Here is a 56,799-nt window from a genome sequence, read left to right as displayed (position 1 = left end):
GCATTTGGCGTGATACGCGATTGAGCTTGTTGATCGTCTCAATCATGTGCACCGGAATACGAATGGTGCGCGCCTGATCCGCGATGGAGCGGGTGATTGCTTGACGAATCCACCAAGTGGCATAGGTAGAGAACTTGTAACCGCGGCGGTATTCGAACTTATCGACCGCTTTCATCAAGCCGATGTTGCCTTCCTGAATGAGATCCAGGAACTGCAAACCACGGTTGGTGTACTTCTTGGCAATCGAGATCACCAAGCGCAAGTTAGCCTCAACCATCTCTTTCTTGGCACGACGCGCTTTCGCCTCACCAATCGAGAGTTTGCGGTTCACCTCCTTAAGATCGGCAACAGAGAGCTGCACCATGTCTTCTTCAAAGGCGATCTTGCGCTGGGCACGGGCGATATCGGCGCGCAGCGGCTCAAGACGGTCAGCGTACTTGCTCTGCGCTGCCTGGAAATCATCCAGCCACGTTTTACGCGATTCGTTGCCAGGAAACGACTTGATAAACGTTTTACGCGGCACCTTGGCTTTCTTCACGCACAGCTGCATCACCGCTTTTTCCTGGGCGCGCACCTGCTCAACGCTGATACGCACCTGGCCGACGAGGCGCTCAAAGTGCTTAGGTACCAGCTTGATGGGTGAGAAAAGCACGGCCAGGCGGGCCTGCTCTGCCTTCAGCTCGGCACTGCCTCGGCCATGCTTGGCAAACGCCGCTTCTACCAGGGCGTTCTGCTCGCGAATCTGCTCAAAACGCGCGCGCGCCTCTTCTGGATCCGGACCGCCTTCGCTGGCCGTAGAGTCTTCGTCCTCCTCATCCCCTTCGCCTTCAACGTCCTCTTCTAGCTCGGACTCGGGCTCTGGTTCAGGTACCTCTGCTTCAGCGACACCAGGAATACCTTCATCCGGGTCGATGAAACCAGAAAATAGATCCGAAAGACGCCCCGGCGCTTCTTCATCCTGGGTAGCGTCGTAAGCGTCCAAAATAGACGCGACGGCACCCGGCAAATAGGCCAGAGACGACATCACTTCACGGGTGCCCTCTTCGATCCGCTTGGCGATTTCAATTTCGCCTTCACGGGTCAAAAGTTCAACCGTGCCCATTTCACGCATGTACATGCGGACGGGGTCAGTGGTGCGGCCTACATCGCTTTCCACGGCGGCAAGGGCCGCTACGGCCTCTTCCGCAGCGGACTCGTCCGTGGATTGATCCGACATCATCAAAGTGTCTTCATCTGGCGCTTCTTCAGCGACACTAATACCCATGTCGTTGATCATGCCAATGATGTCTTCCACTTGATCCGGGTCGGCGATATCCTCGGGTAGATGGTCGTTGACCTCGGCATAGGTCAGGTAGCCCTGTTCCTTGCCGCGTGCGATCAACTCCTTCAGACGTGACTGCTGCTGCGCATTTCCAGCCATAGAAACCCTATCTCGACGAAGAAGAATGAAACACCTGGAGCGCTGAATCGATTAAACTCAACAAGCCGTACAGTATAGCGTAAATAGCAGGAAATTTTCCAGCTCGACGTATTTGCGCGGTCATTTAGGTGTGTTAGGTTGTTCGGTTAGGCCAACGCTCGGTGGCTGACCTTATATCTGGTGTTGATACGGCAGGAATTCAACCCCATCGCTCAAAACACCGCCTTATTGGCGCTGCGCAAGCTCCATTACCAAGCTTGCCAAACGCTGGCGCTGCTCCTTATCTAGCTTTTGCCCGGCGCGCTCCTGCGCCAGCAACGCTGCGTACTCCTCTTGTGGAGAACGCTGACGCTGAACATGCTGCAGATGTTCCACCCAGCCATTCAGCTCTGCTTCCCTATCTGCCTTTGGAATCAACAATTCGCGCTTAGCGAAGGCTGCCAAAGCTTGCCCCTGCTGACTGCCCTGAAAATGCGCCAACACCACCTGCGGACTGCGGTAACGCCCTGCTTTGAGCAGTGCAATCAACTCTTGGCATAGCGGCGTATCGTCATCTTCTGGTAACCACTCCAAATGATCAGGCAGCGCTGAAACCAAATTAGGCTCATGTAGCAGAAGCTGCACAATACGTCCGACAGGAGAAAGCACCTGAGAGCGGGAACGCGATGACTGAGTAGACGCCAATTTGACCGCGCTGGTGCTCTCTGAAGACGAGCCTATTTCACCCTGCTCTGGATCCCCTTGCGCAGGATGGCGCTGTGCCGCTTGGATACGTTTTTCGAGCAATACCTTCAACTGCTCCTGCGCCAACCCGCTACGCTGCGCCAATGATTCAAGCAGTAGTGATTTGAGCATGCCATCGGGCACTTTGTTCAATGCTTCCAGCACCTGGCTGGCAAATCGTTCGCGCCCTTCCACCGTATTCAGGTCGCGCCCTTGGGCCGCTTGCTCGAACAGAAACTCCGACAGCGGCATGGCACAGGTGACGCGATCCTGAAACGCCTGGGTGCCTTCACGGCGCACCAGGGTATCCGGGTCGTCACCTTCCGGTAGAAATAGAAAGCGCGCTTCACGGCCATCAATCATTTGCGGCAACGCGGTTTCCAACGCCCGGCTAGCCGCCTGCCTTCCCGCACGGTCGCCGTCAAAACAGAACACCACACGACTCACCAGTCGAAACAGGCGGGTTAAATGGTCTTCCGTGGTGGCGGTACCCAGCGTCGCCACGGCGTTATGAATACCGAATTGGGCCAGCGCCACCACATCCATATAGCCTTCGACCATCACAAGCTGCTCAAGCTTGCTAGAGGCTTGGCGCGCTTCATATAGGCCGTAAAGCTCACGGCCTTTGTGGAACACGGGTGTTTCCGGCGAGTTGAGGTATTTGGGCTGATCATCACCCATTACCCGCCCGCCGAACGCAATCGTACGCCCACGCAAATCACGAATCGGAAACATGACCCGATCCCGAAAGCGGTCATAGGTACGCCCGGTATCTTCACGATGAATCAGCAGGCCATACTCCACCTGAACCGGCTCACCAATACCACGCTCACTGAGATGCTGCTTCAGCGCCTCCCAACCGCTCGGGGCATAACCAATACCATAGGTCTTGATCACCTCATCCGAGAGCCCACGCCCCGTTAAATAAAGCTGGGCGGACTGCCCTTCCTGCATCTTCAATCGCTCGCGATAAAAACTGGCGGCGAGTTCGAGCAGGTTAACGCCCTCTTTGCGCTTCTTTTCGCGTTGCTGAGCACGCGGGTCGTCAGCCCCTTCGCGAGGCACCTCAATACCCAAGCGCCCGGCCAACTGCTCTACCGCTTCGGGAAACGGCAGCTTGTCGTACTCCATCAAGAAGCGTAGTGCATTCCCATTAGCGCCGCAGCCAAAGCAGTGATAAAACTGCTTATCCGCGCTGACGGTGAACGACGGGGTCTTCTCTTGATGAAAGGGACATAGCCCGGAGTAGTTACGGCCGGTTTTTTTAAGCTGCACACGCTCACCGACCACCTCGACCACATCAACGCGGCCTAACAAGTCATCAATAAAACGCTGTGGAATTTGGCCTGCCATGAACTACGGGCATCCTCGCGCAAAGCGCTATTCACTGACTTTCGAGACTGTTTTCAAAAACTATCTTCAAAATAGTTTTCAAAAACCGTTTTAAAACTGATCTTAAAAACTACTTAAGGCCATCAGACCTATTGCCAGATCAGATCATCATAAACAGCGACGGTCTTGAAAAACGGTAATTTTGAAAAACAATAACCTTGAAAAACAGCGATCTTGAAAACGACAGTCAAAAACAAACGGCCACCTAGTGGCGGCCGCTTGGCATCCCTCTTGAGACGACCAGCTAACTGCTCCGGCCCCCTCGGGTACGGATCAATAGAGCCGTTCGAAACGCTTTTGCTCACGCTGGACTTTCTTAGCGTGGCGTTTTACGGCAGCTGCCGCTTTGCGTTTACGCTCAGCAGTCGGCTTCTCATAGTGCTCGCGGCGGCGTACTTCAGAAAGAACACCGGCTTTTTCGCAAGAACGCTTGAAGCGACGCAGGGCGACGTCAAACGGCTCGTTATCACGTACTTTTACAGAAGGCATTAAGCACTCACCTACCTTAAGGAGTCTTGAGTTCGGATAGTACGTACACTGCGATATTACGATCTAGAACGCGGTGTACGACCCAGTTTTACAGCGCACAGTAGTCTAGTCGTCGCTGGCCATCTTTGCAAATGCTTACGCTCGTTTGCAGCGACAATGCTAGACTACTGACCTTGTGATTTTCACCTTTATATTTTTTGCACATCCTTTGAGAGTCCCCTTTTATGCGTGTTCTGGGCATTGAGACATCCTGCGACGAAACGGGCATTGCGCTTTATGACACTTCGCTAACCGGCGGCAAAGGGCTGCTTGCCGACGCGCTCTACAGTCAAATCGCCATGCACGCCGAATTTGGCGGCGTGGTCCCCGAACTCGCTTCTCGCGATCACACCCGCAAACTGCTCCCGCTGATTGAGCAAGTGCTCAGCGATGCCAAGCTAACGCGTCATGACCTGGACGGTATTACTTATACCGCTGGCCCGGGCTTAGTCGGTGCATTAATGGTGGGCGCCAGCACCGCCCACGGCATGGCACGAGCGTTAAACATTCCCGTACTGGGCGTGCATCACATGGAAGGCCACTTACTGGCACCGATGCTGGAAGACGAGCCGCCTGCGTTCCCCTTCGTGGCACTGCTGGTATCCGGCGGGCATACCCAACTGGTCGAAGTGCAAGGACTGGGCCGCTATCAGTTGCTCGGTGAATCGGTGGATGACGCCGCGGGTGAAGCGTTTGATAAAGCTGCCAAAATGCTGGGCTTGGCCTACCCAGGTGGGCCTCAAGTCGCCAAACTGGCGGAACAAGGGGATCCCAAGCGTTTTCGCTTCCCACGCCCGATGACCGACCGACCAGGGCTCGATTTTAGTTTTTCCGGCTTAAAAACCCACACCATGACCGCTATTCGCCAATTGGAAGCAGCCGGGGAACTCGACGACCAAGCACGTGCCGATGTAGCCCGTGCCTTTGAAGAAGCCGTGGTTGATACGCTGGTCATTAAGTGCCGCAGGACGCTGGATCAAACCGGTTTGAAACGTTTAGTGGTGGCGGGTGGGGTTAGCGCCAATCATCGCCTGCGTGAACGACTGCACGCTGAGTGTGAAAAACGCCAAGCCCGCGCCTACTACCCACGCGGGCGCTTTTGCACCGACAATGGCGCCATGATTGCCTACGTGGGTGCTCAACGCCTTGCAGCAGGCGAAAGCGATACCCCCGGCCTCATGCAGGCGACACCCCGTTGGCCGCTGGATCAACTGACACCCCCGGCTGCCGCTGACAGCTAGCTGCGCTCTAGGAGCCGCGAAATGGCGGCTCTTCACCTCGTCGCAGTCGACGAATATTGAGCCCGTGCCGGGCCAGCACCAGCAGGCTAAAGCCACCGACTACCACAAAATACGCAGGCGCTAGCCAAGCGCATATTAGCGGCGCCACCAAAGCACTGACCAGCGATGCCATCGCCGCCGTCTTTAGCCGCCACGCCAGTAGCGCCCAAATGACGGCGCTTAATAGCGCCACATTGGGCACCAATATCAGCAGTACACCAAACGCGCTGGCAACTGCCTTTCCGCCACGAAAGTGATGCCATAAGGGAAAACTGTGTCCAAGCAGCACGGCCAGCCCAACCAGCCCTTGCAACCATACTGGGCAGTTCATAAGCTTGGCCCCTAAAACAGCGGGCATGGCTTTTAAGGCATCTAGCAGCAGAGTAACGGCCGCTAAACAGGGGCCATAAAGGCGCAATACGTTAGAAAACCCAGGGTTAAACGAGCCATGTTGGCGTGGGTCACCCACACCCGCGAGGCGGCAAACGCTCAGCGCTGCCAACCAACTGCCGCTTAAATAACCTACTACTATCCATACCATGGCGCTCTGCTCGCTTTATAGACCGTCTCGATAGCCTGGGTCGCTGTCGTTTAGCCCCATCCTAACGTACAATCGCCCGCTTGTTGCAGCTGGGGGAAGGCAGATGGATCGCATTTTGATTGAAGCGTTAACCGTCGACACAGTTATCGGTGTCTATGACTGGGAGCGTTCGATTCAACAAACTCTGAGCTTAGATTTGGCGTTGGCGACCGACATTCGCTCAGCGGCAGCCACCGATGATTTACGCCTCACGCTGGATTACGCCGCCATTTGTCAGCGCATCCAGACATTTGCTGATGATCATCAATTCGCCCTGGTCGAAACTTTCGCCGAACGCCTCGCAGAATGCCTGCGCATAGAATTCCCAATTAGCTGGTTGCGCCTGACCGTGCGTAAACCCGGTGCAGTGCCCAACGCTATCAGCGTCGGTTTGGAAATTACCCGCGGCGCCTTACCAGAGGTAACGCAGGAGCCCAGCGCATGAAGCTGGTTACTGTCAGCTTAGGCAGCAATATTTATCCCACTCGGCATATCCGCTACTGCCTTGATGCGCTCGCGGAGACCTTTGGCTCGCTGCAAATCTCACGTGTTTTTGAAAGCGAGCCAGTGGGTTTTACCGACAGCCGCAATTTCTATAATTTGGTAGTAGCCTTTCACAGTGACTGGTCACCCGGGGAGCTTCAGGCTTGGAGTAAGCAGCTGGAAATAGAACACGGTCGCCTTCCCGACACTGCTAAATTCAGCCCCCGCGCGTTGGATATCGACTTGCTTACCGTGGGCAGCCTCTGCGGCACCATCGATGATGTCACGTTGCCACGCAGCGAAATCACTCATAATGCGTTCGTGCTGCAGCCGCTTGCTGAATTGCTACCCACTGAACGCCACCCCTTGTGTGACACCTCTTACGCTTCGCTATGGAAAACCTTCGAACTAGGCAGCCAACGCCTCTGGGCGGTTGATTTTAGCTGGCGTGGCCGCTGGATCTCTCAGTCAGACGAGCTTCCTCGCTTGGCAGCGGCCCGTCGATAACCAGCTACTCAAGTGCCACCGCCACGACTTGCCCGCGCCGCACGCGTATTGCCTCACCCAGCGCTGCCCCCTGATATCCTTCCGCCATTAACGCCTGCGGCCCCACCTCGCGAGCCGCTAGCCAAGCGCTGCCAAGCCGCTTCACTTGCTCCGGCGCCAGCACGCTCACTAATGCCAACTGCGCCTCGACCTGCTCGGGCTTGCGCCAGCCATCCAACCGCTCCAGCCAATGCAGCACATTCGGGCCATCCAGTGGCGCGGTAAGCAGCGTATGAGTGAGCGCGGTATGACGGGCAAGCTGGGCCACGGCGTTAGGCAACTTTAACCGCGTTGCTAAGGCATCACGCTGTTCGGCGGTGAGCGGTGACACCAACTGCGCGTAGCGCCAGTGGGCCACTGCTAGCGTGCTGCTTTGGGGCGTTTGACCCAGCGCAGCTAAACCTTGCGGCAACACCGACCCCATAAGTTCGGGAAACCAGATGGGCAGCGCCTCACAGCGCTCTAGGGTGGTGAAATAAACGTCCGGGCTTGGTTCGCCCAGCGCCTTTTCGGTTTCCACCCACACCCGCTCGGCGGCCAAATGCTCAAGTTCACCGCTGTGGCTCACTTGGCGCATCAATGCCAGGGTTTCATCGGCTATGGTGAATCCCCGCGATGCATAGCGGGCTAAAAAGCGCGCAGTACGCAGTACCCGCAGCGGGTCTTCGCTAAACGCCATTGAGATATGCCGCAGCACACGCTGTTCAATATCGCCCTGCCCATTAAACGGGTCGGTTAACTCCCCCTCAATGCTCTGGGCAATTGCATTGATGGTTAGGTCACGGCGTAACAAATCCTCTTCCAGCGTGACATCGGGGCTGGCGTGAACATCAAACCCTGCGTAGCCGTGACCAGACTTACGCTCGGTGCGGGCAAGGGCATACTCCTCAGCTGTTTCTGGGTGCAAAAAAACCGGGAAGTCGCGACCCACTGGCTTAAAACCACGCTTGCGCATGGCCTCTGGCGTCGCCCCCACCACGACCCAATCATTATCGACAACCGACCAACCCAGCAAAGCGTCACGCACCGCGCCGCCTACACGATAAACCTGTAGGCCTGCTAAACGGGGGTCACTCCGTTTGTTAGTGTCACTTTTTTCCATTGTTTTCCCTATCTCCCCCGCTGCTGACTGGGCACGCTAGTGCGCTCGCCATTGGTCAGGTTTAGCGCGGTTAATCGCCCGCCCCAAACACAGCCTGTATCAAGCGCCTCGACGGGCACCTGCGCCTGAGGAGTCTCCCCTTCAAGGGCAGCCCAGTGGCCAAACAGCAGTTGAATATCATCGGCACGCGGGTATTGAAACCAAGGTAGAAAACCTTCTGGGGCACTATCAAGCCCCTCTTTCGCGGCAAACTCTAAACGCCCTTGGGCATCAATAAAGCGCATCCGAGTGAACACATTCACAATCAAACGTAGCCGGTCCATGCCTTCTAGATCGTCGCGCCAGATGTCCGGCTGGTTGCCGAATAGCTGGGTTAAAAACTGCCCTGATGTTTCACTCGCTAGCGCCGCCTGAACTTCCCGCCCGAGCGCTTCGGCCTGAGGAACGCTCCACTGGGGCAGCAGCCCGGCATGGGTCATTAGTATCCGGTGCTCAAACACGCTAAGGGGCTGGCTTTGAAGCCAATCCAGCAGTTCCTCCCGGTCAGGGGCACCAAGAATATCGCTCAGGGTGTCATTTTTTTTAAGCTTACCGCCACCACGGGCCACGACCAGCAAATGGAAGTCATGATTGCCCAATACGCTTTTTGCGGCGCTACCGAGCGCGCGCACCTCCCGCAAGCACGCTAAAGAACCGGGGCCGCGATTAATCAAATCGCCGACTAGCCAAAGCGTATCCCGCGCAGGGTTAAAACTGAGTTTCTCCAGCAGCGCTACGAATTCAGCATGGCAGCCATGTAAATCGCCGATCGCATAGGTGCTCATGCGTGAGGCCTTTTTAATGAAATGAATGGGCTAAATACTATCACCTCACTTGCCTGTTCTGCCTGCCGTCGGTTATTTATCTTGATGATTAACACTGGTGAAAGTAGCGAACGTGGATCACTATAAAAATGCGCGCAGGCGCTCTCAAGAGACACGTCCAGCAGCGAAATCGCCTTTCATAAGCATGGCTGCCTCGTCACTACTGTTAAGGAAAACGATACTCATATGGCTATGGATCATACGCGGCGTGGGCTACTACGGGTGGTTACCCTGGCGGGCATCGGCGCTGTAGTGCTGCCCGGTACAACACTGTTGCCGATCGCCCAGACCTTTACCGCTAAAACTTCCCCACCTATCGCTTCGGTGGTGGTGAACGGTTGGTTGCTTAAGGCTAGTGACCGCTGATGTATATCAATTTTGAGGCTATTAGCGAACAGCGTGACGCCGTGGATGTATGCATTATCGGCGCGGGTGCAGCAGGTATTTCCATGGCGGTCACCCTGTCGGAGCGGGGGCATCGCGTGCTGCTGTGCGAAGGTGGCGATGCGGACTACAGCGAACGCTCCCAGGATTGTTATCGGGGTGAAACCATCGGCGACCCTTATATTCCTTTATATGGCGCTCGCCTACGCCATTTAGGTGGCTCGACCAATCACTGGGGAGGCGTCTGTCGTCCGTTGGATCGCTATGACTTCACCGCCAAATCAGCTGCCAGCGAGACAGCTTGGCCCATTGGCCGTGATGCGCTTTCACCCTACTACCGCTCTGCCGCTAAGTTACTCGACTTGGCGACGACGCCCGCAGACCAATCCATCGCTGGGGCTGGGTTTAAACGCATCTATTTTTCTCTGGGCAACCCGACACGGCTGAAAGATAAATTTGCCGCTACGCTGCGCGATTCGATGACGCTTGAGTGCTGCTTAACGGCCAACCTAGTGGCACTGGAAACCCAAGATGGCCACGTCACCAGTGCCACTTTCAAGAATTACCAAGGGGACTACCGCTTGGTACATGCGCGCTATTTTGTGCTCGCCTGCGGCGGTATCGAAAACTCACGTTTGTTGCTGTGGTGCAACCAGCAAGCCAATGGACAGCTAATACCGCAGGCGGGCACGCTGGGGCGCTACTGGATGGAGCACCCTCACGCCACGGTGGGCAAGGCACTGTTGTTCAAGCCAGCGGCGCTGGGGCTAGACGACGAATACAACGTGTTTCTCTCCCCCACTGCTGCATCCCTCGATTCACGTCAAATACTCAACTGTGGGCTGCGCTTGCACCGTATGAACACTGAAACCACTCAGGCGCTGATTGATGAGCTCGCTGATCAAGCCCCTACGCTGGCGGGACGGATACGTGTCTGGCAAGCCCAAGGGCAGGTAATCCATGGCGTGGTATTAAGAGCCGCCTGGGAACAGGAGCCGCGCTTTGAGAACCGTATCGAACTGAGCGATGAGCTGGATGAACTGGGCGTTCCCCGCAGCCGCTTGGTATGGCAGCAGTCTGAGCTGGATCGCCGCACCATTCGCGAGAGCATGCTGCTGCTGGGTGAATACCTACGTGACAATGAGGTGGGCAGACTACAGATGGCTGATTGGCTTGCCGATACGCCTGTGCAACTGCCCACGGAAGGCGAACTAGCTGGACGTCACCACATGGGCGGCACGCGCATGAGCCTTGCTGCCGAGACGGGTATCGTTAACCCCGACTGCCGTCTATTTGCCCAGGAAAATTGCTACGTGGCGGGCTCCAGCGTGTTTGCCAGCGCGGGGCACGCCAACCCTACATTAACGCTAGTGCAGCTGGCCCTGCGGCTTTGCGATCATCTGGAGAGCAGGTTAACGCAGACATCTAGTGAAGCTGGAGCGGTACCGCCAACCTAAACGGTGTGATAGCCACTTCAAACGCGCGTTGCGTAGATGTGTCTAGCAACGTATAGGCGCCTTCCATGACTCCCACCGGCGTTTGAAGAATGGCACGGCTGGTATAGCGAAAGCTCTGGCCAGGGCCAATCAGCGGCTGCTGCCCGACGACGCCTTTGCCGCGCACTTCCTGGCACTCGCCGCTACCCTGGGTGATTTTCCAGTAGCGCGCCATGAGCTGCACGCTATGGGGGCTTTGATTATGGACGGTGATGGTATAGCTGAAGACGTAGCGCGACTCCGCATCATTGGACTCATCGGCACGGTAGCTAGGCGCAACGTTTACCTCGATAGTTAGACCACTCACGCTTGGCTGCCCCGCTCACTGCTCGCCTGCTCATCGGCGGCGACTCGATTGGCAATCGCCACGTACTCGGCGACCGTCAGTGTTTGCGGACGGCGGATAGGATCAATACCTAATTCTTCAAGGATTTCAGGGCTCACGCGCCCTTTAAAGTTATTGCGCAGCGTTTTGCGCCGCTGTCCAAACGCGAGCTTTACCAACTCAAACAGCAGCGTGGGGTCTTCTGCTGTATGAGGCAGGGTCGCATGAGGCGTTAAACGCACAATGGCCGACTCAACCTTGGGCTGCGGCACAAAGGCTTCCGGCGGCACAATAAATAGCTGCTCGACACTACAGTAGTACTGCGCCATGACCGAAAGACGCCCCCAATCAGCACCGCCCGGTTCAGCAGCCAAGCGCTCAACGACTTCTTTTTGCAGCATGAAGTGCATATCTTCTATCGCACTTCCTGCGGCAAGCAGGTGAATTATCAACGGCGTGGAGATGTTGTAAGGCAGATTACCCACCACGCGCAGCGCAGGCCCATCGCCTTTCAGCGCGGCAAAATCAAACTTCAGCGCATCGCCTTCGTGTATCACAAAGTCGGGGTAGTTAAAAAACTGCACGCGCAGGCCAGGGATCAGATCGCGGTCGAGCTCAATGACTTCTAAATGCCCTGCCGCTTCCAGCAGCGGCTCGGTCAGTGCACCCTGCCCTGGGCCAATTTCGACAAGGCGATCCGTCGAGCGCGGGCCAACGGCACGAACGATCCGCGAAATAATGCCAAGGTCGCGCAAAAAGTTCTGACCAAAGCGTTTACGAGCGCGGTGTTGGGGCACAATAGACATCAAACGGTGTTCCTTGGAGTGCGGATTCAATCGGGAGTATTTCGCAGCAAACGCTAGACAGTAGCAGACAACCGCTGGGTAGATAGACGGCGTGCAAGGGCGATAGCGACTTTCAGGCTGCCGGGGTCTGCCACGCCTTTGCCAGCCAGATCCAACGCGGTGCCATGGTCGACCGAAGTGCGTACCAATGGCAAGCCCAGGGTAATATTGGCAGCCTGACCAAAGCCTGCATATTTTAACACTGCCAAGCCCTGGTCATGGTACATCGCCAACACTGCATCGACACCTGCCAAGTGCCGCGGGGTAAATAGTGTGTCGGCGGGCAACGGGCCAAGGATATCCATTCCCTCAGCGCGAAGGGCATCAAGCGCGGGAATAATAATATCCAGCTCTTCGTGGCCCAGGTGGCCATTTTCACCGGCATGCGGGTTTAAGCCACACACTGCAATGCGCGGTTTAGCAATCCCGAACTGGTGCTGCAAACCAATCGCCAGTAAGCGACTAATGCAAGTGACCCGCTCAAAGGTGATAGCGTCGGCGACGTTGCGCAGAGGCAAGTGGGTGGTCACCAGAGCAACACGTAAATCGCCACTACCCTGCCAGCTTGGCGATGCCGCATGTAGCGCCGCGTCGGTGGCCAGCATCATCACGACGTCATCAACGCCACAGGCATCACGCAGCCATTCGGTATGGCCGGTAAAGCCAGGGTGACCGCCGTCAATAATTACGCCTTTGTGCAGCGGTGCGGTCACCATGGCAGCGGCGAGGCCGTGTTGACAAGCATCGACCGCCATTGCCAGGGTGGCAAGTACGTAATCGGCGTTAGCTGGATTAAGCACACCTGGCGAGGAAGGGGCATTAAGAGCGACGGACCAAACAGGTAAGGCATTGTCGCCACTTGGGCACTCACCCACCGAACACTCTACCACCGTCACATCCAGCCCCAGCGCAATTGCGCGCTGGCGCAGCATTTCCGGATCGCCAATGGCCACGGTATTTGGAGGAAGCCCCCCCCCGGCTGCAAGCATTAGCGTTAGTTCAGGACCGATGCCCGCTGGTTCGCCGGTGGTGATGACCACCGGCAGCGCGCTATCAGCCCTTGAAGTCCCAGCTACCATTAGAGACGAACATCAACAAAAGCCTGTGAGCGAATCTCTTGCTGCCAGGTTTCAAGCTCTTCATTCGCGCGACGCTGGAAGATCGCTTGGCGAACCTGCTCGCGCTGACTCTCCTGAGTAACGTTCTGGCGGCGACGCTCTTCCACCTCAATCACGTGGTAGCCGAACTGAGAGCGTACCGGCTGGGATATCTGGTTAACGCCTAGGTCACGCATTGCTTCCTCAAACGCAGGAACAGTTTGCCCTGGTCGCACCCAGCCAAGCTCACCCCCGTTGAGTGCAGTGCCGCTGTCATCGCTATACTCGCGCGCCACGGAGGCAAAATCCTCACCCTGAGACAAGCGCTGGCGCACTTCTTCAGCTCGCGCTCGCGCCTGGTTTTCATCGCGATTAGGCGTCAGCTCGATTAATACGTGGCGGGCCCGCGTCTCTTCAATGAAGTTCTGCTCGCCGGCCTGCCCCTGCTGCTGGTCAAGAAAACGCTCAACGTCACGATCACTAACCGTCACACGATTACTGATTTGGCGCTGCTGCACCTGACGCATCAGCATTTCGCGGCGAATATCTTCGCGCACGCTCGCCAGCGTCATGCCGTCAGCTTCCACGGCATCAGCAAACTCATCCAGCGTCATACCGTTGGATTCGGCAATCGAGCGCACCTGACCGTTTAGCTCAGTATCATCAATCGTCAGACTGGCATCTTCCGCCATTTGTAGCTGAATCTCTTCCATCACCATACGCTCAAGCACTTGCCGCTCAAGTTGGGAGCGGGGAGGAAGATTACCGCCCTGCGTCTGGGCCTGCTGCTCAATTTGCGCCATACGATCATCCAATTCGCTGCGCATGATCACATCGTTATTGACCACGGCCACGACACTATCCAATGCCTGACGCTGGGTGGATTGGAAATTTTGCGCTTGGAGCGTCAGTGGGGCCAACGCAAGGCCAGCGCCAACGCAGAGGGCGAGTAGGCTACCAGCAGAGAGCTGCTTCATTCGGCCTAGCAAGGGCTTTCTCATTTTCATTACAAACGTCTCTTTCATTAGCCATTCTATGGAAGTCATTTACAGGGCGGTCGGACGATAGCCAGGAATGGTCTGTTCAAAATAGCTGTCCGCATTCTGGCCAACGCCACCTAAGCCACGGAACACGAAGCGCAAAAAAAGCCCGCGATCATTAAAATCATCATCAATGCGGGCAGTATCATCGTCATCGACCCATTCACGCCAAACAAGCTGCAGGCCATAACAGCAGTTATTCCACTGCACGCCTGCCAGCTGCTCAAGCGAGCGGTCATTGGTTTGATCGTGAAGGTAGCGACCGATCAAATCAATGCTAGTGCTGGCTTTCCAGGCAAACGACAGATCCCACTCTTCACGGTTATAGTCGCGAAAGCCGTCGTCGCCCTGCAACACACCCGGGTCAAATCCTTCGATCTCCCAACGGTAGCCAAGGTTCACTACGTGCCCTTCGGGATGGCGATAACGTACATCAACGCTTGAGCGTTCGGTGCGATCACGGTGATCATCGTAGAGCCATTCGTAGCCACTGCTCCAGCGATCATTAATTTGCCAATCAAGGCGGGTCACTAGTGGTGAACGATCCCGGGTGGCCTGATAGTAGCTTTCAGGATTAACGTTGGGGTTTTCTTCCGGCCGATCCGGCAGCGTATCCGCATCGCCTTCGCTATCGATTCGGCGATCATCAAAGTAAACACTCTGCCCGACCCCAAACGAAAGTCGATCACGACCGGACGCATCCTCAAGTAGGCGCGACTGCACGCCATAAGAGAGCCGGTTGAGATCACCCACGCGGTCAGTGCCGGAAAAGCGCTGGGCGGACCAGAGCTGATCCCAGGAGAACACACGTTCTCGACTGTCAAAGTCCGGCAGCTCAGTTTGATCGGTACGTGGCACGTAGGCGTAGTTCAGACGCGGTTCCAAGGTTTGGCGATAGTCGCGCCCGCCGAGGGCCAGCTCGCGCTCAAAGACCAACCCGCTATCGATTGAGGTCAGCGCAATGCTGCGGCTGGGCGAGTCGCCCCGCTCCGTTTCTCGCTCGCCATAATCCAACTCATAGGCGGTGTTCCACAGTTCAGTACGCGGCTCTAAATAGCCCCAAGGCCGTTCAAAGCGCCAGCCAACAACAGGCGTAAGGTGCAATCGGCTACCGGTGGCCGCCTCACGCTCCGGCACACGGCGCTCATCCACATCGCGCCAAAAATAGGTCGCATTAGAGCGCCACTGGGTGTAGAGGCCGTTGTCGAACTGCCAGTTCGCGTTGGCACTCAGGCTCGGCAGTTGATAAAAGGGCTTATCGCTATCGCTGAGCGGGTCTTCCAGACGCTGAAAGCCTTGGGCACGGGCATCTAACTGCCAGCGCTGGCCACGGTAATCGACCTGGGCCAAGCGCTCCATGCTGGCGCGATCACTTTCACCGAACTCGCCACCAAAGTCATCAAAATAGCGCCCGTCGCTGGCCGCACCATAGCGCAGCCGGTAATTGCTACGCTCGTTTACCCGCCCTGCATGGCGGGCATCCACATACCAACGATCCTCACCTTCAAAGCGATTTTCTCCACCGCCGGAGCCGCCGTTATCACTATTTAAATAGCCGCCTTCGACGATGCCCGCACTCTCTTCAAACAAGTAACGGTACTCACCGTTCATCAGCAACCCGTGGTCGCTCATCCAGCGCGGCGTGATGGTCGCATCTTGGTTAGCGGCGATATTCCAATAAAAGGGCTGGGCGTAATCAAAACCATCTGATGAAAAGCCTATCGACGGGGAAAGTAGCCCGGTGTGACGACGATCATCAATGGGAAAACGCAACCAGGGCCAGTAAAACACCGGAACATCTTTAACATGCAGTCGGGCATGGCGCGCAGTGCCAAAGCCTTCGGCTTGGTTTAATCGAATATCGCTGCTGACCAATTCCCAGCTATTGGCGCCTGGGTCACAGGTCGTGAAGCTGGCGTCCTGCAAGCGGTACTCGCTTTCCCCGGTTTGCTCTAACTGAGCGGCCTGACCGCGCAGGTGCTGGTCGTAAAGCACATAATGGCTATTACCCAACGTCGCACGGTCTTCATTTAGCCTGAGCATCGCCTGCTCGCCGCGCACCAATGCACGTCCGTCACGTATGGCGATATTGCCTTCAGCATCGACCTGCTCACGGTCGGCGGGTAAAAAGACACGCTCCGCTTCTACTTCCTCATTGCCGCGCCGAAGCACCACATCACCGCGCAACAACGCCTCGCCATTGGCGGCGTAATCGACGTCGCTGGCCTCAAGTGAGAGGGTTTCCGGGTTCTCTTCCGCGGGTAAGCGGTAGCTGGGCATCACGTAGCGCCCCCGGCACAATTGATTGGCCGCCTCTTCTTCCCCCCAGGCTTGCCAGTCTAACGCTTCCGCGGGCATGTCTTGACCTTGAGCCACCGCCGTAAACGAGGCGCCAGCAAGCAAACTGCCCATCAGCGTATGCGCAACTGGCAACGTGCGCGAAAATCGCTTGCCCATGTTCGTTATCCTTGGCATCCAGAATCGGTATTATACAGCCCGCATGATGCCCGACCAGCAAGGAGCTTGCATGTCCTCTTATCGGATTAACGCCCTCACCACGTGGGCTGCCCAACAAAACGGCCTTTCCAAGGCCGATATTACGCTTTCATCCGCCGTGGGCGATGCAAGTTTCCGGCGTTATTTTCGCCTCACATTACCCGGCGGCTCCACCCAGGTAGTAATGGATGCCCCGCCTGAACAGGAGGACTCACACCCTTTTGTCGCCATCGCCCAACGCTGGCACAGCGCAGGCTTGGCGGTGCCCAAGGTGCATGCCGCCAACTTGGCGGACGGCTTCCTGCTGCTTGATGACCTGGGCAACACACCGCTACAAAACTTGTTTACCGACGACGCTACCACACAGGCGTATCATGCGCAGGCCCTAACGCTCATCGCCGAGCTGCAAAACCGCGCCAGCCCCGAATCATTGCCCGCTTATGATAGGGCGCTGCTTGGTCGGGAGCTCGATCTGTTTCCCGAATGGTGCCTGGGTGCTTGGCTGAAGCTAACGCCACCCGAAAGCTGGCACCCCCTGCGCGAGCAGCTTATTCAGCAAGCGCTGGCCCAGCCGGTGGTCAGTGTGCACCGCGATTTCGATGCTATGAACCTGATGGTACACGACCAGCGTTTATTCATGATCGACTTTCAGGACGCGGTGGCAGGCCCGCTAAGCTACGACCTTATCTCATTGTTGCGGGGGCGCTACTGCCGCTTTAGCGATGAGGAGTTTAGCGACTTCGTCAGCGCATTTTATCAGCAGGCCCGCCGTGATGGTCGTCTTCCCGGCCGGGTCGATTTTGCCACCTTCCTAATCCAGTGCCATGCCATGGCCGCTCAGCGCTCGCTGAAAGTGCTGGGCATATTTTGTCGTTTAACGCTACGCGATCAAAAAAGTGGCTATCTTGAGTGCTTGCCGCACTTTTTGGATCATCTGGAGGATAGTCTTTCGTTCCTGACCGAGCAGACTGATTTCACTGAGTGGGTCACGCTCACCTTTCGCCCCGCCCTCATGAAACGACTAGCGGAAATGACGCCATGAAAGCAATGATCCTAGCCGCAGGGCTCGGCAAGCGGATGCGACCGCTCACGGACCACTGCCCCAAGCCCCTGCTACCCGTCGCGGGTAAGCCGCTCATCGTGCATCATCTGACGCGTCTTCACGAAGCAGGTATTCATGAAGTCGTCATTAATGTCAGCTACCGTGCCGAGCAGATTATTGATGCCCTAGGTAATGGCGATGCCTTTGGGCTGCGTATCCATTGGAGCCGGGAAACAGAGCCTTTGGAAACCGGTGGCGGTATTCAGCAAGCCCTACCGTTGCTGGGAGAAGCGCCCTTTCTACTCATCAACGGCGATGTTTGGTGCGAAGCGTTGCCCAACGTACAAGCGCTGCAAGGCGATGATTTAGCGCATTTGGTGCTGGTAGATAATCCTTCTCACCACCCCGACGGCGATTTTGGGCTAGCGGGAGAACGCGTTAATCAAACCAGCAATGAGCGGTTAACCTATGCGGGCATTAGTGTGATTCACCCAGCGTTGTTAGCTGGGCAGCCTCAGGGTGCCTTTGCATTAGCGCCACTGCTTAGGGCCGCCATTGATAACCAACGGGTGAGCGGTGAGCATTACACAGGGCAGTGGGTCGATGTGGGCACGCCTGAACGGCTAGCGGCGTTGGAAAGCCAGCTTCAATTCCCACGACAGCGCGGGAAGGACTAGTCGATGCATCCAGACTATTTACGTGTGGCAATCGCTGATACGCCCCTCGTAGCGGTCTATGGCACGCTGAAGCAGGGGTTCAACAACGCCCACTGGTTAAACGGCGCCAGGCGACTGGGGAGCGACACCACCCGCGCCCTCACGCTCTACGATATCGGCTCCTACCCCGGTGCTAAGTGGCAACCGTCCAAAGGCGTTAGCATAGAGGTTTATGAGGTTAACATTGGCCAACTGGCCCAGCTAGACCAGTTGGAGGACTACCGTATCAACGCCCCTGCGCAGGGCGAGTATGACCGCCAGCAAATAGCCACCCGTTTTGGTCGTGCCTGGGTCTATCTTTACAATCCGGAAGTGGCGGATAAGCGAGCCATTTGCGAAGGCGGTTGGGAGATGCCCTACACTGACCATGATTAATAATGCCGGTGATGAAAAACAGGGGCGTTGAGAAGAGCCCCTGAGAAGAGGCGCGCAGGCCAAGAAATGTTATGCTGCGCGACTTACCTTTCGTCGCCTAGATGAGGAGAGCCGCGTGAAAGCACGGGTAAAATGGACAGAAGGCCGTCAATTTGTGGCGGAATCAGGTAGCGGGCACAGCGTTGTCGTCGACGGTCCGCCCGACCACGGTGGCCGCAATACAGGGCCCCGCCCCATGGAAATGCTGTTGATGGGCATGGGCAGTTGCACCGCTTTTGACATCTTGAACATTCTCGATAAAGCGCGTGCCAATGTCACCGACTGCGTCGCGGAACTTGACGCCGAACGCGCTGATGAAGTGCCCGCCGTCTTTACCAAGATCCACGTTCATTTCGTAGTGACCGGGCATGCATTGAAAGAGAAGCAGGTTCAGCGCGCCGTTGAACTCTCTGCTGAAAAGTACTGCAGCGCGTCGATCATGCTGGTTAATGGCGGCGTAGAGATCACTCACTCTTTTGAGATTATCGAGGCTTGAGCGGCTGTTTGCACGGGCAGCGCTTGGCTCCCTCGACTAGCGCCGCCGCTTACCTAACCGCAGCGGCAAAAAAAGTAGTTCAGTCGGATGCAAGCCATCGCCTTGACGGGCATAATACGCCCGCTTGTTTTACCTTCACTTGTGCTGTCACCGCCCTGCTTTATTGGGTGGGGTTACACCACAGCAATGGTGGCAACGTCTTATCGGTTCCGGCGCTGGCTCGTCGGGGTGTCTTCACCTGCCATAAGGAGGCTCGGACATGACAGATAATCTCCGACTCCACGGGTTTAACAACCTGACCAGCTCTTTGAGCTTCAACATTTACGACATTTGTTACGCCAAAACCGAAGAGCAGCGTGCGGCTTATATCGACTATATCGATGAGCTCTACAACGCCGAACGTTTGACGCAGATTCTGAAAGACGTCACCAACATTATCGGCGCTCATGTGCTGAATATCGCCCGCCAGGACTATGAGCCCCACGGCGCAAGCGTGACGATTCTGATTGCCGAGCATGAGTTGGATGACGCCGCGCCTGAGCAGATTAAGCCGGGCCCCGGCCCACTGCCAGAAACGGTGGTTGGGCACTTAGATAAGAGTCACGTTACGGTGCACAGCTACCCTGAGTCGCACCCTGACAACGGCATTAGCACCTTCCGTCTGGACATTGATGTCTCGACCTGTGGTCATATCAGCCCGCTTAAAGCGCTGAACTACCTGATCCACAGCTTCGACTCCGACATCGTCACCATGGATTATCGGGTACGCGGTTTTACCCGTGACGTAGACGGCAAGAAGCTGTTTATCGATCACGGCATTACCTCCATCCAAGACTACCTTGCTGAAGATACCAAGCATGCGTATCAGATGATGGATGTAAACGTGTATCAGGAAAACATGTTCCACACCAAGATGCTGCTCAAAGACTTCGAGCTGGATAACTACCTGTTCGGTACGTCCCGGCGCGATATTACCTTTGAAGAAGCGCGTGATATTGAGAGCCGTTTGCGTAAAGAGATGTTGGAGATTTTCTACTCCCGCAACTTGGATTAAGCGACGCATCTGAATGCCAAAAGCCAGCTAACGCTGGCTTTTTTGTAGCTCTTAGGTGGATCAATAAACGCTGGGCTCGCCTTCGGGGCGGGTCTTAAAGCGTCGATGAAGCCACAGATATTGTTCCGGGTGCTTGCGAATTGCCTGTTCTATAAACTGATTGACCTTGGTCGCATCGGCAACCTCGTCATTGCTCGGAAAACCTTCTAACGCAGGCAGGCTTTCAATCGTATAGGTCGCATTATCCGGGTTGCGGTGAAACATCATCGGCACCACCGACGCGCCAGTCATACGCGCAAGCTTGGCCGTTAAGCGTATCGTCGCGGCCTGCTGACCAAACAGCGGTGCAAACACACTCACATCGCGGCCAAAATCCTGATCTGGCGAGTACCACACCATCCGGCCTGCCTTAAGCTGCCGTACCGCTCCACGCAGGTCGTAACGGTCAATCGCAACACCAAAATTACGCTTTCTAGCGCGGGTCATAAAACGCTCAAACAGCGGGTTGTTATGCGGGCGATAGACAGCGTCAGCAGAGAAAAATAGCGCGTGTAAGGCACCGCCTAAATCGAGCGATGAGAAGTGAACACCGATAATGACCACCCCTTTGCCTCGCGCCTGAGCACGGGCCATGTGCTCTTCGCCAATATAAGCAACTCGGTGGCGTAAGCTTTCGCCATTTCGACACCAGCCCGTCGCGGTTTCGACGAGACCAATGCCATTAGCGATGAATGACTCTTTGACGAGTTGCCGCTGTTGTTCGGCGCTCTTTTCGGGAAAGCACAGCGCTATATTGGTGTCGGTAATGCGCCGCCGCCGCTTGGCAAAGCGCCATGCGAGCAACCCAAGCCCTTTGCCAATACTCATTTTTAGCCGCCAGGGCAGCCAGGCGGCAACATACATGGCACCAATCCCGAGCCAAGTGGGCCAGTAACGCGGGTGGGCAAACGAACGTGGATAACGTGATTTTGACATAAAAACAACCGTTTAATCAGAACGCCCATGATAACGCCGAGGCGCCCGGGGCAGTACCCCCGTCAGCAGGGTATAGCTGATCGTATCGCAGTAACGGGCCACTTCATCCACCGGCAGTACTTCGCCGTTGCTAGCGCTACCCCATAATACGACTTCGCTGCCAATGGCGGCATCGGGCACGTCTGTTACATCCACCGTGAGCATATCCATAGAGACTTTACCGGCAATCGCGCAGCGTTGGCCGTTTACCAGCACTGGCGTACCATCGCGGGCATGGCGGTCATAGCCGTCACCGTAGCCGCAGGCAACCACGGCAATGCGTGAACGCCGCGGCGCACGCCAGCGCCCGCTGTAGCCCACGGGCTCGCCCTCTTCTAGCTCTCGCAGGGCGATAATTTCAGAGCGCAGAGTCATCACTGGCTTCAGTTGCCGGGTGATGTCATTGGCGACTTCTAAGGGGTCGCTGCCGTAGAGCATGACGCCTGGCCGGTTCCAGTCACCATGTGCCACCGGCCACGCCAAGGTCGCCGGTGAGTTGGCTAGGCATAGCGGCGCTTCTAGCTCACTGGTCAACTCCTGGAGCCGTGCCATTTGCTGAGTGAAATAACGGCTATCCTGAGCATCGGCAGTGGCAAAATGGCTCATCAGGTGCAGCGAAGCCACACTCGGCGCAGCAAGAAGCTGGCGCCAGATGGCAGCGGCCTCTTCAATGGCAAAGCCCAGGCGGTGCATGCCGGAGTCGACTTTTAACCATACCGGGATGGGCTGGCGTGGCGTGGCCGCCAACAGTGCATCAACCTGCCACTGGCTATGCACCGCGATCCAGAAACCGTGGGTGTCCACCAGCGCCAACTCATCAGTACTGAAGATGCCTTCAAGCAGAACGATAGGCTTCGTAATGCCACCTTTACGCAACGCGAGAGCCTCTTCGATACAGGCGACGGCAAACGCGGGAGCATGGGCCTCCAGCGCTTGAGCGCACGCTAGCGCACCATGCCCGTAAGCATCAGCTTTGATAACGGCCACTGAGCGGCTTTGGGGCGCACAGCGGCACGCCAATTGATAGTTGTGACGCAGCGCGTCCAGATCAATATCGGCCACAAGGGGGCGCATAGGTTTTCTCACTTACCTGATTCAGCAATAAATGCTTATTAACAAAAAATGTCAGCGATAAAAAACCGAGCAAGCACCTATAGGTACTTGCTCGGCTTAGAGGGAAGGCGCGTTTAATAATCACCTTTGTTGCGCTTCAAACACTTAAGTTTCAAACAAAGCTTCTAACGAGAGACCCTGTTTTTCCAGCGAACGACGCAGCTTTTTCAGCGCTTCGACTTGAATCTGGCGAACTCGCTCGCGGGTTAAACCGATTTCGGCGCCCACTTCTTCCAGGGTGGCGGATTCGTGGCCGCGTAAGCCAAAGCGGCGCACGACAACTTCACGCTGTTTTTCGCTCAGCTCATCAAGCCAAAGATCAACGTGCTCTTTGACATCGCCATCCACCAGACGCGCTTCAGGCCCCTGCACCTCATCGTCGGTCAACGTATCGATCAGCGGCTTATCGCTCTCACCGCCCATCGGGTAATCAACGGACGATACGCGCTCATTGAGGCCGAGCATCTTTTTGACCACCTCGACCGGTTTGTCCAGGTGCTCGGCGATCTCTTCAGCAGTGGCCTCATGGTCAAACTTCTGGGTCAATTCGCGCGCCGCGCGCAGGTAGATATTGAGCTCTTTGACCACATGAATCGGCAAACGGATTGTACGCGTTTGGTTCATCAACGCGCGCTCAATGGTTTGTCGAATCCACCAAGTGGCATACGTTGAAAAACGAAAACCCCGTTCGGGGTCAAACTTTTCAACGGCGCGGATCAAGCCCAAATTACCCTCTTCGATCAAATCCAGCAGCGTTAAGCCGCGGTTAAGGTAGCGGCGGGCAATCTTCACCACCAGCCGCAAATTGGACTCAATCATCCGTGAGCGTCCCAGCGGGTCGCCCTTACGCGCTAATCGGCCGTAATATACTTCCTCTTCTGGCGTTAATAATGGCGAAAAGCCGATTTCGTTGAGGTAGATTTGCGTTGCATCCAAGCTTTGGGTCGATTGTCGATCCTCACGCCCTAGCGCTTTTTCAAAAGCATCTTCTTCTACCGCGATGTCATCATCGGTATTATCAAGTGCCTCCTCAGCAGCCTCCAGGTCAACCTCCTGTAGATCTTTCTCCAACATACTCATGGCCTTACCCCCGTGTTTCGCCTACCCGCCATTTAGAAAGTCAAAGGGGTGCGCTCTAAGGCGCACACCATATTGTTATGTGACAATTGTTATATGACGCTCGAATACAGCGATTCGGGCAACTTCCAAGTTAAACGCTGGCCTTCCACGCTACCGGTGAGTGCATTAGCGGGAAGGCAGAAAGTCCATGGGATCTTGAGGCTGGCCATCACGGCGAACCTCGAAGTGCAATCGGACATTTTCTGCGTCACTATCCCCCATCGTCGCAATCACTTCACCCGCTTCTACCACGTCATTTTCACTGACCCGTAAGCTATCGTTATGCGCATACGCACTCAGGAATTGGTCGTTGTGCTTGAGAAGGATGAGGTTGCCATAACCCCTGACGCCGCTGCCCGCATAAACCACAATACCGGGCCCAGCTGCTTTAACAGGTTGCCCCTTTTCACCGGTGATATCAATCCCGGCAGTGATGCTATCGCCTTGTCCAAATGCCCCGACGACGTTGCCATCGGCAGGCCATTGCCAATTGATCGTTTCAGCAGGCGTATAGGTACGCGAAGAGCGGTCAACGCTGGCACTTTGTGTAGCTGGAGCAGCTTCAGGCTGTGGCTCGGGTTCTGATACTGGCTGCGGTTCAGGTTCTGACGCTGGCTCAGGTTCCGGCTGAGCGGCAGGCTCAGGTTCGGCAGCTGCGACCACTTCAGGCTCAGGCGTGGAGGAAGAGGTATTTTCTTCACTGCTAGGCGAAGAATCAGCCACTTGTTCCGCAGCCTCTACGGCATCGCGTTCAGCGGTTAGGCGCTGGTTACGTTGAATCGCGGATTCGTCGGGCAACAGCCAGTCGAGTTCCTGGTCATCACTCGCAACAGAGGCTGCTTGCGGATTCAGTCCGGTCGCCACGGCGCCACCACCATTGTTATTAGCGGCAGGCTGGCTACTGGCGACTGATGACGTTGAGGCGCCTTCGCGCAGGGCAATGGTTTGCCCTGGCCGAATTTGGTACGGCGCATCAATATTGTTCATTGCCGCCAACTGGCGATAATCCAAATTGTGCTGCCATGCGATGCCATACAGCGTGTCGCCCGCTTTAACGGTGTACTGGGGTGAGTTTTCCACCGCTTGGCGTGCTTGGCTTAAATCACGCACTTGAGGGCTTCCGCCTTGTTGGCTGGCACAACCCGCAATTGTTAATGCCAGCGCCGACATCATCAGTACTTTAAGACTATAACCTTTACGCATATAAACCTTACTCCTTTTCAGCGCCAAGCTTGGTATCGATGGGCCGACGATCCGCGTGTCGGTTGAGTAACACAACAATGAGTGCCCCCAAGGCCATTAGCGCGACAACGCCAGCTACTTGTGCCGAGGCACCGGTCAATACGGCATAGTCAGCGGGCAACAAATAACGGTGCTCCAAAGGGATCATTTGCCCTTCTGGCCCTATTTGATAGCGTAACAGTTCACGCCATGGCCAGAGAACCGGTAACGAACCGACAATAAACCCCAGTAGCAGTTGCATGGTCGAGGTATGGTGGCGCCGTAACAACCAGGACAACAAGCGTGAAAACAACGCTAAACCCACCACACAGCCCATTCCAAACAGAATAATAATGCCCAGATCAAAGCTGCGAATTGCTCCCATGATGGTGCCGTAGAGCCCCATTGTCAGCAATAGAAAACTGCCTGATACCCCTGGCAGGAGCATGGCGCTGATGGCAATGCAGCCTGCCACCATCACTACCAGCGCCTCGTTGCCCAGCAGCAGCACCAGCGGCATCATGCCTGGCAACGCTTGGGCGAGCACTAACCCCACCAACAATGGCAGCAGATACCATAGTTTCCAGCCGCTACTTGCCTGCCCGACCACCAGTGCGGAGGCCGCTACAAGGCCAAAAAAGAACCCGTCCAACAGTAGTGGATGCGCTTCCATCAACCATAGTGCTAAATGCGCAACGCTAAATAGACTAACCGCAACACCTGCCAATAGCGGTACCAGAAAGGCTAGGTTCAAATGGAGACTCAGGGCTTTCCAGCCACCTTGACGCCATACACCAATCGCACTTGGGCCAAATTGCTTGATGGTGTTAATCAGCTCTTCATAGATACCGCTAATAAACGCAATCGTACCTCCCGACACACCGGGTACCGCATCGGCGGCGCCCATCCCTGCGCCACGTAAAAATATTCCCAAGGGTTGCCGCTTCAATCCACTACTCCTTGTAGTAAAGGTACAAAACGTACGGGCTCAAGCCGCCGTTTTTCAAAGGCACTGCCGATGCGCTTTACCTGAGTAAGCCACTGGCTGCCATCGGGATCTTCCAAGGGGGCGATCAACACCCCGTCGTAACTCAATTGCTCTAGTAGCGATGTGGGCAATGTATGAGCGCAGGCGGTTAGCAAAATAACATCAAACGGTGCCACTTCAGGCCAACCATAGCCTCCATCCGCCACTGCTAGTGTGGCTGGGGCCGTAAGCCGCCGTAACCGCTCAGCCGCACGCTCGTACAACGCACCAATGCGTTCAATGGAGTAGAGCTCTTCTACCAAGCGCGACAATATTAACGTTTGATAGCCAGACCCGGTGCCCAGTTCCAATACCCGGCGGGGCCCGGCGCGCAACACGAGCTCGGTCATCCGCGCCACAATGAACGGCTGCGATAGCGTTTGGCCAAAGCCAATCGGTAAGGCGGTATCTTCATAGGCGCGGTGCGCCAGCGCCTCATCCACAAACAGATGACGCGGTTCACTGGCCATGACCTCTAGCACGCGGGCATCGTTGATGCCTTGCTGCATGAGGCGCTCGACCATTCGGTCTCGGGTACGCTGTGAGGTCATACCGCGACCGCGCAGCTCAGCAGGGGAGATATCAGGCAAAAACATCCAACCAATCCTGCACATCGTTAAGCGCGGGGTGGCGCGTCAGGTCTGTTTGTAACGGTGTAATCGATACAAAGCCCGCTTCAACAGCGGCAAAATCGGTATCTTCACCATCATCGGCATTGGCTGCTACCGGCGCAATCCAATAGCGGGTACGCCCCCGCGGGTCTTGTACTGGCAACGGTTTTTCGGCTGGTCCGCGGTACCCAAGGCGGGTAACTTTAACGCCTTTGATCTCTTCCCAGGGTACATCGGGGACATTGACGTTAAGCAGCGTACGCGGCGGTAGCGAGAGTTGATCCGCGGCGCCAATCAAGGTGGCGGCCACTCTTCCGGCGGTAGCGAAGTGGCGCTCGCCGCATAGCGACATGGCAATCGCGGTCATGCCTAGGTTGCGCCCTTCCATCGCCGCCGCAACGGTGCCGGAATAGAGCACATCGTCGCCCAGGTTACTGCCGTGATTAATCCCTGAGATCACTAAATCAGGTTTTTCATCCCATACACCGTGAACGCCTAAATAGACGCAGTCGGCAGGGGTACCATCAACGCTATAAAAGCCGTTATCAAGCGCCGTCAATGAAAGCGGCCGTGACAAGGTAAGCGAATTACTGGCACCGCTGCGGTCTCGGTCAGGCGCCACCACGCGCATATTGGCGTGCGACAGCAGCGCATCGTGTAGCGCACGCAACCCAGGCGCGTAAACACCGTCATCATTTGAAAGCAGTAGTCGCCGCATAGTGGCTCTCCCTTTTTTATATGCACAAGTTATATGCACAAGAGTCATTAGCGCCAGCGTCATAAGCACACAGCATAAACGCGAAAGGTGACAACTCCTATCCATCACTTTTAGTAAACTTTTTAACGTCTTATAGCTATTCTGACGACTTATAACCGTTCTGACGACTGACGTCGCCCACCGCTATCCACTCATCTCTATCAGCTCACCAAGCACAGCGGTAGCAAAGCTACCGCGAGGCAACGCAAACGAAAGCCGTACGGCATCAGCTTCCCAAGTAAGCTGTGGTTCCAGCAGCCGCATCCGCAGCGCACGGCGTGCCTGCTTAACCCCGCAGCGCTCCAAACCACTACACAAGCCAGGATACTGCTGCTGCAAATACGTTTCATAGCTAGCAGCGTCACCCTGACCGGCTTCGCCAACGCCCCAGAGCACCCCCGTTGGATGCACATCCAGCGCCATGGCGCGGGCCTGAAGCGTCGCATCGGTGGCTTCAATACCAAACACGCTTTGCGTGCCGTCCAACATTAAGGTGTCGCCTGCCAGGGGTTGCGTCCAAGTGCCATCCGCAACGCGAGTGCTGAGCAGTTCGTTAAACAAAAAGCTGCGCGCGGTAGAAAGCATCATACCTTGACGGTCGTCCCGTTTACGCCAACCTCTGTTAAGTAGTGCTTCTGCGCGCTGAAGATTATGCCCTTCATGACCAAAGCGCTGGGGGCCGAAATAGTTGGGCACACCAGACTGACAAAGCGCTTCCCAGCGGCTGATAAAGTCGTCGCTTGCTATGGCCTTACCGCTTAGGCGTAAGACGAATCGATTAGTGCGGTGAACCCCGCGCTTAAGCTTACGCGGGTGGCGCGCCTGCTCAACCACCGTGATGCCCTGGGCATTAAGCGATTGCTCTAAGTCAGGCGGCGCATCGCGCCCTGGCAGATGCACGCTCAGCCACTGGCGGGTCACGGCAATACGATCCTTCATCCCGGAGTAACCAATATCACGGGGTGTTACGTCACAAAGCCGACTTAACAACTTAGCCACTTCTAACGTGGATTGGTTACGTTTTTCAACCCGCAACCACAGGTGTTCCCCGTGCGCCTCGGGAGTAAAATCCAACTGTTCGTCAACCCAGAAGTCTTCCGCCTGAGCACGGTATTGACCGGCTTTAGGCGGGCCGAACAGAGGATCTAAGCAACGCTGCCAGACAGGCATATTAATCATTAAGCGCCTCTGCACGGTTTAGCAGCACCACTGCCTCAGCAGCAATACCCTCACCGCGCCCGGTAAAGCCCAGCCGCTCGGTAGTGGTGGCTTTAACGTTAACCTGGCTAAGCGCGACGCCTAAGTCAGCGGCAATGATGGCCCGCATTGCATCAACATGAGGCGCCATTTTAGGCGCTTGCGCCATTAGCGTGGCGTCCAGATTGACCACGCCATAGCCCTGGCCCTGAATAAGAGTGACCACATGGCGCAGCAGTTCGCGGCTATCAGCCTCCGCCCACGTTGGGTCGGTATCGGGAAAATGACGGCCAATATCGCCCAACGCACAGGCACCTAACAGCGCATCGCTCACAGCGTGCAGCAGCACATCGCCATCGGAGTGCGCCACGAAGCCATGGTCAAATGGCAGCTTAACGCCACCGATCATCAGGTGATTGCCGGGGCCGAAACGGTGGACATCGAATCCGTGGCCAATACGCATTACTAAGCTCCTAATGATTAAAGCCTGTCAGGCAGGTTAGCGGCTTGGGCCGCCATAATCGCAGCTGCCAGCGCTAAGTCGTCTGGGTGGGTAATTTTCAGGTTGTCGCGCCGCCCGCTTACTAATTGCGGCCGTTCGCCCAGGGCTTCGACTGCCGAGGCTTCATCAGTTACCAGTGTTTGCTGCTGGCGGGCGGTTTCCAGTGCACGCCGCAGCAGCGCGTAACGAAAACCTTGGGGCGTTAGCGCATGCCATAAGCCATCCCGGGGTTCGGTTCGCGAGCTCAGGCTCTGGTTATCGGCACGCTTCATGGTATCGGCTACCGGCATCGCCAAGAGCGCGCCAGCGGGGTGTGTCGACGCGGCTTGATAGAGCGCCTGCAGGTCGTTCACGGTAATACAGGGACGTGCCACATCATGCACCATCACTACATCATCACCCTCAGCCGCCATGGCGTGCAGCGCATTTAACACGCTGTCCATTCGCTCGTTGCCACCTGGCACTCGCTGCCAGTCCGCAAAAGGTACCCAGCCTGGTGAAAACCAGCGGTCATCAGCATCTAAACAGAGTACCAAGCGGGCGTGGGGAAAGGCGTGATGCAGCCGAGCCAAGGTATGCGCCAACACCGGCTGTTCATCGGCCAAGGTTAAATACTGTTTAGGCTTGTCTGCCCCCATGCGGCGACCTTGGCCAGCCGCAGGAACGATTAGCCAGGTTTGGCTCACTGTGCCGGCTCCTGGGGAGCGACCAGACCCGCATTAATACCGATCAGCTCATTCTCAATTGCCACACCAGGCACCCAGAAAAATTGTTCATCGGTACGCACCATGCCCATATCGCTACGCGCCCGTTCCTCTATGGCGTCTAAACCGTTTTTTAAATCCGTCACTTCGGCCGCCAGCCGCGCATTACGCTCGCGCATGGGTACATTGGCCGCTTCTTGCACCGCCACACGTTGCTCCACACGCTGTAAATCGCTCCAGCCGCCGTTACCTAGCCACAATTCGTATTGAAGCAGTGCCACCACCGCGAGCAATGTTATCACTAGCCATTTGCGCATCATTGCTCTCCCTAGGTATATCGGCTGGGTTTATTAAAAGCACTGGCTGAATCAACCTCTGCGCTGATCCGCTGAAGAGCGCTTATCGGCGCGCATTATGCCATTAAGGGGCAACACCAGCGAGCCGCGCCTTACTTTAATGTCGGTTTTAATAGCAGTTTTAATATCGACTTAAATGACGGCGTAAATGATCGTTAAAATCACTGCTTAAATGGCAGTGCTTGATGGGCCGCTTCGCGATAGGCGCTGACATGCTCGCCCTCTTCCTGGCAAAACTGGGCGACACCGGCAGCAAGCCCCGGATGGCGAATATAGTGCAGCGAGCGCACTCGTTGAGGGGCAAAGCCACGCACCAGCTTGTGCTCACCCTGGGTGCCTGGATCAAACAGCGTTAAGCCATGCTGCAAACAGTACTCAATCCCCTGGTAGTAGCAAGCCTCAAAGTGGAGACAATCAGCGACGACCTCGCTTCCCCAATAGCGGCCATATAACGTGCTACTGCCACGAAAATAGAGCGCTGCGGCTACCGGGCGGCCTTCACTATGGGCCTGTACCAGCACTAGCGCGTCCGGCATGGTTTGGCGTAGTTGTTCAAAAAAATCATGGTTTAAATAAGGCGGACGACCACGCTCATGGTAGGTAATCGCATAGCAGCGATAGAAATGTGCCATATCGGCGGAGGTAATCGCCTCGCCTTCCAAACGCGATACCGTTAAGCCTTGCTCAGCGACTAAGCGCCGCTCGCGCTTGATCATTTTGCGTCGCTTTGAGGTCAGGCTGGCCAAGAAGCCATTAAAGTCGCCAAAACCACGATCACGCCACTGAAACTGGACGCCTTCACGGGTGATAAGCTCGGGGCACTGTGCCTGCCAAGCGGTGACGTCTGCTTCATTGGCAAACAGCAAATGCCAGCTTGAAAGGGCTTGGCTTGTGCACTGTTCACGCCATGCCTCGGCAAGAAACGCTCGCACTGCCGTGGCATCGGCGTGTTCAGCAATCAGCGTGCGCACGCCGGGTACCGGTGTGAACGGCACCGCGCTAAGCGCTTTAGGATAATAACGACCACCGGCGTGTTCTAACGCTTCCGCCCAGCCCCAATCAAACACATACTCACCGTAGGAGTGATGCTTGCGGTACATGGGCATCGCCGCGACTAGCTGCTCGCCTTGCCATACACTCAGATGACAAGGCTCCCAGCCGGTAGCCACGCTGACCGAGCCGCTGGCTTCAAGTGCGTGTAAAAAAGCATGGCGTAAAAAGGGCTGATCATTATCGACGAGTGCATCCCACTGGCTTGCCGTGACGGCCCCAATGGTGGGTAGAATAGTGAGCGACAGTGGATCTAACGGCATAGCACCTTCCAGGGAGTGTGGGGCTAACGCAATATAAGTTGCTAGCACCACTTTACACTAACTGACTGCATTAACCGTTTACATTAATCATTGTTGTCAGCCGTTTATAGCGACCATCTCTACCGACCAACTATACCGGCATTGGTACCCACGCTTATCACTCGCGCCGATAGCGGCGTACAAGGAGAGGCCATGAAGCGCGACCTAACGGGTGACTTCCAAACGCAGCGTCATGCTGCCGATCAAATGCCCTACCCGACGCTAACGGTGCGACGTGAACGACTAGCCCGCCTTGCGCGCATGACCAAGCATCACCAGCTAGAGATTATCCGTGCGATTCAAACCGATTTTGGTCAGCGCAGCGACGTGGAAATACGCATAGCCGAGATCAGCGCGGTACTAGACGCCATTCGTCACGCAAGACTCAATCTATGGCGCTGGATGCGCCCTTGGGCGGTCAGCATGCCCTGGCGGCTACTGCCGGCACGGGCTCGCATTGCACCTCAACCACTGGGCGTTGTCGGCGTGATATCACCCTGGAACTACCCATGGTGTTTGTCGTTAATGCCGGTGGTTGACGCCTTTGCAGCCGGTAATAGGGTGTTACTCAAACCTAGCAAGCACTCCCCCGCTACCAGCGCCCTACTGAAGCGATTAGTACCGCAATATTTTACCCCTGAAGAGTTCAACGTGGTGGAGGGCGATGAGGAGGTTGCGCGTCGTTTTAGCGGCTTACCGTTTGATCACTTGATATTCACTGGCTCTACCGCGGTGGGACGGCAAGTCGCCCAAGCGGCGGCGGCGAATTTAACCCCAATCACGCTAGAACTGGGCGGTAAATCGCCTGCTATCGTGGCGGGCGATGCCGACCTGGATCAAGCGGCCGCAGCGATTATTTTCGGCAAAGGTATGAACGGCGGACAAACCTGTATTACCCCTGACTATGTGCTGGTAGAGAGCCGCCATATTAGCGGCTTGGTTAAGGCGTTAAGCCACGCCATTCAGCAGCAGCGACCCGACGATCACGCAGCCACGTCTCCCATTGATGCAGCTCATCAACAGCGGCAAGAGGCCATGCTCCAAGAAGCCCACGATCATGGCTGTAGAATCATTGATTACGGCCCGCATGCGCCTGCACTGATTATCGATCCCCATCAAGGCCTTCAGGTGATGCGTGAAGAAACGTTTAACCGCTGCCTATCGGTGATTGGTGTCAGTGATATAACGGCAGCTATCAACGTTGTGAATGCCCGCCCCCACCCATTAGCCCTTTACGCATTTACTCACGATAAAGGTTTACAGCAACAGCTGCTGGAAACCACTCGTTCTGGGGCACTGGTGTTTAATACGACGCTGCTGCATCACGCAGTGCCATCTTTACCTTTTGGTGGTGTAGGAGAGAGTGGCATGGGCGCCTATCACGGCCGCCACGGCTTTGAGCGATTTAGTCATTTACGTAGTATTTTTTATCAATCAAAACGCACACCTAGCCACATGCTTTATCCGCCTTACCGGCGCTGGCTAATGAAACTGATTGGGCTTGGTTAAAGCTTACGGGTTAATGTCCGATATTTAGTTATACATTGGCATAAAACCCTTATGGTATGTTTTATTAATTCTCAGCTTTGGAATAGTCATGCAAGCCACAGAAACACCTGATAATGAAACACAGCGTTTGGCGGCCTTGCATGCTTTACAGGTACTCGACACCCCTCTCGATACGGCTTTTGAGCGTATGACGCAATTGGCCCGTGACCTGTTTGATGTGCCTATTGCGCTGGTTTCATTAGTCGATCAAGAGCGCCAATGGTTTAAATCGCACCAGGGACTTGATACCTGTGAAACCAGCCGGGAAGTCTCTTTCTGCGCCCATGCCATTGCACTTGATGCGCCACTGGTGATCGAAGATACGCTTCACGACGAGCGCTTTAGAGATAATCCACTGGTCGGCGACCTGCCGCATATCCGCTTTTACGCAGGTTACCCACTACGGCCATTAAATGGCATGCCGGTAGGCACACTGTGTATCATTGATCGCCAGCCTCGCGTCTTCAGCGAGCGTGACTTAATGTTACTCGGTAGCTTGGCCGGTCAAGTAGAAGAGCTATTACACCAGCATAAGCTGCAGGTGGACCTTACCCATACCGCGCGCCGTTTTGAGGCGCTATTCAACAAAAGCGCCACCGCCAAGATACGTATTGATCACGCGGGCCTGATTATTGGCATCAACCCCTTCGCACTGAACCTCCTCGGTTATGAAGAGAGCGAGCTACTCGGAAAAAATGTCGCTGTCCTTACGCCCCCAGACATTAGCTCACAGCACGATTCGTTTATCGCCCGCTATATTGCTGGTCACGAGCCCAAAGTCATTGGGCGTGGCCGTGAAGTCGAGGCATTACATAAAGAGGGGCGTTACATACCGGTTCATCTCGCGATTAATGCCATCCACGATGATCACGGAAAAGTGGTCGAGTTTTTAGGCGTTCTCACCGATTTAACCGATGTTTACAACGCCAACCGCAGAATACGTAAAGAGCAGAACTTGCTCAAAGTGCTCCACCAGGGCGTTACCGACTATCAAGCATTAATGTCGGGAAAACGCCTATGGACCTTCTTAATGGAGGCGCTTCGCGACCTTACCGACAGTGACTACGCGCTGATCGGTGAAGTAATGCCCACCACGACCACCAATGCGCTTAAAATCCATGCGATTACCGACCTGTCCTGGAGTGAAGAGTCTCGCCTCCTGATGGAGCGACTGCGTAGCGGCGATATGACCCTCACCAACCCCAAATCGCTGCTTGGCCGCGTATTTGCGTTTGGCGAAGTGATTATGACCGATGACGTTTATAGTCACGTCAAACGCGGCGGTTTCCCCCCGGGTCACCCACCGCTGCATAATTACCTGGGTGTACCCATATTCAGCGGCGAGCGGCTGATCGGCATGTTTGCCATCGCCAATAGTAAACAGCCGCTCAATCAGGCACTGCTGGATTGGTTGCAGCCGTTTACCGATACCTGTGCTCTGCTGATCAACCTTTACAGCCAAATGGCAGAGCGCGAAGAGGTCACCAAAGATTTGGCTAACGCCAGAGATCAAGCGGAAATAGCCAATCAGGCTAAAAGCGAATTTCTCTCCTCGATGAGCCATGAGTTGCGCACCCCGCTCAATGCCATCATTGGGTTTTCTCAATTGCTAGCCAAAGGACGGCGCGACCCACTGACTGAAAAGCAGCAGCGCCAAGTAACACAAATTGAGAAAAGCGGGCTTCATTTACTGAGTTTAATTAATGAGGTACTCGATCTCGCCAAAATAGAAGCAGGTCATCTGACGCTATCCATTGAGGCAATCGTAGTGGCCAACGTGATTGACGATGCTTGCAGTACGCTTGAGGCCAACATTGAAGCGGCGGGTATTACGTTACTTCGCACACCCCACCCTCCCCACTGGCAAGTCAGCGCGGATTACACCCGCACCAAACAAGTGCTGCTTAACCTGCTCTCCAATGCGATTAAATATAATAGTCATTACGGCACTATCGAAATCGCAGTAACGCAAGAGAGCGATGAGCTATGTATTAGCGTTACCGATTCGGGAAAAGGGATTGCTGCCGAGCGCCAACATGAGCTATTTGAACCGTTTAATCGCCTCGATGCCGAGCAGAGTACAACGGAAGGCACGGGTATCGGCTTAGCCATCACCCGCGAACTCATTGGTCGGATGCAAGGGCGCATCGGTGTGGAAAGCGCACCAGGAGAAGGATCCAGCTTCTGGTTTACGTTACCTATCAACGAACAGAGCCTACCGCAAGAAAACGTGCTGCCTAGTGAAGTCTCAGAAACCGCCAACGAGACTGAGCACATCTTCCAGCTGCTTTATATTGAGGACAATCCAACTAACCAACGGTTGATGGATGACATTATAGAAGACTATCCCAATATTGAGCTTCAGACGGTGTCCAGTGCAGAACTAGGGCTTGAAATCATGCGTCACTCGCCGCCTGATTTAGTGTTAATGGATATTCATTTACCCGGTATGAATGGCTATCAAGCGTTAGCGGAGATACAGAACACCCCCGAACTCCAGCATATTAATGTGATTGCCCTGTCGGCCAATGCGATGGATCGCGATCTTCGCTATGGTTTAGCCGCCGGTTTTGCTGATTACCTGACGAAACCCATCGATATCGAGAAGCTAAGCCGTACGCTTCACCAGTTTTTACCGACTGTGTTAAGGAAGGTGCCATGAGCCTTACCGAAAAACACCTGTTAGTTATTGATGACAACACGGTTAATATCGAATTATTGCTCGACCTACTTGACGAGTATGGCTTCGAGAATGTTCACGGTATCAATGATTCACGGGAAGTGCTTGGCCACTGTCAGTTGCAGATGCCTGACCTGCTACTGCTGGATATCCGTATGCCCTACTTAGACGGCTACGCGGTTATTGAGCAGTTGAGTGCCCACTTTGAAGAGCAGATGCCCCCGATCATTGTGCTCACCGCGCAAATCGATGATGCCACCCGTCAACGCGCTCTCGCTTTGGGCGTTCGTGATTTTATCACCAAGCCCTTTAAGCAGGATGAAGTCCTGCAGCGTATACGCAATACGTTGAACATTGAGCACCGCTATCAAATACGCGATAAGCAGGTCGATACGTTAGAACTGACGGTCGCTAAACGCACCCAAGAGCTTGATAGCCAGTCACGCACTGACTCGATTACCCAATTACCTAATCGCCGCGGATTAAGCCAGGCATTGCAAGCGGCTGCACTTCAAGCCTCCAGCACAGGGCTATTGTTTATTGCGCTCGACAAATTAGATGATGTGGTGCGCCTGCACGGCTACCGGGTCGCCGACCAACTGCTGCGTCACATTAGCCAGCAGCTGCGACAACAGCTCAGCGCTGATTGCCTGCTTGGTTTATGGGGTGGCAGCGAGTTACTGGTCATCACGCCAACGGCAGACTCTGCCAAGCTGATGCAACTGGCTGAACAGCTACTGGGCTGCTTTGAGCAAGATCAGGCATTGGATGAGCTGCTGCTTCCTCTTAGCGCACGTATCGGGATTAGCGGTGAAACGGGCTATTTTGAGACTGAGCGCCTGGTGCATATGGCTGCCTTAGCGTTGCCGCCCCAAGGGTCGCTACGCGTACAATGTTATACGCCAGCGATTGAGGAGAAGCAGCGCCATCAGCTACATATTCAGCAGGCGATACGCGGCGCCACCGAACGGGGTGAAATGTCGCTCGCATTCCAGCCCAAACTATCGCTGGCCGATCACAAAATTATAGGCGCAGAAGCGCTCCTTCGCTGGCACCATCCAGAGTTCGGTGCTATCTCCCCTGGTGAGTTTATTCCCCTGGCAGAAGCCAGCGGTGATATTCTTGCCATCGGGGATTGGGTGCTCAATGAGGCGATGCGCTACATCACCCTTTGGCGGGCGCAAGGGCTGCTCAATGATGACTTCCATATTGCCGTCAATGTTGCCGCACGCCAGCTAACGCGTAAAGACTTTGCCCAACAGCTACTGGCGCGGCTTGAAGAGCAGCAGATCCCCCAGCGCTTTTTTGCTCTGGAAGTGACAGAATCCGGGCTGATGAGCGATATGGATCACGCTCGCCAACAGCTCGCGCAGCTGGCCAAAATGAATATAGCTGTTGCTATTGATGATTTTGGTACGGGCCAGTCGTCGCTGGCGTATATTAAAACGCTGCCCTTCTCGACACTCAAAATCGATCGTGCCTTTGTGATGGATCTTGAAACCAGCGCCATTGATCGCCAACTGGCGCAAACGATCACCCAGCTTGCACATAGTGTGGGTTGCGATGTGGTGGCAGAAGGCATCGAAAATTCCGCCCAAGCGGCGTATTTAAGCTCAATTGGCTGTGAGGCTGCACAAGGTTACTTTTACGCTCGCCCGCTGCCTGCCGAGGCCTTTGTGACCTGGTGCAGCGAATGGCAGCCGCTTCTTTCTACTTCTCCTAGGGAGGCCGTTAATGGCTCATGACTTACTTGACCGCTTACGCGAACGTTTAGAAGAACTCAACCGCTCGGAGCGTAAAGTCGCCAATGTAATTCTTGAGGACCCGACGGTCGCTACCAGCCTTAGCATTGCCAGCTTAGCGCAAGCGGCAAGCGTTAGTGAGCCCACGGTTAACCGTTTTTGCCGCAACTTTGGCGCCAAAGGCTACCCTGATTTCAAAATCAAACTCGCTCAGAGTTTGGCCGGAGGCACGCCCTATGTCACCCGAGCCGTGGAGCCCGGCGACACCGCCACCCAGTACACCCAAAAAATTTTTGGCGCCACCATAGCCGCACTAGACGAAGCACAGCGTGAAATCGACATGGCCGCCATCGAGCGCATGGTCGACTACCTCACCCAGGCAAAACAGATCCACATTTTTGGTTTGGGCGCTTCTGGCGCAGTGGCCCAGGATGCCCAACACAAGTTCTTCCGCTTCAACCTGCCGGTGATGGCCTACATAGACGTGCTGATGCAACGCATGGTCGCCGCCGCCTGCCATACCGGTGATGTGGTAGTGATTATCTCCTACACCGGCCGCACCCGGGAACTAGTGGATATTGCCCGCTTGGCGAGGGATGCCGGCGCCGTGGTTCTGGGCATCACCGCGCCCAATTCACCGTTAGCGCATGAGTGTACTGCCACGCTTGAAGTGGCCACGCCCGAAGACACCGACCACTACATGCCGATGACCTCGCGGGTAATCCAATTAACGCTGATTGATGCGCTGGCCACCGGAGTGACCCTGAGGCGTGGTGAAGACTTCTTACCCCACCTCAAGAAAATCAAAGACAGCCTGCGCGACACCCGCTTTCCGGTGGAAAAGCCCGGCAAGTGAGTAGTGGGTGTTTACTCACTGACGGCGGTGGTGACGGTAATTTCCACTTTCAGCTCATCAGCTGGCAGCGGTGCGCACACGCAGGTGCGCGCCGGGGCGTAGCCTACCGGTACCCAGGCGTCCCATACTTCGTTCATGGCAGCAACGTCGCTGCCGTCTTTTAGGTAAACCGTCGCGCTAAGCAACTGTTCACGGCTTGAACCAATCTCTTTCAGTAGCGCATCTACCCGCGCCAGCATGCTTTCGGTTTGCGCGGTAATATCGCCATTACGGGCCTCAGGGCCAGCCACTTGACCACACAAATAGGCAACCCCTTGGTGAATCACCGCACGGCTCATGCGGGCTTTCGTATCGTGGCGCTGAATCGTCATAGTGCAAACTCCCAATAAGTAGAAAAAAAGCAGTCTAAACCGCTTAGCTTACCTTTGACCATGCCAAAAGCATTAAGGCTATCAAAGCCGATCGGTAGGCACCGGGCGATGTTCAAAGACCCGCCGCAGGACAAAGCTGGTGTGCGCCCCCGTCACGCCTTCAATCCGGTTGATCACGTGCAGGAGCAGGTGCTGATAGTCATCCATATCGCGCACCAGAATCTTGAGCTGAAAATCCGCCGCCTGACCGGTAATAATCAAACACTCAATGACGTTGGGTATCTCGCGAATATGGCGCTCAAAATTATCGAAGCGCTCCGGCGTGTGCTGATCCATGGAAATATGCAAAAGCGCCATCAGTTGATAACCCAGCTGGCGGGAATCTACCTCGGCACGGTAATGCAGGATTAAGCCATGCTCTTCCAGTGCCCTCACCCGGCGCAAACACGGCGAAGGTGAAAGCCCAATGCGGTCGGCCAACTCCTGATTACTGATACGCCCCTCCTGCTGCACTATATCCAAGATATGACGATCGAAACGATCCAACACCAATGGCGACACGGACATAACAGGCAGCTCCTACCAAAATAGTTAATCAAAACGATATATTATGCCAATTATGTTCTTGTTAACCCTATCTTCGCAAGAACCTAGCGCGGCAAACCTTTTACACTAAGGAAGCTGCCAAAAGCAGTGAACACGTTAGCACGGTCGCCACAAGCAGCCGACTCAATCACCCAGCTACGATTAGGAAACCACCATGTCTGCTTTTGATCATCGCAAATATCGCCCTGCGCCCCGTGTGCCTGCCTTCAATCGCCAATGGCCGGATCGTGACCTTGATCACGCCCCGATCTGGGTGAGCGAAGACCTACGCGACGGTAACCAGGCGTTACTTGAGCCGATGACCGTTGAGCAGAAACAGCGCTTCTGGCATCAGATCGTTAAAGTAGGTATCAAAGAAGTCATGGTGGGCTTTCCTTCGGCCAGCCAACCGGACTACGACTTCGTGCGCTGGCTGATCGAAGAGGATCAAATTCCCGATGACGTCACCATTGCGGTGCTGGTGCAGTGTCGCGAACACCTGATCGAAAAGACCTTTGCCTCGCTGGTAGGCGCCAAACGCGCCATTGTTCACCTCTACAACTCCACCTCAACGGTTCAGCGCGAACGTGTCTTTGAGATGGATCGCGCCGGTATTGTGGATATCGCGGTACAGGGCGCCACCTGGGTTAAGACCTACGCCGACCGTTACCCGGACATTGACTGGCGCTTTCAGTACTCACCGGAAAGCTTTTCCAGCACCGAAATCGATTTTTCCCTGGAGGTCTGCGAAGCAGTCTTGGATGTTTGGCAGCCAACGCCGGACAACAAATGCATTCTCAACCTGCCGACCACGGTGGAAGTGGCTGGGCCGCACCATCACGCCGACCAGATTGAGTACTTCTGCCAGCACATCAGCCGCCGCGACAGTGTGATCATCTCGGTGCATACCCACAACGACCGCGGTGGCGCTGTCGCCTCCGCCGAGCTTGCCCTGCTGGCCGGTGCCGAGCGGGTAGAAGGCACCCTGCTGGGCAATGGCGAGCGTACCGGTAATATGGATATCGTCACCCTGGCGATGAACCTTTATAGCCAAGGCATTGATCCTGAGCTGGATCTTTCCAATCCTGATGAAATCATTCAGGTCGTCAACGAGTGCACCGGGATTGCGATTCACCCACGCCACCCCTGGGTGGGCGAGATGGTCTACACCGCTTTCTCAGGCAGTCACCAAGATGCGATCCGTAAATCACTCAAGCACCAGAAGCCCGACGAGCCGTGGCAAGTGGCCTATTTGCCCATTGATCCCCATGACATCGGTCGCGACTATCAGGCCGTCATTCGCGTCAACAGCCAGTCCGGTAAGGGGGGCATGGCCTTCCTGCTGGAACGCGATTACGGCATTAACCTGCCGCGTTGGATGATGCTGGCCTTGGCGCCTTACGTGCAGCAAGAGAGCGAAAAACGCGCCAGCGAACTCTCCAGCGAAATGATTCGCCAGGTGATGTTTGATCACTTCACCCAGGAAGCACCGCTCTCGCTAGTCGACTACCGGCTTTCCAAGGGTCAGCAGGAAGGCATTGAAGTCACGCTGCAACAAGGTAGCGAAACGCTACGCCTTTCAGGCAAGGGCAACGGCGCGATGTCCGCGTTTACCGATGCGTGGCAACGTCACTCCGGCAGCAGCGTAGGCATTATCGATTACAGCGAGCACTCTCTCGGTGCCAGCAGCGAGGCCAATGCCATTGCCTTTGTGCAGCTTAATATCGATGGTCAGCGGCTCTGCGCGGTAGCCGAGGACAGCGATACGGTAAGTGCATCGCTCAAGGCGATCATCGCGGGTATCAATTTCACCGATCAAACGGTGGCAAAGGGATTATCTTCCAAGGAAGCAGAGCTGACGCTGTAACCGCCGCTGCCACCTAAACCTCAACTGGCGATGTAGCCTGACTCAAGCAGGGATTCATCTACGTCGCCAGCAAGCGTATCGAAGACAAATATTGCACACCCAGCTCTACTTTCGGTATTTCTCACATGGATTAGCGCAAAATCAACACCGGCAGCTGCGCTTTACGCAGCATCGCGGTGGTAGTACTGCCGACCAATAGGTGGCGAATTCGCGAGTGGCCGTAGGCCCCCATCACCAACATATCAATGCCGTTCTCTTGTTTGTAAGCACGTAGCGTTTTTTCTACTTCGCCAGAGCGGATGGCCCCTTCGGCAGTGTGACCGGCCTCGCGCAGTGTTTCTAATGCCCAGGCTAGCTGCGAGCGGTTTTCTGCGGTTTCCGCACCCACAATCACCACGTGGCAGGTGGCGCCCTCAAATAGTGGGCTTTTAGCCAGCATTTCCACGCCTTTACGCGCGGTGTTACTGCCATCGAATGCCATCATCACGTTATGCGGCTGGGTAAACTGTTTCGGCACCATAAGAATCGGCCGGTGCATTTCCCGCACCACACGCTCAAGGTTGGAGCCTAAATGGCCGCTGGCTTGGTGCGCCGTTTCGCCCCGCTTGCCGACTACCAGCAAGCGCACCTCTTTTTCGTTCTCGACTAACGTTTCCACCAGCGTACCGTTGCGCTGCAAGCACTGCGGCTCGGCAACGCCCGCGCTTATCGCACGCTCTTTGGCGGCGTCTAACAGTAGTCGCCCGCGTTCACGGGAGACTTTGGCATGCTGCTCTTCTATACCCGAGAGTTTTTCCAGCAGGTGCTCTCGGGTACCTAATCCTAGGTTACCGGTTAAATCCGGCTCGGTTACCTGGGCGTGATGATTATCGACGGTGTGGATAAAACTAAGCGGCGCATTCAGCGCTTTAGCGGCCCAGGCCGCATAATCACACACACCTTCTGAAAACTGAGAACTATCGATAGCGGCCAACACGCGATCTGACATGGAGTACTTCTCCTTGAGCGGGGGCATCAACATTGTTGTTATATTCTCGACCTTTTCTACACCAACTGATTGACGTGCGACACCCTAAAACGCTCTTGCGTGCTTCGGACGCTATAAAACGCACATGCTAAACTGGGCGGCCTATTTATTGAGCGCCTAAGGGGGAAGCATGAGTGATGGCTTAACAAGCGTACTGTTAGTCGCACTCGGCGGCGCGCTGGGTGGCATGGGGCGGTTTGCGGTTTCCAATCTACTGGCCCGCTATCTCGGTAAGGCCTTTCCCTGGGGAACCCTGGCGGTTAATGCCAGCGGCGCGTTTCTAGCGGGCTGGCTACTCGGCAGCCTAGGTATCGCCAACGCCCCCTCACCTTTATGGCTGTTCACTGTCGCCGGTTTACTGGGTGGCTACACCACCGTTTCTTCTTTTAGCTTGCAGACCATCGAGCTATGGCAAGGCGGCCAGCAACTGCGCGCCAGCGTGAATGTAGGGGCCACGCTGCTGTTTGGCTTAGCCATGGTCACCTTTGGCTGGTTGTTATCAGGCGCTTCTCTGTCAGGAGCGAACTTATGAGTGCCTGGAGAGCGTACCTTGCGGTGGGCATCGGCAGCGGCGTCGGCAGCGTGCTACGTTACGGCGTTTCGCTGTTATCGCAGGCGGCATTAGGGGGTTATTTCCCGTGGGGAACACTTATCGTCAACGTGCTGGGTTCTTGTTTAATCGGCTGGTTGGCTGCCACCTTCTCGCGCTCACCCCACAGCCCACTCGCGCGTTTGCAACCGTTACTGGTCGCCGGGTTTTGCGGGGGCTTTACCACCTTTTCGCTGTTTAGCTTAGAGACGCTGTATCTGGTGCAGGTGGGCAAACCAGCTATGGCGCTGGTTTATATAGTGGTCAGCCTGCCGCTTTGGCTGGGTGCCGCCGTTGTGGGTGAACGCATGGCGCTTTCTCGTTAGCAAAACCGTCAGCCAAAGGATGAGCCAGTATGCGCGATCAGATGGAACAGTATCAGTCTTGGCTCTATCTGGTATTCATTGGCTTGGGTTTAGCACTAGGCATCGGGGCGCCGGGATTTGCTCAGCGCCTAGCGCCGTTAGTATGGCCTCTATTAGGCATACTACTGTATGCCACCTTTACTCAAATCCCCTTACTGAACATTGCCCGCAGCTTCACTGACAAGCGCTTTATGGCGGCGTTACTAACCGGCAACTTTATCGCCATTCCCGCTTTTTTAGCGCTTTTCGTTTTGTGGCTACCGCTTTCTTCCGCAGTGCTGGCAGGCGTTCTGCTGGTACTGCTAGTACCCTGCACCGATTGGTTTATCACCTTTACGCATTTAGGCAAAGGCGATGCCGCCCGGGCGATGGCTGCCACCCCGCTACTGCTGCTGGTGCAGATGGTTGCGCTACCGATTTATCTTTGGCTGTTTTTAGGCAGTGAATGGTTTCAGTTAACGCTTTCTAAAGAGCTACTGAGTGCCTTTACCGGCCTTATTATTACGCCGTTAGTGCTCGCTTGGCTGACTGAATACCTAGCCCAAGGCCGCCGCAGCATTAAACGCAGCGTTGCCTGCCTGGGGCTGCTGCCCGTGCCGCTATTGGCGCTGGTGGTGTTTATGATTGCCGCTTCGCAGGTTCACACTGTGATCGAGCTTAGCGAGGTGTTGGCTCAGGTCGTCTTTATCTTTATCGGTTTTTTACTCTTCGCGGCACTGCTGGGCAAAGGGCTAGGCAAGCTGTTTGCATTGCCCACCGCTAGCGCCCGAACCCTGGCCTTTAGCTTTGGCACGCGTAACTCCTTTGTAATGCTGCCTATCGCCCTGACGCTACCCAGCGCTTGGCAGGCCGCGGTAGTCGTGATTGTGTTTCAATCACTCATCGAACTCTTTGGCATGGTGGCATTCTTACGCTGGGTGCCTAGCAAGCTATTGCCAGAGAAAATACATTAACTGATGCGGTGATAGCCCCCCAACACCCCCTGCTTGCTCATCACCAACTGCCAGAGATGGATTTCCCGAGCGCGGAAAGCACCAGCGCAGCTTAATAAATAGTAGCGCCACATGCGATAAAACCCCTCGCCATACTGGTCTTTAAACGTCGGCCAGTGAGCCTCAAAGTTTTGATGCCAAGCCATCAGCGTACGGTCGTAATCAGCCCCAAAGTTATGTACATCCTCTACCACGAAAAGCGCTTCAGCAGCGTCCGTGACTTGCCCCATGGTGGGCAGCTCCCCATTGGGGAAAATGTACTTATCAATCCAGGGGTCGGTGACCGTATTACTTAGATTTTTGCCAATGGTATGCAGCAAAAACAGCCCATCATCTTTTAAGCAACGGTTGGCGACACTCATAAATTCACGATAGTTTTTATGCCCCACGTGCTCAAACATGCCGATGCTGACAATGCGGTCAAACTGCTCGTGCTCATTACGGTAATCCTGCAAGCGAAACTCAACCGGCAGGCCTTTTTTGATCAGCCGCTGCCCGAACTCGGCTTGCTCCTTAGAGATCGTAAGGCCCACGCATTCAACGCCGTAATGCTCGGCAGCGTAGGCCATAAAGCTTCCCCAACCGCAGCCGATATCCAGCACGCGCATACCTGGTTTCAATTGAAGTTTTCGACAAATGAGATCTAGCTTGGCTTCCTGGGCTTCATCCAACGTTTGAGCATGTTTCCAGTAACCGCAGGTATACGTCATGCGTTGATCAAGCATGGCAGCATAGAAGTCATTACCCAGATCGTAATGCTTTTCGCCCACTTCCCATGCGCGCTTAACGGTTTGGCGATTCAGCAGGCGCGAACGTAACGAGTAATACACTAGTTGGGTAGGCTTGATACGCTGCCCAAGCTGAGCACGCATTAAGCGGTAAAACAGCTCGTCTAGTTGCGCAGCGTCCCAATCCCCTTTCATATAGCTTTCGCCAAGCCCGAGGTTACCTCGCGAAAGGGCGCTATCGATAACACCGGGTGCTTTTAGCTGTATGTCCCAGGATCGTCGGCCATCCAACTGAATATCGGCTTGGGCCAGCAACTCGGCGACAAAACGATGGGAAGGAGAGGCTTCATCGAAGCCAACAGGGACTGTTCTCTCTAAGGTAGGCATATTCAAGGCAGGCTCCTCGCACTATTCCAGTGTGTGAATAGATAACAACCTGACTATCAGCATAGAACCGCATTGCAACATTAGCATTGTTAAATAAGCCACCTTAACGCTAATTAAATACAAAAAAACCGGCCACTCAAATTACGAGGGCCGGCTGCAGAGAAGAAGTCGCAATGCGAGCTAAACGGTGATGCGCTGCTGTTTAGTGAGCCTTAGCGCAAAATCAGTACCGGTATGCGGCTACCACGTAGCATGGCCGTGGTTGTGCTACCTACCAGCAAGTGGCGAATACGCGAGTGCCCGTAGGCGCCCATCACCAGCAGGTCAATGCTGTGCTCTTTTTCGTAGGCTTGCAGGGCTTCATCTACCTCGCCAGCACGAATAGCGCCTTCGGCCTGGTGGCCAGCTTCACGCAACGTGCTTAACGCCCACTCAAGCTCGGAGCGGCGTTCAGCCGTTTCTGCACCCACGATCAGCACATGGCACTCGGTGCCTGCAAACAGCGGCGAACGGGCCAGCATCTCGACGCCTTTTCGGGCGGTTTTGCTGCCGTCAAAGGCTATCAATATCTTTTCAGGCCGCTTGAAGGTTTTCGGCACCATCAGGATCGGGCGGTGCAGTTCACGCACCACCCGCTCAAGGTTAGAACCCAGATGCCCACTGGCTTGGTGGGCGGTTTCACCGCGCTTGCCCACTACCAGCAAACGTATGTCTTTCTCAAGCTCTAACAGGCTTTCCACCAGGGTGCCATTGCGCTGGCGCGTGGCGGGGTCGCTGACCCCATCTTCTATTGCGCGCTCTTTGGCGGCTTCCAACATCAACTTGCCTTGCTCGCGATTCACCTTCGCGCGCTGCTCATCAAGTTCGGAAAGCTCTTTCATCAGCCGTTCGCGGGCGCCGAAACGCAGGTTGCCGGAAAGGTTCTGCTCTTCGGGTACGCCTGAATGATTGTCGACCACATGCACAAAGGTTAACGGTGCATCCATGGCCAAGCTTGCCCAGGCGGCGTAATCGCAGACGCCTTCTGAAAACTGGGAGCCGTCAATAGCGGCTAATACTTGATCTGTCATGTTGCGCTCCTTGCGTTGGTTAGTGGCCGCCCATCAATTTTTCAACCGCTTCGGGGTCGTTATGAACCGCATAGCGATCCACTACCGTCGCGCTGGCCTCGCTCAAACCAACAAGCTCTACTTCAGTACCCTCACGGCGAAATTTAATCACGATCCGGTCCAGCGCTTGTACGGCAGTCACATCCCAAAAGTGTGCACGGGAAAGATCAATCGTCACTTTCTCGATACTTTCCTTGAGATCGAAAGCGGCCGTGAAACGCTCAGAAGAGGCGAAGAACACTTGGCCGACTATTTGATATTCACGCTCTTTGCCCGCTTCGATCTCTTTTGAACCGATGTAGAGAATGTTGCCCACTTTGTTAGCAAAGAACAGCGCCGCCAACAGCACACCGACAAATACGCCGATAGCCAAGTTGTGTGTGCTAACCGTGACCGCCACAGTAGCCAACATGACGATATTGGTGCTTAGGGGGTGTTTTTTCAGGTCCCGGATCGATTCCCAGCTAAAGGTGCCGATTGATACCATGATCATTACCGCCACCAGCGCCGCCATGGGTATCTGCGACACCCAATCTGACAGGAAGACCACCATCATTAAGAGCACCACGCCAGCAATCAGCGTCGATAATCGCGTCCGGCCACCGGACTTAATATTAATAACTGATTGACCGATCATGGCACAGCCAGCCATGCCGCCCATCAGCCCGGCACCTATATTGGCAATCCCCTGCCCTTTACACTCGCGATTTTTATTACTCGGTGTATCGGTCAGGTCATCCACAATGGTGGCGGTCATCATCGACTCAAGCAGGCCCACCACAGTCAGCATCAACGCGTAAGGTAAAATAATCCATAGTGTTTCCAGATTCAGCGGCACGCTGGGCCACAGAAAAACAGGCAGCGTATCGGGCAGTTCACCCATATCACCGACACTGCGGATATCCATCCCACTAATCATATAGACCGCGGTTAGCACCACAATGCAGACCAACGGTGAAGGAATCGATTTACCGATGACGGGTAAATAGGGAAACAGATAGATAATGCCCAAGCCCGCCAACGTCATGGCATAAACATGCCAGGTCACGTCGGTCAATTCCGGCAATTGTGCCATGAAGATCAAAATCGCCAGCGCATTCACAAACCCGGTAACCACTGAGCGCGACACGAAGCGCATCAAATCCGCGAGTTTCAGGTAACCGGCTATAATCTGCAGTACACCGGTAAGCAGCGTTGCCGCCAGTAGATATTCAAGCCCATGTTCGCGCACCAGCGTCACCATCAGTAACGCCATAGCGCCGGTTGCCGCTGAAATCATGCCGGGACGACCACCGGTGAAGGCAATAATCACCGCGATACAGAAGGAGGCATAAAGACCAACTTTGGGGTCAACGCCTGCGATGATTGAAAAGGCAATCGCCTCGGGAATCAGCGCAAGGGCGACCACGATTCCCGAGAGCGTGTCGCCTTTAATATTGGAAAACCACTCTTGCTTACTATAGAGAGACATTCAGGGAGTCCATGGCTGGAGGTTAAAATAGTACAAACCCTCGACGCGACACAGTGGCGCACGCAAGACGCGCGGTATCAGACTAATGAGCCAGTGCTGGAGCAATCTAAGGTTCGGCCCGCCAATCGGCGGAAGAATGGCAATAGCATGCCGTAACGCCATGACAACGCAATTAACGTGTCTAGACGTATCGCTTGGGGAGGGGGAAACCTAGGGCGGAGTCATCAGCCCTGAAGTGGGTAATGCTTGTGTTGAATTTGAAAAGGTCATTGCCGTTATGCCTTGCTGTCAGAAGAACGCTATATTTAATCGCGTTGTAATAAGCCGCCGCATTCTAGCAGCAATTATTGTTGACTGCACCCGCCCTACACCCTTTGCAGGGTGCCCTCTAGGTTCAATTTGGCGTACCATTGCACCGCTAAAAGAGACATTTAATCCCAACTTTTCACGTTGAAGCGGCACGCCATTCCTTGCCCCATAAGCATGCCGAATAAGCCTGCCGATTAAAGAGGAGCAGCACATGAGCCAATCTATTGCAGTCATCAAAGGCGACGGTATCGGCCCCGAAATTATGCAGGCCACGCTACGAGTACTCGACGCGTTAGATTGCGGCTTGAATTACCAACATATTGACGCCGGCCTGGGCGCGCTTGAAAAGCACGGCACGCTGATTCCCCAGGAATCGCTGGATGCCATCGAAAAATACGGCATTGCCCTAAAAGGCCCGCTGACCACGCCGATTGGTAAGGGCTTCTCCTCAATCAACGTACAGCTACGCCGCCACTTTGATCTTTACGCCAACGTGCGTCCGGCGATTAGCTTCCCCGGCACCCGCTCGCGCTACGACGATATCGACATGATCACCGTGCGCGAAAACACCGAAGGCGCCTACCTTTCCGACGGTCAGGAAATGATCGACGACGGCAATACCGGCATTTCGGTAATCAAAGTTACCCGCAAAGGCTCAGAGCGTATTGTGCGCTACGCTTTTGAGCTGGCCAAAAACAACGGCCGCAAAAAAGTCACCGCGGTACATAAAGCCAACATCATCAAAACCAGCTCTGGGCTGTTCTTGGACGTGGCGCGTGAGATCGCCAAAGAGTACCCCGAGATCGAATTTCAGGAGATGATCGTCGATAACGCCTGCATGCAACTGGTGATGAACCCGCATCAGTTTGATGTGGTGGTCACTACCAACCTGTTTGGCGATATTCTCTCTGACCTATGTGCAGGTCTAGTGGGTGGACTGGGCCTGGCGCCTGGGGCGAATATCGGCGAAAAAGCGGCAATCTTTGAAGCCGTGCACGGCTCCGCGCCAGATATCGAAGGCAAAAACATTGCTAACCCCTGTGCCCTACTGCTGGCTGCCGCGCAAATGCTCGATCACCTGGGCATGAACGAGAAAGGCGACGCTATCCGCCAGGGCATTCGCACCGTACTGGAAACCCGCCGCGATATGGTTACCCCCGACATGGGCGGCACCGGCAGCACCGATTCCTTTGCCCAGGCGTTGGTCGAGTACGTTCAAGGCTAACTAGAGGGTTTAAACGTCGTTAAAGCGGTAACGCAATAAATGCAACGCATTGAGGGTGACCAGCACAGTTGCCCCGGTGTCCGCCATTACAGCGACCCACATCCCCGTAATCCCCAGCGCGGTAGAGACCAGAAACAGCGCTTTAAAGCCAAGCGCCAAGGCCACATTGGTTTTAACATTGCGCATGGTGGCCCGGGAGAGCGCAATCATTTCGGCAATGCCCACTACGCGGTTTTTAAGCAAAGCGGCGTCGGCGGTTTCTAGCGCCACATCGGTGCCGCTGCCCATCGCAATACCTACTTCCGCTGCCGCGAGCGCCGGTGCGTCGTTAATACCATCGCCCACTTTACCTATCGGCCCAAGACCTTGTGCCTGCCACTGGCGCACACGCTGGGCTTTGTCTTCGGGCATCAGCTCGCCTTCAGCTTCAATGCCCAACTGCTCACCAATGGCGGCCACGGTGCGGGCGTTGTCTCCACTGAGCATCACGGCCTGTACGCCTAGGCGCTCAAGCGCTTGAAGTCCTTCGCGAGCATCTTCACGCGGCTCATCACGCAGGGCGATCAGACCTAACGGGCGCTCGTTCTCTCTGTCTACTTCGATCAAGACGGCCACGCTTTTGCCCTGCGCTTCCAGCGCGGCAATGCGCTTATCGCCTTCACTGGTGGGCCTGTTGAAACGTTGCAAGTAGCGCGGACTTACCAGCATTAACTCACGCCCATCCACCCGCCCAGCAACGCCATGCCCTGCTAGCGCATGGGCACCTTGCACAGTAGGCAGCGGAGCATCCTGCTGCCGGTGAAAATAATCACTAATCGCCACGGCGAGGGGGTGGCTCGAGCCCTGCTCCAGCGCAGCGGAGAGACGCACTACTTCATCCCGACTGTTTTTATCAACACTGCCGTCAGTTTCAAAGCTCTCCACATCGGTCACCGAGGGCGTGCCTGCGGTGAGCGTACCGGTTTTATCCAGCGCGACGCGTTTCAGCTTGCCTAACTGCTCTAACACCGCGCCGCCTTTCATCAACAGGCCATGACGAGCGCCCACCGACAAGCCTGCTGCAATGGCCGCGGGAGTCGAGATTACCAGCGCACAGGGGCAAGCGATCAACAGCAGCGCCAGGGCGCGGTAGATGGATTCCGACCACAGCATTGGCGACACCAGCGGCGGTATAATAGCGACCAGCAGCGCTACTGCCACCACCGCAGGCATGTAGTAAAAAGCAAAGCGGTCGATAAAACGCGCCACCGGTGCTTTCGCCGCCTGGGCCTCTTCCACCAGCTTGATCACTCGGGCAATCGTGTTGTTTTCTGCACTTTTAGTTACCTCGACCTCCAGCACGCCGTCTAGGTTGACGGTGCCCGCAAACACCCCCTCCCTTTCGCCACGCTCACTCGGCACCGATTCACCATTGACTGGCGATTCATCAATTGAGGAGCATCCCGCCATAATGAGCCCATCGCAGGGTAACCGGTCGCCTGGGCGTACTTGCACCCGCTGGCCGGGCTGAAGCGAAGCGGCAGCGACGTCACGAATATTGCCTTGCTCCATTAATCGCGCGGTAGAGGGCGTCAGCTTAGAAAGCGCGGAAATACTGCGCCGCGCCTGGGCGGCGGCAACGCCTTCCAGCATTTCCCCCACCGCAAACAGAAACACCACGACCGCGGCTTCGGCGGCGGCGTTAATCGCCAGCGCCCCAATGGCGGCAATGCTCATCAGCATCTCAATGGTGAAGGGGTTCCCCATCTTCAACGCCTGCCCAGCACGCTGGACAATCGGCACAAGGCCAACCACCGTCGCGACGACAAACGGCCAAGTGCCCAGGCTAGGCCAGGCAAATTTAAGCGCCCAAGCAAGCGCCAGCAGTACCCCACTAACAAGCACTAAACGCCCTTTAGGCGTTTTCCACCAAGGGGTACGTGTTGTCGCTTCAGCCGTGTTCGCCGACTCATCAATTACCTGGTAACCCAGCGCAGTGATGGTCGACTCTATCTCGGCATGGGGCAGCGTTTTCCCAGGCAGCGCGGTCAATCGCACCGAGCCGGTAACAGAACTCGCGGAGACTTCTTCGACATGATGTAAGCGCGTTAGCGCCGCTTCGACTTTACGCTCGCAGCCGCCACAATCCATGCCCTGTACACGCAGGGTGGTGGGCGTGGGCGTCGCTTGAGGGGTCTTGTCTTGCGTGGTTTTAGTAGGGGGCGTATGACTCATCGCATGGAACTCCCAGTTCGACTATCTTAAGAACAGCGTAATACCTGTAGCGACTAGAGGTTCAAGCAATGAAAGAACATTCCCCAGCGCTCTCCCCCACTGAGCGCTACATTGGCATTGGTGAATTGGCACGTGAGTCCGGCTGCAAACCGGAAACGGTGCGCTATTACGAGCGCATTGGTCTACTGCCTTCAGCACCGCGCAACGAAGGCAACCAGCGCCGCTATACGGCGTCGGCTGTCCGTCGATTAACGTTTATTCGTCATGCGCGGGATTTTGGCTTTTCGGTTGAGGCGGTACGGGAGCTTTTACAAATGGCGGATTATCCCGCCATGCCTTGCGAAGAGGTCGACACCTTGGCCAAACATCACCTAGCCGAAGTAGAAGCACGGCTTGCGCGGCTAACCGCGGTGCGCGATGAGCTGCAGCGCATGATCAATCAGTGCGCGGGAGGCAATATTGGCCAGTGCCATATTATTGACGTGCTGAGCGACCATCGCCTGTGTGAGCACTCTGGCCCCCACGGTGGCGCGGATGTCATCGGTTAACGTGAAGTTAGCCCAGCCACACATCCAGAAATAGCATAATCACCAGCCCCATCGCCAAACCAAAGGTGGCTTTCTTCTGATGGCCGGATCGGTGGGTTTCAGGAATGATTTCATGGCTGATCACATACAGCATGGCGCCAGCGGCAAAGGCTAAGCCCCATGGCAGCAATATTTGCGAAACGCTAATAATACTGGCGCCAAACAGCCCACCAATGGGTTCGATCAAGCCGGTTAGCGCAGCAATCGACCAGGAGCGCCACTTCGAGTAGCCCTCGCCCATCAACGCAACCGCGACGGCTAGCCCTTCCGGCATGTTCTGCAGGCCAATGCCGATCGCCAGCGGCATGCCGCCTTCTAGCCCATTGGCGCCAAAACCGACGCCCACCGCCATGCCTTCTGGCAGGTTGTGAATGGTAATGGCAAATACAAACAACCATACCCGGCGCAGTGATGCAGCCGCTGGCCCTTCGCGCCCCTGGGCAAAATGCTCATGGGGAAGATGCTCGTTAAGCAGCGCAATCGCGCCCATGCCCAACAAAATAGCGGTACACACAATCGCGGCGGGCACGGGGCCACCAGAATAATAGATTTCAGCGGCATCCAGCGCGGGAATAATCAGCGAAAAGAAAGACGCCGCCAGCATCACCCCAGCGGCGAAACCCAACGCCAAATCGCGAAAGCCACGGCTGGGCGCTTTGCCTAGCAGCACTGGTAATGCGCCTACAGCCGTTAGCAGCCCGGCCGTTAAGCTGCCTAAAAACCCTAATAACAACGTATTTTCCATGAACAACATAAACCCGGTTAGCAATTAGCAAGACATAAAACAGAACGACACGTTGTTGTCTAGGTTTTGTACCAAAAGTCGCGGGAGAAAGGCTAAGCGAGGCCAAAACCGGCGAACATCACTTCGCCCGCCTCACTCTGCATTGAGCATCGCCAACGAGTCAATTAACACCTAGGCCTGGCGGTCTCAATAACAAAGCCGCCTTCTCTTCCGCTATATGTAAAATTTCAATTACAATGTGTTAATAACATTATGTGCTATATCGCTACAAAAAAGTGATTTTACACCGAATGTCTATTATGATTTGCATAACTATACAAGCCCTATACGATCGAGACATTTTATAAATGCTAAGCCTTCACCGCCATTCACCTCAACATAGCGCCCTATTGCAACATACTGCCTGTATTTCATTCACCCCTGCTGGTGAGATTAAAGAGGCAAGCCCTCTATTTTTGAACGCTGTGGGCTACACGCTCGAGCAGGTTAAGGGACAGCATCACCGTATGTTTTGCTTTCCTGAAGAAACCAACCAGCCCGAATACGCCGCTTTTTGGGAAACACTCGCCGCAGGCTACAGCCAGCAGGGGCGCTTTCGGCGCTTAAACGCTGAAGGGAAAGAAATTTGGCTTGAAGCGACCTATATACCCATCAAAAACCGGCGTGGAAAAGTTATACAAATATTTAAAGTCGCTAGCGACGTTACAGACAAACATCAAAATGCGGCGCGTGAGCGAGCCATTCTTCAGGCTCTGAATAGCTCTATGGCAGTGATTGAATTCACTCCAGATGGGTATGTGCTGGATACAAACAGTAATTTTGAACAAACAATGGGCTACGCAGCTGAACAGATAAGAGGTGTTCATCACCGTCAATTTTGCCCTGATGCGTTTTACCAGCAGCACCCTGATTTTTGGGAGCAGTTAAGCCGTGGCGAACTGAAGCAGGGTAAATTCGAGCGCATTGATGCCCGTGGTAACACCATCTGGCTGGAAGCTACTTATAATCCAATCCACGATGAGCAAGGAAAAATCATCAAAGTAGTCAAATTTGCCACCGATATTACCCGCTCAATTCAAGCCTCAGAAGCAGCGCATGTCACGGTTAATACGGCGCAAACTTCATCAACACAGACTGAAAAAATAGCCCAGAGCGGCTTAATCCACCTCAAACAAATACTTGAGGATTCAGAACAAGCCACACACACGCTCAACGAGGCACAGAGCTTAATAGCAGCCCTTAATCAACAAGCTGATCAAATTAATAAAATCACCGCCTCAATTGCGCAAATTGCCAATCAGACCAATCTGTTGTCACTTAATGCGGCGGTAGAAGCAGCGCGAGCCGGCGAGCAAGGCCGCGGTTTTGCGGTGGTCGCGCATGAAGTACGCCGTTTAGCCAAGGGCTCCAGCGAAGCGGTTGAAGAAATTACCCGAGTGCTTAAAGACAACAGTGCATTGGTGGAACGCACTACGCATGCTATGCAGCAGGTGGTGGAACAGGGCAAATCGAGCCAAGCCAGCGTGGGCGAAATTGAGGTCATTGTGAATGAAATACTGATTGGTGCGCGCAGTGTGTCAACGTCTATTGAGCAGCTAGCGTTGGAATCTCCTCGCTGATCCAATAAAAAAGCCAGCACTGATGTACTGGCTTTTTTAGCTTATACCACGCTGTTAACGCAGGGGCGTTTTGCGCAAATAGGGCAGGATCGTTTCGTATTCGCCATATTTCTGTTTGGCGTCTTCATCAGAAACGCTAGGGGGAATAATGACGTCTTGCCCTACCATCCAGTCAGCCGGAGTGGCAACACCGTGCTTCGTGGTGGTTTGCAGTGCATCCAGGGCACGCAGAATTTCAGCAAAATTACGCCCCACGGTCATGGGGTATGTCATCGAGAGCTTCAACTGCTTATCCGGCCCGATAATAAATACCGAACGCACCGTGGCACTGTCTGCCGGCGTGCGGCCATCAGGTAAATAGGCATCTTCAGGCAGCATATCGAATAGCTTGGAAACAGTCAGGCTATCGTCGGCGATGATAGGAAAATCAACATCGCTGCCGGAGACGTTCTTAATGTCGGTGCCCCAGCGTTTGTGGTCTTCCACGCCATCTACCGATACACCAATCACCTTGGTGCCGCGTTTTTTCCACTCTTCGCTCAGGGTGGCAACAGCACCAAATTCCGTCGTGCAGACCGGGGTAAAGTCTTTGGGGTGTGAAAATAGGATAGCCCAGCTATCGCCAATCCATTCGTGAAATTGAATCGGCCCCTGGCTAGTCTCCGCTTTAAAATCAGGCACGACTGCATTGATACGTAATGACATTGCTTTCCTCCTTATTGGACGTTGAACGCCCTAATACTTTATTTGTCTTTCAACGCCTTCACTATAGATCATTCAGTGCTAAGACAGCCAGTGGCAAGACAACGTTCACTCTGTATGGCCAAGCCCAGTATAAAGGCGTAAAACCCTAACGATAAAACGTACAACGGCGCCCTAAGGCGCCGTTGCATAACAATAAGCTGTAAAAGGATTACTCAGCCGCTTTGGCGTTTTTATCATCCCGCTTAACGCGCTTGATCCACTGCTGTTTCGCGTAGTGGCGCAAATTGGCTACATTGTCGGTCTCATCGACAATGTCCTGCCCCAGAATGGTTTCGATAATATCTTCAAGCGTAATCAAGCCGACAAAGGTGCCGTGCTCATCATAAACCACCCGCATATGCAGGTGATCTTTAAGCATCGAGGTAAACACCTGCTCTACATTATTTGAAACATCCACGCTACCAATCGGGTGCATCAGCTCACGCATCGTTTTGGCATCGTCTGCATGGTACATATCAGCTTTATGCACATAGCCAAACGCCTGCTCGCCGTTATCCATCACGGGAAAACGCGTAAACGGTGCTTTGCCATACTGCTCATCAAACGCGGAGACGGTCATATCAGGCAGCACCGTGACACACACGGTACGTGGCGTCATCGCTTTGCTCACCAGGATATCGTGCAAGTTGAGCATATTGATGATGGTGCGTGACTCATCCGCATCCAGCACGTTCTCCTCCAAGCCCACGCGCGCGAGGACTTTGATTTCATCGCGCAGGTCGACATCGTGCTCTGACTTGCCTAGGCGGCGCGTAATCTGTTCTGACATCCAGATAAAAGGCAGCAAACCCATAATCATAGGATTTAACAGGCGTGGCAGAAACGGCGATAAACCGCGCCAGTACGTTGCGCCAATGGTTTTTGGGATAATTTCCGACAAGATCAAAATCAGCATCGTCATCACTGCCGACACAATAGCGATAGAGGCTTCACCAAATACCACGGCCGCCTGAGCACCCACAGCGGTTGCCCCCACAGTATGAGCGATAGTATTGAGCGTCAAAATCGCCGCGAGTGGCCGGTCGATATTGGCTTTTAGGCGCGTAAGCGAGGCATGCAACTTGGGATTATCTTCTTTCTGCTTAGCAATATAGCTGGGTGTAATCGAAAGAAGCGCCGCTTCAAGGATGGAACATAAGAACGAGAACGCGATTCCTGGATTCATAGAATAAGCGCAGCACTTTGGACCACAAGGTAGAGGCAGGAGGGCCAGCGCCGGTACCCTCTCTGCTTTACCTACCAAAGTGAAGCAGAGCATGGGATACCGACAACTGACCCAGATCCAACGATACCAAATTTTTGCCTATCTTGAGACCGGCATTAGCCAGCGAAAGATAGCTAAGGCCATTGGTGTCCATAGCAGCACCATTAGTCGCGAGATAAAGCGCAACGGTCTGACCAGTGGTTATGCGCCTGAACAGGCTCAATCGGCAAGTGATCAGCGCCGACGCACTGCCTGGAAAGTGACGAAGCGGCTGCCCAGCCTGATTCGCTGGGTCACTGACCAATTGATGGACGAATGGAGCCCTCAGCAAATCAGTGGCTTCATGGCCAATGCCAACGGGGTCTGCGTAAGCCATCAATGGATCTATGCGTTAATCTGGGACGACAAGAAGCACGGTGGAACATTATGGAAACGGCTCCGACTGCCACGCCAGCGGCGCTACCAGCGCCAATTGGCTAAGCGGGCGGGGTTAGGCAAAATCCCGCACCGAGTAGGCAT

At 55.0% G+C, this 56,799-nt stretch carries 55 protein-coding genes (1 of these 55 only partly in view); 22 read left to right on the top strand and 33 right to left on the bottom strand.

Features of this window, described 5'->3' with window-relative positions; genetic code table 11:
* From rpoD to rpsU, 3 genes are all read right to left on the bottom strand, one after another.
* Positions 1-1,420 carry the 5' portion of an RNA polymerase sigma factor RpoD gene (gene rpoD, locus V8L70_RS00275; RefSeq protein WP_008956351.1) on the bottom strand. The gene continues 431 nt to the left of window position 1, outside the view, so 1,420 of the gene's 1,851 nt are visible here — the first part of the coding sequence; it begins with the start codon at positions 1,418-1,420; its stop codon lies off the left edge, out of view.
* A 225-nt stretch (positions 1,421-1,645) separates the two neighbouring features.
* Positions 1,646-3,496, bottom strand: a complete 1,851-nt coding sequence (gene dnaG, locus V8L70_RS00270) for a DNA primase (protein WP_336268477.1) — start codon at positions 3,494-3,496, stop codon at positions 1,646-1,648.
* Positions 3,497-3,808: 312 nt separating this feature from the next.
* Complete coding sequence (gene rpsU, locus V8L70_RS00265; RefSeq protein WP_008956349.1) at positions 3,809-4,024, bottom strand: 30S ribosomal protein S21; 216 nt, start codon at positions 4,022-4,024, stop codon at positions 3,809-3,811.
* A gap of 224 nt (positions 4,025-4,248) precedes the next feature.
* On the opposite strand from rpsU, the gene tsaD reads away from it, so the two are divergent.
* Positions 4,249-5,304, top strand: coding sequence for a tRNA (adenosine(37)-N6)-threonylcarbamoyltransferase complex transferase subunit TsaD (gene tsaD, locus V8L70_RS00260; RefSeq protein WP_336268476.1), 1,056 nt, complete (start codon positions 4,249-4,251; stop codon positions 5,302-5,304).
* Positions 5,305-5,311: 7 nt separating this feature from the next.
* Here tsaD and plsY read toward each other — a convergent pair whose 3' ends face one another.
* Positions 5,312-5,884, bottom strand: a complete 573-nt coding sequence (gene plsY, locus V8L70_RS00255; RefSeq protein ID WP_336268475.1) for a glycerol-3-phosphate 1-O-acyltransferase PlsY — start codon at positions 5,882-5,884, stop codon at positions 5,312-5,314.
* 103 nt (positions 5,885-5,987) lie between these two features.
* Here plsY and folB point away from each other — a divergent pair, with 103 nt between their 5' ends.
* The gene (gene folB, locus V8L70_RS00250) at positions 5,988-6,368 is read left to right on the top strand and encodes a dihydroneopterin aldolase (protein WP_336268474.1); all 381 of its coding nucleotides are present in this window, start codon (positions 5,988-5,990) and stop codon (positions 6,366-6,368) included.
* Positions 6,365-6,913 carry a 2-amino-4-hydroxy-6-hydroxymethyldihydropteridine diphosphokinase gene (folK, locus tag V8L70_RS00245; RefSeq protein WP_176304454.1) on the top strand — a complete coding sequence of 183 codons (549 nt, stop codon included), beginning with the start codon at positions 6,365-6,367 and terminating at the stop codon, positions 6,911-6,913. Before folB ends, folK begins: the two co-directional genes overlap by 4 nt.
* Before the next feature lie 4 nt (positions 6,914-6,917).
* Here the strand turns inward: folK and V8L70_RS00240 are convergent, their stop codons facing one another.
* Positions 6,918-8,054 carry a tRNA nucleotidyltransferase/poly(A) polymerase-related protein gene (locus V8L70_RS00240; protein WP_336268473.1) on the bottom strand — a complete coding sequence of 379 codons (1,137 nt, stop codon included), beginning with the start codon at positions 8,052-8,054 and terminating at the stop codon, positions 6,918-6,920.
* An 8-nt stretch (positions 8,055-8,062) separates the two neighbouring features.
* The gene (locus tag V8L70_RS00235; protein WP_176304452.1) at positions 8,063-8,878 is read right to left on the bottom strand and encodes a symmetrical bis(5'-nucleosyl)-tetraphosphatase; all 816 of its coding nucleotides are present in this window, start codon (positions 8,876-8,878) and stop codon (positions 8,063-8,065) included.
* Between the two features lie 225 nt (positions 8,879-9,103).
* On the opposite strand from V8L70_RS00235, the gene V8L70_RS00230 reads away from it, so the two are divergent.
* Complete coding sequence (locus tag V8L70_RS00230; RefSeq protein WP_336268472.1) at positions 9,104-9,283, top strand: hypothetical protein; 180 nt, start codon at positions 9,104-9,106, stop codon at positions 9,281-9,283.
* On the top strand, positions 9,283-10,758 hold the full coding sequence (locus V8L70_RS00225) for an FAD-dependent oxidoreductase (protein WP_336268471.1): 1,476 nt from the start codon (positions 9,283-9,285) through the stop codon (positions 10,756-10,758). The genes V8L70_RS00230 and V8L70_RS00225 overlap by 1 nt, the downstream gene beginning before the upstream one ends.
* On the opposite strand, the gene apaG is transcribed toward V8L70_RS00225, so the two are convergent.
* The 5 genes from apaG to V8L70_RS00200 are packed head-to-tail and all read right to left on the bottom strand — an operon-like array spanning position 10,727 to position 16,561.
* The gene (apaG, locus tag V8L70_RS00220) at positions 10,727-11,104 is read right to left on the bottom strand and encodes a Co2+/Mg2+ efflux protein ApaG (protein WP_008956340.1); all 378 of its coding nucleotides are present in this window, start codon (positions 11,102-11,104) and stop codon (positions 10,727-10,729) included. The two genes, V8L70_RS00225 and apaG, sit on opposite strands and share 32 nt — an antisense overlap.
* The gene (gene rsmA, locus V8L70_RS00215) at positions 11,101-11,928 is read right to left on the bottom strand and encodes a 16S rRNA (adenine(1518)-N(6)/adenine(1519)-N(6))-dimethyltransferase RsmA (protein ID WP_336268470.1); all 828 of its coding nucleotides are present in this window, start codon (positions 11,926-11,928) and stop codon (positions 11,101-11,103) included. Before rsmA ends, apaG begins: the two co-directional genes overlap by 4 nt.
* A gap of 53 nt (positions 11,929-11,981) precedes the next feature.
* A complete protein-coding gene (pdxA, locus tag V8L70_RS00210; protein ID WP_101145222.1) occupies positions 11,982-13,046 on the bottom strand; it encodes a 4-hydroxythreonine-4-phosphate dehydrogenase PdxA in 1,065 nt (354 codons plus the stop codon).
* Positions 13,046-14,071, bottom strand: coding sequence for a peptidylprolyl isomerase (locus V8L70_RS00205; protein WP_336268469.1), 1,026 nt, complete (start codon positions 14,069-14,071; stop codon positions 13,046-13,048). The genes pdxA and V8L70_RS00205 overlap by 1 nt, the downstream gene beginning before the upstream one ends.
* Positions 14,072-14,110: 39 nt before the next feature.
* Positions 14,111-16,561, bottom strand: coding sequence for an LPS-assembly protein LptD (locus tag V8L70_RS00200; RefSeq protein WP_336268468.1), 2,451 nt, complete (start codon positions 16,559-16,561; stop codon positions 14,111-14,113).
* A gap of 70 nt (positions 16,562-16,631) precedes the next feature.
* Here V8L70_RS00200 and V8L70_RS00195 point away from each other — a divergent pair, with 70 nt between their 5' ends.
* From V8L70_RS00195 to speD, 5 genes are all read left to right on the top strand, one after another.
* On the top strand, positions 16,632-17,642 hold the full coding sequence (locus V8L70_RS00195) for an aminoglycoside phosphotransferase family protein (protein WP_336268467.1): 1,011 nt from the start codon (positions 16,632-16,634) through the stop codon (positions 17,640-17,642).
* A complete protein-coding gene (gene murU / locus V8L70_RS00190; protein ID WP_008956334.1) occupies positions 17,639-18,319 on the top strand; it encodes an N-acetylmuramate alpha-1-phosphate uridylyltransferase MurU in 681 nt (226 codons plus the stop codon). The genes V8L70_RS00195 and murU overlap by 4 nt, the downstream gene beginning before the upstream one ends.
* Positions 18,320-18,322: 3 nt before the next feature.
* Complete coding sequence (locus V8L70_RS00185; protein ID WP_336268466.1) at positions 18,323-18,733, top strand: gamma-glutamylcyclotransferase family protein; 411 nt, start codon at positions 18,323-18,325, stop codon at positions 18,731-18,733.
* Between the two features lie 115 nt (positions 18,734-18,848).
* Positions 18,849-19,268, top strand: a complete 420-nt coding sequence (locus V8L70_RS00180; protein ID WP_336268465.1) for an OsmC family protein — start codon at positions 18,849-18,851, stop codon at positions 19,266-19,268.
* A 259-nt stretch (positions 19,269-19,527) separates the two neighbouring features.
* Positions 19,528-20,322, top strand: coding sequence for an adenosylmethionine decarboxylase (speD, locus tag V8L70_RS00175; protein WP_101145216.1), 795 nt, complete (start codon positions 19,528-19,530; stop codon positions 20,320-20,322).
* Positions 20,323-20,382: 60 nt separating this feature from the next.
* Here the strand turns inward: speD and lpxL are convergent, their stop codons facing one another.
* The 12 genes from lpxL to V8L70_RS00115 form a co-directional block, all read right to left on the bottom strand.
* On the bottom strand, positions 20,383-21,297 hold the full coding sequence (gene lpxL, locus V8L70_RS00170; RefSeq protein WP_101145215.1) for an LpxL/LpxP family Kdo(2)-lipid IV(A) lauroyl/palmitoleoyl acyltransferase: 915 nt from the start codon (positions 21,295-21,297) through the stop codon (positions 20,383-20,385).
* 12 nt (positions 21,298-21,309) lie between these two features.
* A complete protein-coding gene (alr, locus tag V8L70_RS00165) occupies positions 21,310-22,410 on the bottom strand; it encodes an alanine racemase (RefSeq protein WP_101145214.1) in 1,101 nt (366 codons plus the stop codon).
* A 144-nt stretch (positions 22,411-22,554) separates the two neighbouring features.
* A complete protein-coding gene (gene rpoS / locus V8L70_RS00160; RefSeq protein WP_035558949.1) occupies positions 22,555-23,529 on the bottom strand; it encodes an RNA polymerase sigma factor RpoS in 975 nt (324 codons plus the stop codon).
* A 165-nt stretch (positions 23,530-23,694) separates the two neighbouring features.
* Positions 23,695-24,771, bottom strand: a complete 1,077-nt coding sequence (locus V8L70_RS00155) for a peptidoglycan DD-metalloendopeptidase family protein (RefSeq protein ID WP_101145213.1) — start codon at positions 24,769-24,771, stop codon at positions 23,695-23,697.
* 7 nt (positions 24,772-24,778) lie between these two features.
* Complete coding sequence (locus V8L70_RS00150; RefSeq protein ID WP_008956326.1) at positions 24,779-25,738, bottom strand: DUF368 domain-containing protein; 960 nt, start codon at positions 25,736-25,738, stop codon at positions 24,779-24,781.
* Positions 25,735-26,412, bottom strand: coding sequence for a protein-L-isoaspartate(D-aspartate) O-methyltransferase (locus V8L70_RS00145; protein WP_101145212.1), 678 nt, complete (start codon positions 26,410-26,412; stop codon positions 25,735-25,737). Before V8L70_RS00145 ends, V8L70_RS00150 begins: the two co-directional genes overlap by 4 nt.
* Entirely contained in the window at positions 26,399-27,145 is a 747-nt protein-coding gene (surE, locus tag V8L70_RS00140) for a 5'/3'-nucleotidase SurE (RefSeq protein WP_101145211.1), read from the bottom strand. Before surE ends, V8L70_RS00145 begins: the two co-directional genes overlap by 14 nt.
* Positions 27,146-27,328: 183 nt before the next feature.
* The gene (gene truD / locus V8L70_RS00135; RefSeq protein WP_101145210.1) at positions 27,329-28,363 is read right to left on the bottom strand and encodes a tRNA pseudouridine(13) synthase TruD; all 1,035 of its coding nucleotides are present in this window, start codon (positions 28,361-28,363) and stop codon (positions 27,329-27,331) included.
* Entirely contained in the window at positions 28,356-28,844 is a 489-nt protein-coding gene (gene ispF / locus V8L70_RS00130; RefSeq protein WP_101145209.1) for a 2-C-methyl-D-erythritol 2,4-cyclodiphosphate synthase, read from the bottom strand. Before ispF ends, truD begins: the two co-directional genes overlap by 8 nt.
* Before the next feature lie 17 nt (positions 28,845-28,861).
* Positions 28,862-29,569, bottom strand: a complete 708-nt coding sequence (gene ispD / locus V8L70_RS00125) for a 2-C-methyl-D-erythritol 4-phosphate cytidylyltransferase (protein ID WP_101145208.1) — start codon at positions 29,567-29,569, stop codon at positions 28,862-28,864.
* Entirely contained in the window at positions 29,566-29,904 is a 339-nt protein-coding gene (gene ftsB / locus V8L70_RS00120; protein ID WP_008956320.1) for a cell division protein FtsB, read from the bottom strand. Before ftsB ends, ispD begins: the two co-directional genes overlap by 4 nt.
* 200 nt (positions 29,905-30,104) lie before the next feature.
* Positions 30,105-31,256 carry a GNAT family N-acetyltransferase gene (locus V8L70_RS00115; protein WP_101145207.1) on the bottom strand — a complete coding sequence of 384 codons (1,152 nt, stop codon included), beginning with the start codon at positions 31,254-31,256 and terminating at the stop codon, positions 30,105-30,107.
* Between the two features lie 192 nt (positions 31,257-31,448).
* Here V8L70_RS00115 and V8L70_RS00110 point away from each other — a divergent pair, with 192 nt between their 5' ends.
* From V8L70_RS00110 to V8L70_RS00095, 4 genes are all read left to right on the top strand, one after another.
* Positions 31,449-32,804 carry an aldehyde dehydrogenase family protein gene (locus V8L70_RS00110; RefSeq protein WP_101145206.1) on the top strand — a complete coding sequence of 452 codons (1,356 nt, stop codon included), beginning with the start codon at positions 31,449-31,451 and terminating at the stop codon, positions 32,802-32,804.
* Positions 32,805-32,892: 88 nt separating this feature from the next.
* Positions 32,893-35,505 (top strand): ATP-binding protein, encoded by a 2,613-nt coding sequence (locus V8L70_RS00105; protein ID WP_101145205.1) that lies wholly within the window; start codon positions 32,893-32,895, stop codon positions 35,503-35,505.
* On the top strand, positions 35,502-37,268 hold the full coding sequence (locus V8L70_RS00100) for a two-component system response regulator (protein WP_101145204.1): 1,767 nt from the start codon (positions 35,502-35,504) through the stop codon (positions 37,266-37,268). The genes V8L70_RS00105 and V8L70_RS00100 overlap by 4 nt, the downstream gene beginning before the upstream one ends.
* Positions 37,258-38,121, top strand: a complete 864-nt coding sequence (locus V8L70_RS00095; protein WP_008956315.1) for a MurR/RpiR family transcriptional regulator — start codon at positions 37,258-37,260, stop codon at positions 38,119-38,121. The genes V8L70_RS00100 and V8L70_RS00095 overlap by 11 nt, the downstream gene beginning before the upstream one ends.
* An 11-nt stretch (positions 38,122-38,132) precedes the next feature.
* Here the strand turns inward: V8L70_RS00095 and V8L70_RS00090 are convergent, their stop codons facing one another.
* The gene (locus tag V8L70_RS00090; protein WP_101145203.1) at positions 38,133-38,492 is read right to left on the bottom strand and encodes a RidA family protein; all 360 of its coding nucleotides are present in this window, start codon (positions 38,490-38,492) and stop codon (positions 38,133-38,135) included.
* An 81-nt stretch (positions 38,493-38,573) separates the two neighbouring features.
* Positions 38,574-39,059 (bottom strand): Lrp/AsnC family transcriptional regulator, encoded by a 486-nt coding sequence (locus tag V8L70_RS00085; protein ID WP_008956313.1) that lies wholly within the window; start codon positions 39,057-39,059, stop codon positions 38,574-38,576.
* Positions 39,060-39,252: 193 nt separating this feature from the next.
* Here V8L70_RS00085 and V8L70_RS00080 point away from each other — a divergent pair, with 193 nt between their 5' ends.
* Entirely contained in the window at positions 39,253-40,944 is a 1,692-nt protein-coding gene (locus tag V8L70_RS00080; protein WP_101145202.1) for a 2-isopropylmalate synthase, read from the top strand.
* Positions 40,945-41,074: 130 nt separating this feature from the next.
* On the opposite strand, the gene V8L70_RS00075 is transcribed toward V8L70_RS00080, so the two are convergent.
* A complete protein-coding gene (locus V8L70_RS00075) occupies positions 41,075-41,932 on the bottom strand; it encodes a universal stress protein (protein ID WP_101145201.1) in 858 nt (285 codons plus the stop codon).
* A 169-nt stretch (positions 41,933-42,101) separates the two neighbouring features.
* Between V8L70_RS00075 and crcB (V8L70_RS00070) the strand changes: the two genes are divergently transcribed.
* From crcB (V8L70_RS00070) to V8L70_RS00060, 3 genes are read left to right on the top strand one after another with little or no spacing between them, the layout of a single operon-like run.
* Positions 42,102-42,503, top strand: a complete 402-nt coding sequence (gene crcB, locus V8L70_RS00070) for a fluoride efflux transporter CrcB (RefSeq protein ID WP_101145200.1) — start codon at positions 42,102-42,104, stop codon at positions 42,501-42,503.
* Positions 42,500-42,886, top strand: coding sequence for a fluoride efflux transporter CrcB (gene crcB, locus V8L70_RS00065; RefSeq protein ID WP_101145199.1), 387 nt, complete (start codon positions 42,500-42,502; stop codon positions 42,884-42,886). The genes crcB (V8L70_RS00070) and crcB (V8L70_RS00065) overlap by 4 nt, the downstream gene beginning before the upstream one ends.
* A 29-nt stretch (positions 42,887-42,915) precedes the next feature.
* Positions 42,916-43,878: an arsenic resistance protein gene (locus tag V8L70_RS00060; RefSeq protein WP_101145198.1), complete on the top strand. Its 963-nt coding sequence runs from the start codon at positions 42,916-42,918 to the stop codon at positions 43,876-43,878.
* Here the strand turns inward: V8L70_RS00060 and cfa are convergent.
* The 3 genes from cfa to V8L70_RS00045 form a co-directional block, all read right to left on the bottom strand.
* A complete protein-coding gene (gene cfa / locus V8L70_RS00055; protein ID WP_101145197.1) occupies positions 43,875-45,038 on the bottom strand; it encodes a cyclopropane fatty acyl phospholipid synthase in 1,164 nt (387 codons plus the stop codon). The two genes, V8L70_RS00060 and cfa, sit on opposite strands and share 4 nt — an antisense overlap.
* A gap of 206 nt (positions 45,039-45,244) precedes the next feature.
* Positions 45,245-46,102: a universal stress protein gene (locus V8L70_RS00050; RefSeq protein ID WP_101145196.1), complete on the bottom strand. Its 858-nt coding sequence runs from the start codon at positions 46,100-46,102 to the stop codon at positions 45,245-45,247.
* 19 nt (positions 46,103-46,121) lie between these two features.
* Positions 46,122-47,612, bottom strand: a complete 1,491-nt coding sequence (locus tag V8L70_RS00045) for a SulP family inorganic anion transporter (RefSeq protein ID WP_101145195.1) — start codon at positions 47,610-47,612, stop codon at positions 46,122-46,124.
* A 520-nt stretch (positions 47,613-48,132) separates the two neighbouring features.
* Between V8L70_RS00045 and V8L70_RS00040 the strand changes: the two genes are divergently transcribed.
* A complete protein-coding gene (locus tag V8L70_RS00040) occupies positions 48,133-49,146 on the top strand; it encodes an isocitrate dehydrogenase (protein ID WP_101145194.1) in 1,014 nt (337 codons plus the stop codon).
* A gap of 9 nt (positions 49,147-49,155) precedes the next feature.
* Here V8L70_RS00040 and V8L70_RS00035 read toward each other — a convergent pair whose 3' ends face one another.
* Complete coding sequence (locus V8L70_RS00035) at positions 49,156-51,360, bottom strand: heavy metal translocating P-type ATPase (protein WP_101145193.1); 2,205 nt, start codon at positions 51,358-51,360, stop codon at positions 49,156-49,158.
* A gap of 68 nt (positions 51,361-51,428) precedes the next feature.
* On the opposite strand from V8L70_RS00035, the gene V8L70_RS00030 reads away from it, so the two are divergent.
* Positions 51,429-51,908 carry a MerR family transcriptional regulator gene (locus V8L70_RS00030; protein WP_101145192.1) on the top strand — a complete coding sequence of 160 codons (480 nt, stop codon included), beginning with the start codon at positions 51,429-51,431 and terminating at the stop codon, positions 51,906-51,908.
* A gap of 7 nt (positions 51,909-51,915) precedes the next feature.
* On the opposite strand, the gene V8L70_RS00025 is transcribed toward V8L70_RS00030, so the two are convergent.
* Positions 51,916-52,692, bottom strand: coding sequence for a ZIP family metal transporter (locus V8L70_RS00025; RefSeq protein ID WP_336268464.1), 777 nt, complete (start codon positions 52,690-52,692; stop codon positions 51,916-51,918).
* Between the two features lie 347 nt (positions 52,693-53,039).
* Here V8L70_RS00025 and V8L70_RS00020 point away from each other — a divergent pair, with 347 nt between their 5' ends.
* A complete protein-coding gene (locus V8L70_RS00020; RefSeq protein WP_008956300.1) occupies positions 53,040-54,311 on the top strand; it encodes a methyl-accepting chemotaxis protein in 1,272 nt (423 codons plus the stop codon).
* A 54-nt stretch (positions 54,312-54,365) separates the two neighbouring features.
* On the opposite strand, the gene V8L70_RS00015 is transcribed toward V8L70_RS00020, so the two are convergent.
* Positions 54,366-55,016, bottom strand: coding sequence for a peroxiredoxin (locus tag V8L70_RS00015; protein ID WP_008956299.1), 651 nt, complete (start codon positions 55,014-55,016; stop codon positions 54,366-54,368).
* Between the two features lie 208 nt (positions 55,017-55,224).
* Positions 55,225-56,241 carry a CNNM domain-containing protein gene (locus tag V8L70_RS00010; protein WP_101146735.1) on the bottom strand — a complete coding sequence of 339 codons (1,017 nt, stop codon included), beginning with the start codon at positions 56,239-56,241 and terminating at the stop codon, positions 55,225-55,227.
* A gap of 91 nt (positions 56,242-56,332) precedes the next feature.
* Here V8L70_RS00010 and V8L70_RS00005 point away from each other — a divergent pair.
* Positions 56,333-56,799 (top strand): helix-turn-helix domain-containing protein (locus V8L70_RS00005; protein ID WP_336268463.1); only part of this gene is annotated, 467 nt, incomplete at its 3' end.

The sequence above is a fragment of the Vreelandella arctica genome, assembly GCF_037070215.1.
Taxonomy (GTDB): Bacteria; Pseudomonadota; Gammaproteobacteria; order Pseudomonadales; family Halomonadaceae; genus Vreelandella; species Vreelandella arctica.
This window is presented reverse-complemented; position numbering and strand designations above follow the sequence as displayed.

Excerpts from the sequence above, each read along its gene's own strand:
- tsaD (WP_336268476.1), top strand. The coding sequence starts at position 4,249 with ATGCGTGTTCTGGGCATTGAGACATCCTGCGACGAAACGGGCATTGCG.
- folB (WP_336268474.1), top strand. The coding sequence starts at position 5,988 with ATGGATCGCATTTTGATTGAAGCGTTAACCGTCGACACAGTTATCGGT.
- V8L70_RS00020 (WP_008956300.1), top strand. The coding sequence starts at position 53,040 with ATGCTAAGCCTTCACCGCCATTCACCTCAACATAGCGCCCTATTGCAA.
- V8L70_RS00155 (WP_101145213.1), bottom strand. The coding sequence starts at position 24,771 with ATGCGTAAAGGTTATAGTCTTAAAGTACTGATGATGTCGGCGCTGGCA.
- rpoS (WP_035558949.1), bottom strand. The coding sequence starts at position 23,529 with ATGAGTATGTTGGAGAAAGATCTACAGGAGGTTGACCTGGAGGCTGCT.
- murU (WP_008956334.1), top strand. The coding sequence starts at position 17,639 with ATGAAAGCAATGATCCTAGCCGCAGGGCTCGGCAAGCGGATGCGACCG.
- V8L70_RS00030 (WP_101145192.1), top strand. The coding sequence starts at position 51,429 with ATGAAAGAACATTCCCCAGCGCTCTCCCCCACTGAGCGCTACATTGGC.
- speD (WP_101145216.1), top strand. The coding sequence starts at position 19,528 with ATGACAGATAATCTCCGACTCCACGGGTTTAACAACCTGACCAGCTCT.
- V8L70_RS00185 (WP_336268466.1), top strand. The coding sequence starts at position 18,323 with ATGCATCCAGACTATTTACGTGTGGCAATCGCTGATACGCCCCTCGTA.
- V8L70_RS00110 (WP_101145206.1), top strand. The coding sequence starts at position 31,449 with ATGAAGCGCGACCTAACGGGTGACTTCCAAACGCAGCGTCATGCTGCC.
- folK (WP_176304454.1), top strand. The coding sequence starts at position 6,365 with ATGAAGCTGGTTACTGTCAGCTTAGGCAGCAATATTTATCCCACTCGG.
- V8L70_RS00025 (WP_336268464.1), bottom strand. The coding sequence starts at position 52,692 with ATGGAAAATACGTTGTTATTAGGGTTTTTAGGCAGCTTAACGGCCGGG.
- V8L70_RS00045 (WP_101145195.1), bottom strand. The coding sequence starts at position 47,612 with ATGTCTCTCTATAGTAAGCAAGAGTGGTTTTCCAATATTAAAGGCGAC.
- V8L70_RS00145 (WP_101145212.1), bottom strand. The coding sequence starts at position 26,412 with ATGTTTTTGCCTGATATCTCCCCTGCTGAGCTGCGCGGTCGCGGTATG.
- V8L70_RS00205 (WP_336268469.1), bottom strand. The coding sequence starts at position 14,071 with ATGAAAATGAGAAAGCCCTTGCTAGGCCGAATGAAGCAGCTCTCTGCT.
- V8L70_RS00225 (WP_336268471.1), top strand. The coding sequence starts at position 9,283 with ATGTATATCAATTTTGAGGCTATTAGCGAACAGCGTGACGCCGTGGAT.
- V8L70_RS00235 (WP_176304452.1), bottom strand. The coding sequence starts at position 8,878 with ATGAGCACCTATGCGATCGGCGATTTACATGGCTGCCATGCTGAATTC.
- V8L70_RS00035 (WP_101145193.1), bottom strand. The coding sequence starts at position 51,360 with ATGAGTCATACGCCCCCTACTAAAACCACGCAAGACAAGACCCCTCAA.
- V8L70_RS00080 (WP_101145202.1), top strand. The coding sequence starts at position 39,253 with ATGTCTGCTTTTGATCATCGCAAATATCGCCCTGCGCCCCGTGTGCCT.
- surE (WP_101145211.1), bottom strand. The coding sequence starts at position 27,145 with ATGCGGCGACTACTGCTTTCAAATGATGACGGTGTTTACGCGCCTGGG.
- ftsB (WP_008956320.1), bottom strand. The coding sequence starts at position 29,904 with ATGCGCAAATGGCTAGTGATAACATTGCTCGCGGTGGTGGCACTGCTT.
- pdxA (WP_101145222.1), bottom strand. The coding sequence starts at position 13,046 with ATGGTAGCTGGGACTTCAAGGGCTGATAGCGCGCTGCCGGTGGTCATC.
- lpxL (WP_101145215.1), bottom strand. The coding sequence starts at position 21,297 with ATGTCAAAATCACGTTATCCACGTTCGTTTGCCCACCCGCGTTACTGG.
- V8L70_RS00090 (WP_101145203.1), bottom strand. The coding sequence starts at position 38,492 with ATGACGATTCAGCGCCACGATACGAAAGCCCGCATGAGCCGTGCGGTG.
- V8L70_RS00050 (WP_101145196.1), bottom strand. The coding sequence starts at position 46,102 with ATGACAGATCAAGTATTAGCCGCTATTGACGGCTCCCAGTTTTCAGAA.
- V8L70_RS00040 (WP_101145194.1), top strand. The coding sequence starts at position 48,133 with ATGAGCCAATCTATTGCAGTCATCAAAGGCGACGGTATCGGCCCCGAA.
- V8L70_RS00195 (WP_336268467.1), top strand. The coding sequence starts at position 16,632 with ATGTCCTCTTATCGGATTAACGCCCTCACCACGTGGGCTGCCCAACAA.
- V8L70_RS00115 (WP_101145207.1), bottom strand. The coding sequence starts at position 31,256 with ATGCCGTTAGATCCACTGTCGCTCACTATTCTACCCACCATTGGGGCC.
- truD (WP_101145210.1), bottom strand. The coding sequence starts at position 28,363 with ATGATTAATATGCCTGTCTGGCAGCGTTGCTTAGATCCTCTGTTCGGC.
- alr (WP_101145214.1), bottom strand. The coding sequence starts at position 22,410 with ATGCGCCCCCTTGTGGCCGATATTGATCTGGACGCGCTGCGTCACAAC.
- rpsU (WP_008956349.1), bottom strand. The coding sequence starts at position 4,024 with ATGCCTTCTGTAAAAGTACGTGATAACGAGCCGTTTGACGTCGCCCTG.
- V8L70_RS00075 (WP_101145201.1), bottom strand. The coding sequence starts at position 41,932 with ATGTCAGATCGCGTGTTGGCCGCTATCGATAGTTCTCAGTTTTCAGAA.
- V8L70_RS00085 (WP_008956313.1), bottom strand. The coding sequence starts at position 39,059 with ATGTCCGTGTCGCCATTGGTGTTGGATCGTTTCGATCGTCATATCTTG.
- dnaG (WP_336268477.1), bottom strand. The coding sequence starts at position 3,496 with ATGGCAGGCCAAATTCCACAGCGTTTTATTGATGACTTGTTAGGCCGC.
- V8L70_RS00060 (WP_101145198.1), top strand. The coding sequence starts at position 42,916 with ATGCGCGATCAGATGGAACAGTATCAGTCTTGGCTCTATCTGGTATTC.
- V8L70_RS00095 (WP_008956315.1), top strand. The coding sequence starts at position 37,258 with ATGGCTCATGACTTACTTGACCGCTTACGCGAACGTTTAGAAGAACTC.
- crcB (WP_101145199.1), top strand. The coding sequence starts at position 42,500 with ATGAGTGCCTGGAGAGCGTACCTTGCGGTGGGCATCGGCAGCGGCGTC.
- V8L70_RS00200 (WP_336268468.1), bottom strand. The coding sequence starts at position 16,561 with ATGGGCAAGCGATTTTCGCGCACGTTGCCAGTTGCGCATACGCTGATG.
- crcB (WP_101145200.1), top strand. The coding sequence starts at position 42,102 with ATGAGTGATGGCTTAACAAGCGTACTGTTAGTCGCACTCGGCGGCGCG.
- ispF (WP_101145209.1), bottom strand. The coding sequence starts at position 28,844 with ATGCGTATTGGCCACGGATTCGATGTCCACCGTTTCGGCCCCGGCAAT.
- V8L70_RS00100 (WP_101145204.1), top strand. The coding sequence starts at position 35,502 with ATGAGCCTTACCGAAAAACACCTGTTAGTTATTGATGACAACACGGTT.
- rsmA (WP_336268470.1), bottom strand. The coding sequence starts at position 11,928 with ATGTCTATTGTGCCCCAACACCGCGCTCGTAAACGCTTTGGTCAGAAC.
- V8L70_RS00010 (WP_101146735.1), bottom strand. The coding sequence starts at position 56,241 with ATGAATCCAGGAATCGCGTTCTCGTTCTTATGTTCCATCCTTGAAGCG.
- plsY (WP_336268475.1), bottom strand. The coding sequence starts at position 5,884 with ATGGTATGGATAGTAGTAGGTTATTTAAGCGGCAGTTGGTTGGCAGCG.
- V8L70_RS00240 (WP_336268473.1), bottom strand. The coding sequence starts at position 8,054 with ATGGAAAAAAGTGACACTAACAAACGGAGTGACCCCCGTTTAGCAGGC.
- V8L70_RS00015 (WP_008956299.1), bottom strand. The coding sequence starts at position 55,016 with ATGTCATTACGTATCAATGCAGTCGTGCCTGATTTTAAAGCGGAGACT.
- V8L70_RS00105 (WP_101145205.1), top strand. The coding sequence starts at position 32,893 with ATGCAAGCCACAGAAACACCTGATAATGAAACACAGCGTTTGGCGGCC.
- V8L70_RS00230 (WP_336268472.1), top strand. The coding sequence starts at position 9,104 with ATGGCTATGGATCATACGCGGCGTGGGCTACTACGGGTGGTTACCCTG.